A 57671-nucleotide genomic window follows, 5' to 3' on the forward strand; every position below is an offset into this window, starting at 1 on the left:
CGGCCGAATGGCAGAACGTGAAAGGGCAGGCTGGAGACGTCCACCACGCAGTCCTGCAACAAGGGCGGGCTCTGGGTGTTGAACAACAAGTCGCGAAACCCCCGTTCCTTGCTCAGCCCCAACTGTTGCGTGAGGTTGGTCGCCGACTGGCTGGCATCCACCAGCAGCACCAGGCCGCTGCTCATCTTCGCCAGTTGACTGGCCAGCGCCAGCGCGCTGGTGGTGGTGCCTGCGCCGGGGTTGGCGGCGGTCAGGAAAAGGATCCGCAGGTTCTGGTCGAGCACGGTCGATGTCAGATTGGACTCGCTCGGGCTGGCAATGCTGAGGCTTTTAGCCGTTGAGCCGTCCATTTAACTCGCTCCCTGTCCGCTGAAAACTTTTAAAGGGGTTTTCAACAGAATCCTCAAATCAAGCAGCGGGCTCTGCTGGGAGATGTAGGTGAGATCCAACTCAACGCGCTGGTCGAAATCGATATTGCTGCGCCCGGAGATTTGCCACAGGCCGGTCATGCCGGGGTAGATGCTCAGGCGCACAAGGTGTTTGTTCTTGTAGCGGTAGGCATTGAACGAAGTCGGCCTGGGACCTACCAGGCGCATGTCGCCGGTCACCACGTTGAACAGGTTCGGCAGCTCATCGAGACTGGTGCGCCGCAGGAAGCCGCCGATACCGGTGATGCGCGGGTCCTTGTCGATCTTGAAATCGATGGCGTCGGTGCCGTGCTTGTTCAGGTGCCGCAGGGACTCCTTGAGTTCCTCGGCGTTGGTGACCATGGTGCGGAATTTGTACATGCCGAACATGCGGCCGCGGTAACCGGTGCGTTTTTGCACGAACATCACCGGCCCCGGGCTGGTGAGTTTGATGGCCAGCGCCAGCCCCAGCAGCACCGGGGAAATCAGCACCAGGATCAGCAGCGCGCCGAAGCAGGCCAGGACGCGGTTGGTGCGCGACAGGGTCCATGGCCGGCCACCTTCGCGACCGGTTATCCAGCCACAACCCTGCATGTGGATCGCGGCATCCATGCGCATGCGCTGTTCGGGGTCCAGGCGCTTTTCTCTACGCAAATTGCCAAGTGGCACACTTTTTTCGTGTTCAGACATAAATTCTCCGCAGAGTTCAGCCGTGTGCGGTATGGGGGACGCAGTCAGTAGTAAGAGCGGAACCAGGCAACGAAGCGCCTCAGTCCCTCGTCCAGTTCGATACGCGGTTGGAAATCGGTAGCGCGGGCCAGCTCACTGGCATCGGCGCAGGTGTTGAGGACATCGCCGGGTTGCAGGGGCAGCAGTTCGATCCGGACTTTTTGCCCCATGTGTTTTTCCAGCAATGCCAGATAGTCCTTGAGCTCTACCGGGTGCTGGCCGCCGATGTTGAAAATCCGCCAGGGTGCCATGCTCGTGGCCGGGTCTGGCTGTTCGCGGTCCCATTGAGCGTTGGCTTGCGGTGGGCGGTCGATCAGGCGTGTGATGCTCTCGATAATGTCGTCGATGTAGGTGAAGTCCCGCTGGTGCTTGCCGTAGTTGAACAGCTTCAGTGGCCGTTCTTCGGCGATGGCCCGGGCGAACTGGATCGGCGACATGTCAGGCCGTCCCCAGGGGCCGTACACCGTGAAAAAGCGCAGCCCGGTGCAGGGAATACCGAACAGGTGGCTGTAACTGTGGGCCATCAATTCGTTGGACTTCTTGGTCGCGGCGTACAGCGACAGCGGATGATCCACACCATCGTGCACCGAGTACGGTGTGTGCTGGTTGGCGCCATACACCGAACTGGACGAAGCGTAGATCAAGTGTTTGACCGGGTGGTTGCGGCAGCTTTCGAGGATGTTCAGGAACCCGCTCAAGTTGCTGTCCAGGTAGGCCCTGGGATTTTCCAGGGAATAACGCACCCCGGCCTGGGCCGCGAGGTGGATCACGATCTCCGGTTTTTCCCTGGCAAACAGTGCCTCGATGGCCGGTGTATCGGCCAGGTCAACCATTGAGAGCGGGAAAGGGCGTGCCTGCTCCTGCACCCAACGGACGCGATCGTGCTTGAGTTGCGGATCGTAGTAGCTGTTGAAGTTGTCGAGGCCGAACACCTGGTGTCCATCGCGCAACAGTCGCAGCACGCAATGGGCACCAATGAAGCCGGCTGCTCCGGTGACGAGAATCTTCATGGACGGACGGCCTCGGGCGTGATGCGGCGCAAGCCGATGCCACTGTAATGCAGGCCGGCGGCCGCCACCTGTTCCGGGCTGTACAGGTTGCGTCCGTCCACGATCACCCGTTTTCGCAGTTTGCTCGCCAGCCTGTCGAAGTCGACCACGCGAAAGTTCTTCCACTCGGTGCAGATCACCAGGGCATCGGCGTCTTCGAGTGTGTCATCGCGGGTGGCGCACAGATGCAGGTCGTCGCGGTAGCCGTAAATGCGCCGGCATTCGGACATGGCTTCCGGGTCGTAGGCTTGCACGCTCGCACCTTCGGCCCAGAGCGCCTCCATCAGGTTGCGGCTCGGTGCTTCGCGCATGTCATCGGTGTTGGGTTTGAACGCCAGGCCCCACACGGCGATGGACTTGCCGGCCAGTCCACCGGGAAATTGCGCCTTGAGTTTGCTGAACAGGATATGCCGCTGGTGGTCGTTGACGTCGGTCACGCTACGCAGCAACTTCAGGGACATTCCGGCGCGTTCGGCGGTGTGCAGCAGAGCGCGCAGGTCCTTGGGGAAGCAGGAACCGCCGAAGCCGCAACCGGGGTAGATGAAGTGGTAACCGATGCGCGGGTCCGAACCGATGCCTTTGCGCACGGCTTCGATATCTGCTCCCAGTAACTCGGTGAGGTTGGCCAGTTCGTTCATGAAACTGATGCGCGTGGCCAGCATCGCGTTCGCTGCGTACTTGGTCAACTCGGCGCTGCGGTTGTCCATGAACATCAATTTGTCGTGGTTGCGGCAGAACGGCGCGTAGAGCTCGCTCATCTGGCTGCGGGCTTCATCGTCAGCGGTGCCGACGATGATCCGGTCCGGGCGCATGCAATCGGCCAGGGCACTGCCTTCCTTGAGAAACTCCGGGTTGGACACCACCCGTATCTTCAGCGAGCCTTTGCCGCTGCGCTGCAACTCTTCAATGGCAGTGGCACTGACCTGGTCCGCCGTGCCTACCGGCACCGTGGATTTGATGATCAGGGTGCGGTCGGCCTTCATGAAACTGGCAATCTGCCGGGCCACGTTCAGCACATGGCTGAGGTCGGCCGAACCGTCTTCGTCGGCGGGCGTACCAACGGCGATGAAGATCAGCTCGGCGTGCTCTACCGCATCGCTGGCCTGGGTGGTGAAGAGCAGGCGACCGGCCTTGATGTTTTCTTCAAGGGTGCCGCAAAGCCCCGGCTCACTGATCGGTGGCACGGCCTGTTGCAGTTGTCGGATCTTGTTCGGATCGATGTCGACACACAGGACGCGATGTCCGACATCGGCCAATGCAGCTGCTTGTATCAGGCCAACATAGCCCGTACCAAATACGCTCACGTCCATATCAGCGTGCCTCGTAAAACGGTGGAGAGTTGCAAAACAAGACTGTCAAAAGGGGGTATAGACCAGCCTCGGCAAACCGTGTCAGCGAACCGGTATGTTAAAGGGGCAAGACGCCCCCAAATGTGGGGCTATTGCCATCACTATTGGGTTTCACCCCTCCCGATTTTGACTGTTTGGCGAAAATCCCAAGAAAGCAACAGCCTGCCGCAAGCCTTGAAATACAAGGGTTGTAGCTGCTTGGGGGTGTCAGGTTTGAGCCACCGGTTTAATGACGACTGTTCACCGCGTCTGACAGTTCTTACGCACAGATGGCGCAATGCGAATGTTAAAAAATGTCCAACAATCTATTGATCAAGTGCCTGTCGAGTCATAGCAGATTCAATGATGCTGTCTTTGTCAGCCAGCCGCCTGTGAGCGGCTACGGGCGTTCATTCAATGGGCCGCCTAGGGTTCGCACGCGTGTGGTTTTTTATCGACCTTGCCGGGTTCGCCAGGCACCCGGCGCGCACCCCAGCCACCGCAGGCAGGCACGATTGAAGCTTTGCACATCGCTGTAGCCCAGGCGGTCGGAAATCTCCACCAGCTCCAGGTCCGTTCCCTGCAAAAAGTCTTCGGCCCGGTAGCGACGGTATTCGTCGAGCAACTCTGAAAAACTCCAGCCCAACGCCTTCAAGCGTCGGGCGGCGGTGCGCTCGAGCACGTGCTGGGTGGTACAGAATTGCTGCCAGTTGGCTTCGGCGAGGTTGCCGATCAAATGGTCGCAGACTTGCTCCAGCAAGGTCGGTTCGCTGTTGCGTCGGGTCTGCTCCAACAGCTCGATCAGCGTGTGTTCCAGTTCATGATTGCCCGGCGTCAACGGGATGACGAACAGCTGTGGATCGAGGCGGATCGAGTGCTGCGCCTGCCCCCATTGCACCGGTGCGCGAAAGGCTTGTTGATGTTCCTGCGCATTGGTCGTGCAAGCACCGACCAGCCCGACGCCCAGAACCGGATCACGCTCCAGGCCGCTGGCGAGGAATTTGCGCCGCAACATGCTGCACAGGCTGATGAGTATGTAATCGGCGGTTGCCGCGCTGGTTTTCACACTGCCGCAATCGAGCAGGTGCAATTGGACGCTGTCGTCGCCGCGCACGATCCGCGCCTGGAAGTGCCCGTTGAAAAACGGAAAGAAACGCACGAAATACTGGCAGGCGCTGTCCAGTGAGTCGGCCACGTCGAACAGGTACGTCAGGCCATTGGTAGCGGTGGAAACGAAACGCCGGCCAGCCGCCAGGCCGATCAGCGGGTCGCCGGTCTGCTCCAGGGCAAACGCCCAGAAGCGCCGCGACATGAACAGCGGAATGCGCATGAACGGCGTGCGCAACTCGAACAGGCTGCGACGAAACAGGCCTTCGATACTGTCCCGGTCCACGCCACGGGCCAACAACTCTTCGATGGCCGGCAGCAGAGTCGGCGCATAGAACGCATTGGGTATCGATTGATCGCGCAGTGGCTGATCGCTTTTTGTCATGTAGGGCTCACAGCTTGTTCCGCAACACTGGTTAGGCTGCCCGACGTTAAGCGATTTGCCGGAGCAAGACCATGCTTGATTTACGCCAGCTCGATTTGAACCTGTTGCTTGCCTTCGATGCGATTTATCAGCAGCGCAGCGTCACCCGTGCGGCCGAGGTGATGTGCCTGTCGCAACCGGCCATGAGCAATGCGTTGCGTCGCCTGCGCGAGTTGTGCGGCGACCCGCTGTTCATCAAGAGTCGCCTGGGGGTGACGCCGACACTGGTCGCCCATCGTCTGGCCGACTACGTGCGTGCAGCGCTGGAGTCACTGCGCGATGGCTTGCGCATGATTCCCGCCGCGCGGCAGAACAATCCACTGCTGCGAATCAGTTGTCTGGATTGCCTGCAACCGGTGCTGCTCGATGCCTTGCTCGAGTCACCCCACGCCGATTGGCAGGTGCGTTATTTCCAGCCCCGGCGCCGCGACGCCTTGCAGGACCTGGCCAGCGGCAAGCTGGATATCCTGATCGACCTCGACCAACCGCTGGCCGGGCTTGCCGGCCTGCACAAACAGGCATTGCCCGCCGACCATTATGTGTTCGCCTATGGCGCCGCGCTCAAGGAGCCGCCGCGCACCCTGCAGGAGTATCTGGAGCAGCCGCAGATCCAGGTGTCGAGCCGCCGCGACGGGCTCAGCCCGGTGGACTTGCAGCTTGGCTTGAAAGGCCTGCGCCGGAATGTGGCGATGAGCACCCAAAGCACCCTGGCCGCGAAGCTGATCGCCGATCGCCAGCCGTTCGGCATCAGCCTGCCAAGCCGGGTCGCCAACGTGCTGGGCCTGCAACACGTGCCGCTGCCCCTGGACGAACCCGTGGAATTGAAACTGGCGCTGTACATCGAGTCGCGCTATCGCTTCGAGCGCAGCCGCGAGGAGGCGATGCACTGCCTGCTGCGCGCCCTCGGTGAGCCCCGGGCCTTGCAGTCGCTGGCGCGGCGTGCGTGATCTACCCCTGTAGGAGCGAGCTTGCTCGCGATGGAGTGTCATTCACCGCTGTGTCGACTGATACACCATCGCGAGCAAGCTCGCTCCTACAGGGATTTGTGTGTGTTTCAGATGCGCCTAGTTCGACGCCAGCAAACGTTGGTCGACCGTCAGCACAGCATCGACCATCGCCAGCGCGGCCGGTGTCAGGGAATGCCCGGCACGGCTGACGATGCCGTAATGCAATTGCAGGCCGGGATCCTCCTTGGGCACGTCGGTAAACTCCAGCAGCCGGATCAGGCCCTGGTCCACCAGTTCGGCCAAGGCCTCCATGGTGGCTATACCCACCGCATCGGAGCGCATCACCACGCGGCGGATCGCATCGAATTGCGCGCACTCCACGCTCGGGTTGAAGTCCGCCTCGCCCTGCACGTCGGCGAGGATCTTGCGGATCATCGGCGGTATTCGCGTGCCGACCACCGCGTAGTCGAGCAGGGCGCGCAGGGACAGGTTCTGCTGCTGCACCAAGGGATGTCCGACACGGCAAAAGAACCGCCCACGTCGAGGGCGCAACAGCTGAACCTGGTATTGCGGGTCGCCAGTGAAGTACCGCGCGTCGGCCACGAGGAATTCGATCTGCTGTTCGCGAAGCCAGACCGCCAGTTGCTCCCAGTCGCCCTGGTGGAAGCTGATGCGGATCGCCGGGTGAGCCTGGATGAATTCCGCCAGCGCCTCGGGCACCAGCACCTGGGCCGGGTACGGGCCGCAGCCGAAGTGCAACTCGCCACCGGTCAGGCCGTTGTATTGCGTCAGTTCGTTTTGCAGGGCCTGGCTGCCGGCGAGCAGGCGCCGGGCATGTTGCAGTACCAGTTCACCCTGGCCAGTCAGACGGAATTCGCGGCTGCTGCGTTCTACCAGCGCGCAGTCGAGGTCGCGCTCCAGGGTCTGGATGCTGCGACTGAAGGCGGGTTGGCTGAGGTTGATCGCCTCGGCGGCACGGCCGAAGTTGCGGTAATCGGCCAAGGCGACAAGGTGGCGGAGTTGTCGTAGGTCCATCATGCGTCTCCTGCATTTGTCGGATACTTTTAATGCATTGGATCGATACCACAGGGGCTGGCATAAGTACACGCCTGTCTTCTCGCCGTAACCTGCCATGACCAGCCAACCGTTCATTTCCAGCGCCTTCACCCGTACCATTCTCAGCCATGCCCGGCAGTCCGGACTGTGCCAGGACCAACTGCTGCAACGAGCCGGCATCTGCCAGTCGTTGCTCGAAGGGCAGGACCTGCACGTGCCCGCGCACCTGGTCGAACGCCTGTGGAATGAATGCGAACGTGCGGGCGCCGGGGTGTCGTTTGGCTGCGAACTGGTCAATGGCATGGCGACTACCACGTTACGGGGTTTGAACATTCTGCTGGACTCCGCCGCGACCCTTCGCGCGAGCCTGGCGTGTTTCACTGATTTCCTGCCGCGGGTGACCAACTACGTAGTGGCGGAACTGGAGGAGGGTGACGGGCAGGCTCGCTTGCATTTGCGCAGTGTTGACCAGCCGCCGCATTTTTTTGGTCTTGATGCGGCGACCCTGACGTTGGTGCGCAACATCGCCCGACGTTTGGGGCGCGCGCCGGCCGAGGTGTTCGTCGCGGTCCACTTGACGCCGCAACAGGCTGCCGGGCAGTGGTTGCGTAGCATGGGTGTCGAGGTGCTGGAGGGTTCACATCCGTGTCTGAGCCTGCCAGCGGCCAGTCTCGATGAGCCTTTGCTGGGGGCCAATGGGTTTTTGCATCAGAGTATGTTGCGGCACTGGCAGACCGCTGCGGCGCAACACACCCGTAGCGATAGCCTGGAGTTGGCGCGGCACTGGTTGACGGCGGGGGATCAGCCGATTGAGCGGATTGCCGAGCGGTTGGGGTATCGGCAGCCGAGCAATTTCATTCGGGCGTTTCGCAAGCAGTTCGGGATTACGCCTAAGCAGTTTCGCCTTGGTTTGTAGGTTGATGGGGTCTGAGTACATATCCGTTGCTGCGGTAACGGCGGCTTATGGTTTCGCCCTTACGGCGAGTCCCTTTTGTCAAACGACACAAAAGGAACCAAAAAGTCTCGCCCCTTACGTACGGCCCCTCGCTGAGGCTCGGGGTTCCTTCGCTCCGGCATTCATCCGGGGGCATCGCCCTCCGGTTGGCTTCGCTGGCACCTACATGCGATGTGTTCGACTGCGTCGAACGGCGCTGCGCGCCAATCCCCGGATGAACACCTCCACTCAGCCTGCCGAGGGGGCGGGTGGATCAAGATCAAGAGCTGCAGGCGAGCTAACGCTCGGCCTGATGAGTGGTGAGAAGCGAGGGTGTACGCCGCTCTGCCTTTGCTCTTCTGTAGGAGCGAGCCTGCTTGCGAAGGCGGCCTCACAGTCGACCGAAATCTTGCGGATGTACTCAGTACCTGTGGGAGCGAGCTTGCTCGCGAAAAACGTCCAGACACCGCGTTCATTCAGACAACAGGCGTTATCGTTGACGTCCTTCGCGAGCAAGCTCGCTCCCACAGGTGACCGCATCCGCAGAAACGGATATGTACGCCTTCAGAAATTAACCGAAGCCCCCCGCAGATCCCCCCGATGATTATTTTTTGTCGGCCATCGCTTGCGTGTCGGGGCCGATAGTTGGGCACCGTGTCCGGGCTGAGCAAACCTGACCGGAGCCTAATAATGATAAAAAAACGCTCGGCCACAGCCGGAGTCCGCCAACGGCTTCACCGGCTTGGCCACACTCGCCCGCAACCCCTTGCGCTGGCGATTCTTGCCGTACTGACGGGGCCAACCTACGCCACCACATTTGACCTCAACGAAGACTGGAGCCTGTCGACCAAGACCAGCCTGAGCCTGGGCAGCAGCTGGTCGACGCAAAACCCCGACAAAAGCCTGATGACCCGCGCCAACGCCTTGCAGGCCCAGGGTGTAAACGCCAATGGCACCAGCGTCAGCGCCGACGACAACCGGCTGAACTTCAAGAAGGGCGACCCCATTTCGCAACTCTTCAAGGGGCTCACCGATATCAGTCTCGATGGCCAGGGCCAGGGCGCGTTCATTCGCTTCAAGTACTGGTACGACCATGCCTATGAAACCGGCAATGGCCGCTTCAAGGATTTCGACGATTCGGGCTGGGACGACCTGTCAAAATTCAAGGGCTTCGAGGTGCTCGATGCCTACGTCTGGAAAGACTTCCAGGTGGCCGAACATCCGCTGAACGTAAAGGTCGGTAACCAGGTGTTGTCCTGGGGCGAAGCGCTGCTGATCCAGAACGGCATCAACGTGATCAACCCGTTGGACATCTCGGCGTTCAACCGTCCCGGCGTGGAGATCAAGGAAGGCCAGTTGCCGGTGGAGATGGTCTCCTTCAGCTTCGGCCTGACCGACACCACCAACCTCGAAGGTTTCTACCAGTACAACTGGCGCCCCAGCGTTCTCGACGGTTGCGGCACCTTCTTCGCCAGCAGTGATGTGATCCAGCCGGGTTGCGGGCCGCTGTACCTGAGCCAGGTGCAGACCGATCAACAGATGCAGGCCGCTGGTTTGTTCGCCACGTCCCGGGGCAACGAATCGCCGTCCGACAACGGCCAGTTCGGCTTCGCCTTGCGCCAGATGATCCCGGCGCTCAACGATGCGGAAGCGGCGATCTACTACATCAACTATCACTCGCGGTTGCCGTATTTCACCATTAACGCCAGGAACACCTCCGTGCCCGGTACCTTCCCCGGTGGTATCCAGGGGCCGAGTTATGCGGCGGCCTTCCCGGAAAATATTCGCCTGTACGGCATCAGCCTCAACGGCGTCGAGCCTGTCACCGGGATTTCCCTGGCCGGTGAGTTGAGCTACCGGCCGAACATGCCGATCGCGATCAACGCGCCCGACGTCAACGTTGCGGTGATTTCCGGACCGGGGGGCAGTTCCTGGTTGCAGTTGCCGCCCGGCTTCAGCACCACCAATGGCAGCCAGTTCGATGCGTGGGAGCGCAAGGGCGTCTGGCAGTTGACCGGTTCGGCCACCCAGGCCATCGACAACGTGCTGGGCGCCACGCGCCTGAGCCTGTTCGGTGAGGCCGGTGTCGTGCACATCGACGATCTCGGGGACGAGCGCCTGGGCCGTAACGCCGCGTTCGGCCGCAGCGCCCCGCGCAACGGCACGCTGTGCAACACGGTGGCTTCAGGTGTGACCAACCAATACTGCACCGACAAGGGCTTTGCCACCGATTGGTCGTGGGGGTATCGCCTGCGCGCCAGCCTCGAATACAGCGATGTGTTGCCAGGCATCAACCTGATTCCGGCCGTCAACTGGCGGCATGACGTCTCGGGCTATTCCTACGATCCGCAAGGGCCGTTCCAGGAAGGCCAGCAAGCGCTGGGCGTGAGCCTGACCGGCGTCTACATGAACGACTACAGCGTGGAACTGGCCTACAACACGTTCTTCGGTTCCAACGACTACAGCACCCTCGACGACCGCGATTTTGCATCCGTCAGCTTCAAGGCAGACTTCTAAGGAGAACCGTTATGCGTATGCAATTGTGCGTGCTGGCCCTGGCCTGCACCGTCGGACTGGCCCAGGCCAAAGGCACCGATTCGGCGGCACTGGGCAAGACCCTGACCCCCATGGGCTCGGAAATGGCGGCCAATGCCGACGGCAGCATTCCGGCCTGGACCGGTGGCCTGGCGAGCAACGCCGGCACCGTCGACAGCAAGGGCGGCTACAGCGATCCGTATGCCGCCGAGAAGCCGTTGTTCACCGTCACCGCGCAGAACCTGACGCAATACCAGAAATTTCTCAGCCCCGGGCAAATCGCGTTGTTCAAGCGTTTTCCCGACACCTACAAGATGAACATCTACCCGAGCCATCGCAGCGCCAACCTGCCCAAGGAGGTACTGGCGGCCAGTCGTGAGAACGTCGCCAAGACCAGCATGGCCGACGGCGGCAACGGCTTGCACGACTATGCCAGGGGCATTCCGTTTCCGTTGCCCACCGAAGGCCTGGAGGTGATGTGGAACCACATGACCCGTTATCGCGGCGGCAGTTACGAGCGCATCAGCAGCGCCGCGCTGGTGCGTGAAAATGGCGCCACCAGCTACGTGCGCAACCAGTCTTTGATCAACTTTGCCGACACCGTGGGCGGGCTGGAACCGGGCTCGAACATCCTGTTCATGTTCAAGAGCCGGGTGCTGGAACCGGCGCGTCTGTCCGGTGAGGCGGTGCTCGTGCACGAGCCGATTGACCAGGTCGCCGAGCCGCGTTCGGCCTGGCAGTACCTGCCGGGGCAACGTCGCGTGCGCCGTGCGCCGATGATCGCCTACGACAACAGCGCCCGTTACAGCAACGGCCTGATCACCGCCGACAACATCGATGGCTACAACGGCGCGCCGGACCGTTTCGACTGGAAACTGGTGGGCAAGCAAGAGCTGTTCATCCCTTACAACAGCTACAAGATCGGCAGCCGCGACCTCAAGTACGACACTGTGATCAAGCCCAACCACGTCAATCAGGACCTGGCCCGCTACGAGAAGCACCGCGTGTGGGTGGTCGAAGCGACCCTCAAGCCCGGTGCACGGCACATCTACGCCAAACGTCGCTTCTATGTGGACGAAGACAGCTGGCAGATCGCCCAGTCGGACCAGTACGACAGCCGCGGTGAACTGTGGCGCAGCGGTGAACTGCACGCGATCCAGCAGTACGACCACGGCTTCACCTACAACGTGCTGGAAACCTCCTATGACCTGATCTCCGGACGCTACTACGCCGGCGGCCTGGCCAACGAAGAGACCGAGCCGATGCGCGTGGGCTTCGCCGCCAAGACCGACGACTACACCCCGTCGGACCTGCGGCGTTGGGCCAAGTAAACCGGGAGGCACCGTAAATCCCTTGTGGGAGCGAGCTTGCTCGCGATGGCGGCGTGTCAGACGACATCAATGTTGGATGTTCCGGCTTCATCGCGAGCAAGCTCGCTCCCACAGGGATCAGTGTGTGTTGATATTTATCTACCAGGAAATCTGCCATGCGCTACTGGATATCCGCTCTGGCCCTGGGCGCGAGCCTGGGTACTGTTCACGCCGCAACCCTCGACCAACAGCAAGCCAAAGACCTGGCGCAGGAGGCCTACGTGTTCGCCTACGCCACCGTCGAACACGACAAAGTGCTCAGCGCCATCGCCGCGAAACTGCCGTTCAACCGTCTCTACAGCGAACCGCGCCTGCTCGGCCCGCAAGACAACAAAGTGGTGTCGCCCAACAACGACACTTTCTATTCCCGTGCCTTGCTGGACTTGCGCAGCGAACCTGTGGTGCTCGACGTACCGGCCGTGCAAGGTCGCTACTACAGTTTCCAGCTGGTGGACATGCGCACCGACAACCTCGACTACATCGGCACTCGCGCCACGGGTGACAAGGCGGGGCGCTACCTGATTGTCGGGCCGGACTGGAAGGGGCCCGCGCCTTCGGGGTTCAGCGCGGTGATTCGCTCACCGAGCCGGCTGGTCTTCCTGTTGGGACGGACCGAGGTCAAGGGCGAAGCGGATCAGAAAGACGCCGCGCAAGTGCTGAGGGGCTACGCCTTGCAACCGCTGTCCAAAGTCAATGGCAGCGCGCCCCCTGAACCCCTGGCACCGCTGCAACTGCCAGCTTACACGGACACCAGGCACGGGCCGGCGCAGGTGTTGTTCAGCACCTTCAACGCGCTGGCCCCCTTGCATCAATGGACCGCCAGCGAACAAAAGAAACTGGCCCGTTTCGCCGCCATCGGGGTGAAGCCGGGGGCCGGATTCCAGGCCCCGGCGGACTTGAACGAAGCCGTCGCACAGGGTGCCGAAGCCGGTCGCGAACAGGTCCGCGCAGCCTCCAGCCAACTATCGGTGGAACAGCAGGGCTGGTTGCCGTCGCCGCCCAACGTCGGCAAGTTTGGTGACGATGACCTGACCCGTGCCGCAGTCGCCTGGCGCTACATCTACGCCAACGATGCGGTGGAAGCGCTGTACCCGATGGCGTTGCACGATGCAAAGGGGCAGGAACTCAATGGCCAACACGCCTATCGCCTGCATTTTCCCGCCGGGCAATTGCCGCCGGTGAATGCGTTCTGGTCGCTGACCCTGTATGACGGCAAAACCCAGTTGCTGGTGGCCAACCCGATCCAGCGTTACGCCCTGGGCGACCGCAGCCCTGGTCTACAATACGATGCCGACGGCGGCTTGACCCTGATCCTGCAAGCCGATGCGCCCAAGGCTGCGCCGCAGGGCAACTGGCTGCCGACGCCGCAAGGTCCGTTCAACCTGCTGTTGCGCCTGTACCTGCCCAAGGGCGGGGCATTGGACGGGAGTTATCAGTTGCCGACGATTGCGAGGATCGAATCATGAACCTGATTTTCAGTCGCCGCCGGTTGCTGGGCGGCATGGGGGTGTTGGGAGCAAGTCTGATGTTTCCACGCCGGCTGCTGGCCGGTGATTCCGATGACCCTCGGCAGATTGCCAAAGAGGCGTGGATTTACGCGTACCCCATGCTCATGCATTACCAGACCATGGAAAAACAGGCGCTCAACCCGGCCGCGCCGGAGTACGTCGGCGGCTTCAACCGCTTTCGTCATTACAGCGAGTTGTTTACCCCGAACAACCGCGACATCGTCACGCCGAACAACGACACGCCGTACTCCTGGGCGTGGCTTGACCTGCGCAGCGAGCCGCAGGTGTTGAGCGTGCCGGCCGTGCCTGACGACCGCTATTACGTGCTTCAACTGGTCGACCAGTACACCCACAACTTTGCTTATGTCGGCGTGCTCAGCACCGGTCGCGATGCGGGGAATTACCTGATCGCCGGACCCCACTGGCAAGGCCCGACACCGGACGGCGTCAAGGCTGTGCTGCGCAGTGAAACCGAAATCGTCATGGTGCTTGGGAGAACGGGCCTGAAAAACGCCGGGGACCTGCCGGCGGTGCGTGCCTTGCAGCAGCAATACGGTTTGCGTTCGTTGCATGAATACATCGGCAGTGCGCCGCCTGTGGCTGCGCCAGCCATTGACTGGCGCCCCTGGGACAGCAAGACCGGGTTGGGGCTGGAGTTTATCCCGGCGCTGAACCAGATCCTCAGCCTGTGCCCCACGCAACCGTCCGAACAAGCCTTGCGCGCGCGCTTTGCACGGATCGGCATCGTGCCCGCCCAGGGTTTCGACCCGGCGACGTTGCCGCCAGCAACGCGCCAGGCACTGCTCGCCGGGATTGAAGACGCCCAGGCGCAACTGCAAACCGCAGTGAGCCAGGTACGCACCACCCTCGGGCTGTTCGGCACTCGCGAAGCGCTGAACGGCAATTATCTCAACCGCGCTGTCGCGGCGAATGTCGGCATCTACGGCAACAGCGTGGAAGAGGCCTTCTACACCGGCACTCGTCTGGATAATCAGGGGCAACCCTTGCAGGGTGGGCGAAGCTATCGCCTGCGTTTCGCAGCGGGTCAATTGCCGCCGGCCAGCGAGTTCTGGTCGCTGACGCTGTATGACTTGCCGGACCGGCAACTGGTGGCCAACCCGATCAATCGCTACTGCCTGAGCAGCCGGGATCAGTTGCAGGAAGATGCGGATGGTGGGTTGACGTTGATCCTGCAGAACGTCGCTCCGCCGGAGCAGAGCAACTGGTTGCCGACGCCTGCAAGCGGAGCGTTCACCCTGGTCCTGCGCCTGTATGGACCTGGGCAGCAGGTGGTCAATCAACGCTGGCGAATGCCGGTGGTTGAAGTGGTGTCTGCCTGAACCGCATCGCGAGCAAGCTCGCTCCCACAGAGGATCTGTGTCGTTCACAAATGCTGAGAACAACCCGGCCCCCTGTGGGAGCGAGCTTGCTCGCGATGGCGACCTGACAGTCAATCAGGTACTCACAGACGAACGAACCCGGCAAACAGGCCGGCCGGTAGTCCGCCTCGGGCGCTGTTGCGGTGCACGCCCCCTCGTGAGGCCGAGTGGAGGTTCTGCGCAGTGGGCAACCCGGCATGGATGCCGGGTTAGCCGCCCCCGGCCATGGATGGCCGATGGCGGCGGGCCCACGGAGCAGGACCGGAGCGAGGGCATGCCGAGCCTAGGCGAGGCACCGAACGTCAGGGGCAAGAGCCCTTGGTTACTTGGGGCTTTTCCAAGTGACCCGCCGTAAGGGCGGAACCCTAAGTGGCCGTTACCGCAGCAAGGGATATGTACACCCACAAAACAATCATCGCCTGACACAAAGCCATCGCGAGCAAGCTCGCTCCCACAGGGGATCGGGTTGTTCACAGCATTTGTGAATGGCACAGATCCAGTGTGGGAGCGAGCCTGCTCGCGATGAAGGCGACGCGGTTTCCCGCGTCATCCGGTCAAGGCGTGACGATATTGAACTGCGGCGCAAACGTATCGAGGCTGCTCATCAACTCCCCAAGCTTCTTGCCATTGCCTTGCAACTTGATCAGACCTTTCTGGATTGCCGTCGGAATATCCAGTTGCTTGAGGCTGATCTGTTCCAGGGTGGCCTTGCTCATGGTCACGCTGGCATCCGCCTGAGCATTGAGCCCGGCACGGTGGGTCAGCACGCCATTGCGCAGGGTCAGGTTGAAGTCCTTGCTCAGGTCATCGAAGGTCCAGTTCAGGGTCAGGTCATGGCCTACGGCCTTTTCACTGTCCAGGCGCACCGCCAGGAAGTCGAAAAACATCTGCGGACTCATCGCCCGCACCATGTCCACCGATACCGAAGTGCCCGCATGGGGTGGCACGCCGTTGCGCAGTTCCATGGCACCGGTCAGGTACATGTTGCGCCAGGTGGCGTTTTCACTTTGATAGCCCATTTGCTCCAACGCCTGGGCCTGGGCTTTGCGGGCGTCGCCGTTGTCCGGATTGGCGAACAGCACCTGATTGCCCAGTTGCGCGGCCCAGCGGTATTCACCCTTGGCCATCGCCGCCTGCATTTTCTCAAGCACTGCCGCTTCGCCGCCCATGGCCTCGACCGAACGCTTGGCCGTTTCTACCGGTGGCAGCGGATTGAGGTTGGCCGGGTTACCGTCATAGAAACCCATGTAGCGCTGATACACCGCCCGGGTGTTGAAACTCAGTGAGCCGTAGTAGCCACGGGTGTACCACTTCTGGTCGAGGTTGCCGGGCAGTTTCTTGATCGAATCGGCGATTTCCAGCGGCGTCAGGCCCTGGTTCAGCAGGTGCAGGGTGCGGTCATTGAGGAAGGCGTACATGTCGCGCTGGTCGGCGAGGAAGGTGCGGATGCGTTCGCCACCCCAGGTCGGCCAGTTGTGCTGGGCGAACAACACGTCGCTCTTGTCGCCGTAACGCGCCAGGCTGGCGTCGAGGTACTCGGCCCAGGCCTTGGCGTCACGCACTTGCGCGCCGCGAGGGGTAAGGATGTTGTGCATCATTTGCGTGGCGTTTTCCGCCATGCACAAGGCGCGCAATTGCGGCAGGTACAGGTTCATCTCTGCCGGCGCCTCGGTACCCGGGGTCAACTGGAACTCTACCTCGAGACCGGCGATGGTGCGGGTTTGCAGTTCCTTGTCGATCAGGTCGGTGGGCGGGATCAGGGTGACAGTGCCGCCGCTCGGTGTGCTCTTGCCCAGGCCGGCGTCGACCTGGCCTTTTTCGCCACGGGGCAGCAGGCTGCCGAACTGGAACTGTGCGCGGCGGCTCATGGCATTGCCGGCGTAGACGTTCTCGCTCATCACGTGTTCCATGAACCCGACGGGGGCGAACACCTTGACCTTGCCGGCCTTGACGTCGGCTTCGTCGATGACCCCGCGCACGCCACCGAAGTGGTCGACGTGGGTGTGGCTGTAGATCACCGCCACCACCGGTTTGCGCGGACGGTTCTGGTAGTACAGGTCCAGTGCCGCCTTGGCGGTTTCGGCCATGGTCAGCGGGTCGATGATGATCAGCCCGTCGTCGCCTTCGATGATGGTCATGTTGGCCAGGTCGAGGCCTCGCACCTGATACAGCCGTGGGCTGACTTCGAACAATCCGGCATGGGCGCTGAGTTGGGCCAGGCGCCAGAGGCTCGGGTTGACCGACTCCGGGGCCTGGTCTTTGGCGAGGAAGTCATAGGCCTGGATATCCCAGATGACCTTGCCCGAGGCGTCCTTGACCTGGCCCTTGAACGGCGCGATCAGACCCTTGGTGACCGACTCGTAGTCGGTGCGGTCGGTGAAGGGCAGTTGTTGCAGCACGGCGGCGTTACTGGCCGTGGTTTGCGGGCTGGCTGCGACCGGTTCATCGGCGGCGACCACCGATTGCGTCAGGCAGGCAGTGATCAGGCAAGCGAGCAGCCCACGAGGGCTCAAGGTGAAACGAGGCATGGCGTCTCCGTTTTTTATCGTTATGGTTAGACCAGCTTCGAGGGTAGGGCGGGGCTCGGGCGGGGCGATCATCAGCAACGGACAAAAAACATTCAGGGCCGCTATCCTTGAGCCACGCCTATCCAGCAGGTTGACCCATGCTTGAAGTCCATGGTGTTTTCAAAAGCTACGCCACACCGCAGGGGCCGCTGCCGGTGCTGCAAGGCGTCGACCTGACGCTCAGGCCCGGCAGCAGCCTGGCGCTGATGGGCGAGTCGGGCAGTGGCAAAAGCACCTTGCTGCACCTGATCGCCGGGCTGGACAAGGTCGATCGCGGCAGCATCCGCAGTGGTGCACATCGCCTGGAACAGATGAATGAAGGGCAGCTGGCAAACTGGCGCCGTACGGAAATCGGCCTGGTGTTCCAGCAGTTCAACCTGATCGGCAGCCTGCGGGTCGAAGACAACCTGGCGATTCAGGCGCGGCTGGCGGGGCGTCATGACCCACGCTGGCAGGCGCACCTGGTGCGACGCCTGGGCCTGGGCGAGCTGCTGCGGCGCTATCCCGAGCAACTGTCCGGCGGCCAGCAGCAACGGGTCGCGCTGGGCCGGGCGCTGGCGTCGCGTCCGCCATTGTTGCTGGCCGACGAGCCCACCGGCAGCCTCGATGAAACCACCGGTGCCGAGGTGTTGCAGTTGCTGCTGGAATTGCTCGACGACAGCCCCACCAGCCTGTTGATGGTCACCCACAGTCCCGGCGTCGCGGCACGGCTGGCGGAAAAAGCCCTGCTGTGCGGCGGTCGCCTGGCCGCTGCGGGCGAGCGCTGACATGCGCATCTTTGGCGAAACCCTGCGCGCACTGCTCAGCCACTGGCGGCAGCATCCGGTGCAGTTTTTCAGTGTGCTGACCGGGTTGTGGCTGGCCACCAGTCTGTTGACCGGCGTCCAGGCACTCAACAGCCAGGCCCGCGACAGCTATGCCCGCGCCAGTCAGTTGATCGGCGGCGAACCTCAGGCCAGCCTCGGTGCGCCCGGTGGCGGCACGTTCCCCCAGCAATGGTTTATCGATCTGCGGCGCGCGGGGTGGCCGGTGTCACCGGTGCTGCAAGGCCGGGTCACGCTCAAGGGGCACGAAGAGCAGCGCTTGCAGTTGATGGGCATCGAGCCGGTGTCGCTGCCGGCGGGCGCAGCGGTGGCCGGGCAGGCCTTGGCGATTGAACAGGTGGTCGGCTTTTTCAGTCCGCCGGGCAGTACCTGGATATCGTCGCAGACCTTGCAGGCACTGGGTTTGCGCGAGGGTGACCGGCCACTGAACCTGGCGGGCGTGGCCCTGCCGCCGCTGCATGTGCAGGCCGATATGGCGCCCGGCGTGCTGCTGGTGGACATCGGTTTTGCCCAGCAGATTCTGGGGTTGCCGCAGCAACTGTCGCGGCTGCTGTTACCGAAGGATTTCACCGCGCCGTTGCCGGAGCCGTTCAAGGGCCAGTTGCAACTCAAGCGCGCCGGCGAAGAAAACAACCTGAGGCGCCTGACCGAAAGCTTTCACCTGAACCTCGATGCCCTGGGGGTGCTGTCGTTCGTGGTCGGCCTGTTTATCGTGCACGCCGCCATCGGGCTGGCGCTGGAGCAACGGCGAAGCTTGCTCCGAACCCTGCGTGCCTGCGGTGTGAGTGCGCGGATGCTGATGGCCTGTCTTGCCGTCGAATTGGGTGGATTGGCCCTGATCGGTGGTATGGCCGGGGTGGTCAGCGGCTACCTGCTGGCCGGCGTGCTGTTACCCGATGTCGCCGCTAGCCTGCGTGGCTTGTATGGCGCCGAAGTGGCGGGGCAGTTGAGCCTTGGTCTGTCGTGGTGGTTCAGTGGTATCGGCTTGAGTCTGATCGGCGCGTTGCTGGCCGGGGCCAACAGCCTGCTGCGGGCGGCGCGTCTGCCGTTGCTGGCGCTGGCCGATCCGCAGGCCTGGCATCAAGCCCATGCGCGCTGGTTGCGACGCCAGGGTTGGGTGGCGGCCATGGCCGGGATGATCGCGTTGCTGGCGTTGATCTTTGGCGACAGCCTGATCAGTGGCTTCGTGTTGATGGCCGCGCTGTTGATCGGTGCCGCGCTGGCCTTGCCGGTGGTGCTCAGCGCGCTGCTCAGTCTCGTTTCGCAGCGCAGTCGCTCGGTGCTCGGCCAGTGGTTTGTTGCCGATTGCCGCCAGCAACTGCCGGCGTTGAGCCTGGCCTTGATGGCGCTGCTGTTGGCCATGGCGGCGAACATCGGTGCCGGCAGCATGACCGCAGGGTTTCGCCAGACCTTCAGTGACTGGCTCGAGCAACGGCTGACGGCCGAGCTTTACCTCAATCCACAGAACCCGGCCCAGGCTCGGGAGCTGCACAGCTGGCTCAATCAGCAGCCGCAACTGGCGGCCGTGCTGCCCAACTGGCAGGTTTCGATTCAATTGCAGGGCTGGCCGACGGACCTGTCCGGGATCATCGACCATCCGACCTACCGCCAGCACTGGCCACTGCTCGAAGCCTTGGGCGACAACCCTTGGGAGCGACTGGCCAAGGACGATGCGGTGATGCTCAGCGAACAACTGGCCCGGCGCCTGCGAGTGCAACTGGGCGATCACCTGACGCTGCAGACGCCCACCGGCCCGTGGTCGCCACGGATCGTCGGGATCTACGCTGACTACGGCAATCCCAAGGGCCACATTCTGGTGAACATCCGCCACCTGTTGCGCGGTTGGCCGCAACTGACTCCGAACCGCTTCAACCTGCGCATCGAACCGGCGTCGATCCCGGTGTTCGTCACGGCATTGCAGGCGCGATTTGCCCTGGACGACAGCCGCATCGTCGATCAGGAGCGGCTCAAGGGCTGGTCCACGCAAGTCTTCGAGCGCACCTTCGCTGCCACCGCCGCACTCAACAGCCTGACGCTGTGCGTAGCGGGGGTGGCGCTGTTCATCAGCCTGTTGACCCAAAGCCAGAGCCGTCTCGGGCAACTGGCGCCATTGTGGGCGTTGGGCGTGACGCGTCGGCATTTGATGTTGCTCAACCTCGGGCAAACCTGGCTGCTGGCGATATTGACCCTGGTGCTGGCGTTGCCGCTGGGCATCGCCCTGGCGTGGTGCCTGGATGCGGTGATCAACGTGCAGGCCTTTGGCTGGCGACTGCCGTTGCGAGTGTTTCCATTGCAACTGTTGCAATTGATGGGGCTGGCGCTGGTGGCGACGTTACTGGCCTCGGCCTGGCCGTTGTACCGTTTGTACCGCACGCAACCGGCGGACCTGCTGCGGACGTTTGCCCATGAAGATTAAAGTCGGCGTGTTGCTCCTGGCGCTGCTGACAAGCGGTTGCGATCAACCGGCACCGGTGGAAAAAGGCTTTGCCGGGTTGGGCAACCAGGCCGCTGCGTTCACCCCGGTGGTGCCCGGTCGGGTGTTCAGCTTCCCGGCGGATCACGGCCCGCACAACGGCTTTCGCATCGAATGGTGGTATGTCACGGCCAACCTGAAGGACGATCAGGGGCATGAGTTTGGCGCGCAATGGACCTTGTTCCGCAGTGCCTTGAAAGCCACCCCCGAGGTGCTGGGCTGGCAGAATCAGACGATCTGGCTCGGCCACGCGGCGGTGACATCGGCGACGGCGCATCACGCGGCCGAACGTTATGCCCGTGGCGGCGTCGGTCAAGCCGGTGTCAGCGTTGCGCCGTTCAACGCCTGGATCGACGACTGGCAATTGAGTAGCCAGGCGACTGCCGACGACCCGTTGGCCGACCTGCAGCTCAGTGCCAGCGACCGGCGTTTCAGCTACCGGCTGCGGTTGACTTCGACAGGTCCGCTGGTGCTTCAGGGGGACCGGGGCTTCAGCCAGAAATCCGAACAGGGTCAGGCCTCTTATTACTACAGCCAGCCGTTTTTCCAGGCCAGCGGCACCCTGGACATCGACGGCAAGACCTTTCAGGTCAGTGGCCCGGCCTGGCTCGACCGGGAATGGAGCAGCCAGCCCCTGACGAGCAACCAGACCGGTTGGGACTGGCTCGCCCTGCATCTGGACAGCGGCGAGCAGGTGATGCTGTATCGCATGCGGCAAAAGGACGGTGAGCCTTACCTCACCGGCACCTGGATCGACGCCCGGGGCCAGACACAATTGCTGCACGCCCGCGACATCAGCCTCACGCCGCAAGACACCGCCCGGGTTGCCGGGCGTGAGATGCCCATTCGCTGGTCGATCAAAATCCCTGCCAGACACCTCGATATAACCATTGCCGCGCTCAATCCCCAGGCCTGGATGGACTTGCGCATTCCGTACTGGGAAGGCCCGGTGCGCCTCAGTGGCAGCCATGCAGGGCAAGGCTATCTGGAAATGACCGGGTACTAGGCGCTCGTGTCAGGAAAATCACCGCTGCGGCGCGACCACTCGCTGAACAGCGTCTATGCTCACTCGCACACATGGCGTTGAGCACGGTTTCAACGCCGTCTGTTGCCATCTATCACAGGGAATGTTCTGCCTATGAAACGCCACGCACTGAGCAAAGCCATCACCCTCGCAACCTTGCTGTCTGTCGCCAGTTTTGGCGCGGTTGCCGCCGAACTCCCGTTGTCCGAAGTTGTGGTGGTTGACCAGGTCACCACCAAAGTCGTTTCGGTAGATACCGCGAACCATTCCGTGGTCCTTAAAGGCCCGCAGGGTAATGAGTTCCCTGTGCAGTTGACCGACAAGGCGAAAAACCTCGACAACCTCAAGGCGGGCGATACGGTCGACATCAGGGTTACCAGCGCCGTTGCAGCCTTCCTCGACACCGATGTCGACAAAGGCCTGCCCGGCACCGCCGAAGCCACCGGCGAAATGCGCACAGCGCCAGGTAGCCCCAACCCCGGCGGCGAAGCTTACCGTCAGGTGAAAGTGCAGCTGAAAATCACCAGCATTGACCTGAAGAAAAACCAGGTGACCTTCGAAAACCCGGAAGGCAAGTCCAAGACCGTCGACGTCAAACGACCTGAAGTCCAGGCCAAACTCAAAGACTTGAAAGTCGGACAAAGCGTCAACGTGGTTTATACCGACATATTGACGGTGACCAGCAAGCACTAATATTGAGTATTGGTGTTATACGGGCCGATTGTTTTTGTGCAAGTTTTGTATAGAAATAATCAGCTCGTAATGGTCGAACTGGTGAGTTTGAGATGCCGTGTTGCATAGTATTTAAATCGACATCTTGTTAAACATTGTGTCGATAAATTTCATTTTTGCGTACGGACATATTAATCCGCTTCTACTAAAATACGTTCCGTTCGCCCAGTGTCAGGGCTCTTTACCAGTGCATGGATTGCCGAGGCCATTGCACTGGGCGAACACTTTATTTGCTGTATATAACATTTCGGATATAAAAAAACGGGCGACCTGAAGGTCGCCCGTTTTTATTGAGTTGTGACAAATCATTCAGTCATGTTTTTTATTGACTTGAAGCAACATCGGCCAACGCGGCGAAACACTGTTCGATCGAACGCCGCTGGCTCTCGGCGTACAGTTCCAGCTCATCGATCGTCGAACGCCCCAGGGCCTGTTCGAACGCTTGCTGGTTGGCATGGGCGCCGTAACGGGTTTGCGCCGCGTCCCCCAGGTTTGACTGAAAAATCCCCGCCGCGCTGACGGGCAGGAAGTCTTCGTACACCAGGGGTTCTACCCGCAGGTAACCGTCGCTGAGCAGGTCTTCCAGGGGCGCGTTTTTCAGGTCGCCCGCCGCCAGGCCCTTTTCCGTCACGAAGTAGCGGAAGTAAGCCAGGCCCTGTTGGCGCATGCCTTCCCAGGTGTCAGGGAACTCGCTGAAATGCTGCGCCATGAGGGCGTTATAGCGCGCAGCGTTGGCTTCGTTGGGGAAGTCCTTGAGTTCGTCCCGCGCGGCATTGAGCAAACGGTCGTAGAGTGCGCGGCCTTTGGGCGTGAGGGCGGCACCGCGTTGTTCGATCTCGCCGAACCGGGCACTGTGGCTGCCGCGAGCCTCGCTTTGATCGGTGAAGGCAATCGGCTCGTCCAGGGCCTTGAAACTGGTCTGGCGCAGCAGGATCGGGCACTGGCGGCGAGGCGGGCCTTCGATCACCGCTTTGGGGGTGATGCCATGGGCCGGCATCTGCGCCTGGACGATGTCGATGTCCAGGGTCCGTGGTGTCAGGTGGTTGATGTGCGGGCCCTTGAACGCCACCACGTCGGCGATCAGACGATGCTGGGCGCTGAGCTGTTGATACTGTTCGGCGGTGACGGTGGCGCTGTGGTGCCAGCGAAACGTTTCCAGTGCCTGCTCGACGAAGTCCAGGGCTTGCTGCTCGGTCAGGCCACCCCGGGATTCGGCGAGTTCGATGAGCGTGAGGGCCGTGGGGGTGAAGATCGAACGCTGGTCGAGCATCGACTGGGCGAACGCTCGCAGCTCCAGGTCTTCGATCAATTCCAGGCGCAACAGCGACGTGAACACCCGGAACGGGCTGACCTGCAACGACGCTTCATGCACCGCGCGAAACGCCGTGGAATGCACCGGCACACCGGCCGGTGTCAGGTCGTAGTAACCCACCGGTTGCATGCCCATCACCGCGAACAGGCGGGCGAGGGTCGCCAGTTCATCGGTCGTACCGACGCGGATCGCCCCATGACGTTCCAGGTCCAGGCGTTCGATTTCGCCGGTGCTGGTGAGCTGCCGCAGGATTTGCGCATCGTTGTCCAGCACGTGACGGTTAGTCTGTTCCACCAGTTCCATCAACGCGCCGTACAACGGCACTTCCTCGCGGTACATGTCGGACATCGCTTTGGAGAAGCGTTGGCGGATCAGGTCAGGGCTGACGAAGTTCGGGTGGTTCATGAACAGGATTCCTGGCGCGGTGACGTAAAGGATGGACGAAAGATCGCAGCCTTCAGCGACGCCGACAAACGAAGTTTCTGACGAACTTCATTCTGTTAAGGACTGCTAGGGGGCGTTCTCAATTAGTTTCCCTACCGCGCCGGGTCTGCTGTTGTGCAGGGCAAGGCGCGAGAAGCGCAGTTTGGTCATTCCAAATCAGCTTCGAGCAACACAGCCCTGCACAACAGCAGACCCGGCCCTTCGGGTTGTGCCTTAAAGCTGGCCATGCTGCGTTGCAGGCCTTGGAAAGGGAACAACCATTCCCCGCGGCCTACGCCTTGCCTGGCCAGCTTTAAGGCGACAACGCGGTGGGGAAACTAATTGAGAACGCCCCCCCTAATGCAGTCGTTGATCCTGTGGGCTCTCCGAGCGCAGCGATGCCAAAAACTCGCGATACAGGCGCGCCGAACCGTATGGCGCTTCCACCATGGGCATGTGCCCGATGGCATCCCAGATATGCACGCGCAGGTCGGCGATGCCCTTGCTCCAGACCGCCACGCTGCTGACGTCGATCAGCCGGTCCTTGCGCCCCCACAGCAATAACGCCGGGGCGGTGATGTCGGGCAGGTGCGGTTCCATCGGCGGGCTGGCACGGAATTCGCGGAAGATTTCCTCCAGCTCTTCGCGGGACTGTTCATAGCGCTGGGCGACGGCATCGAGCACCAGCTTCGGTACCCAGGGTGGCGAAGCCATGGTCATGGCGTAGAAACGCCGGAATTCTTCGCGCGAGTGAATCAGAAACGGGTTGTGGCCCTTGGCCAAATGCCGCTCAAGGTCACTGGGCTCGGGGGCGGTGACCCCGGCCGGGTCGACCAAGGCCACGGACACAATGCGTTCCGGGTAAGTGGCCGCGAGCCACGCCGCCATGTAGCCGCCCATGGAGTTGCCGATGACATGGACTTTCTCCACCCCGCAAACGTCCAGCAGCTGGATCATGCGTTTGGCCTGCAGCGGGATGTCGTAGCCGCCGCCCGCCTTGAAGCCGGTTTCGCCATGGCCGGCGATGTCCGGGATGATCACCCGATGGCTGCCGACAAAGTGCCGGGCGAAACGCAGCCAGAGGTTTTTGTCGGCGCTGAAGCCATGGAGCATCAGCACACTGCTGGTGGCCTCGTACGGCCCGCCTTGCCAGGTCGAGACGGTCATTTCGGGGATGGGCACGACGATCTTGTGCAGCCGGTACAACTTGGCCTCGGCCGCCATGCTCAAGTCATAGAGCCAGTAGCCGATGGCCGGGTAGGTCAGCCAGCTCCAGGCAACGAACACTGCGAGAACGACGAACAACAAAAGCATCACGCGTCTCCCTTCTATCTGCTCAGGACAAAATGTGATCGGCGGGTTTCAGCGCTCGGGTCAAACGATGAAAGCTGAAGCTGAATCCCGGAAACATGGCAATCACATGACCGCTCTTGCTTTGATACCAACTGTGGCAACCACCGGATTTCCACACGGTGCGTTCCATTTCCCGGTGGATCATTTCAGTGTAGGTACGTTCCGCCTCATGGCGAACTTCGATGCTGCGTAAACCTTGAGTCTTCAAGGTGCGAATGCAATCGAGGATGTAATTCATCTGGGATTCGATGATGAACAGCGCCGAGGTGTGGCCAATCCCGGTGTTCGGTCCGGTGACGATGAACAGGTTGGGAAAGTCGGGCAGGGCGGTGCCGAGGTAGGCTCGTGGGTATTGCGCCCAGACCTCCTTGAGACGGGTGCCTTTTTTGCCCGTTACCGGGTAGGAAATCACCCCGTCGGTGGCATCGTAGCCAGTGGACCAGACGATCAGGTCCAGGTCGATGTGCTGGCCGTCCAGTGTAACGATACCGGTCTCGTCGATGGACGCGATGCCTTGCTCGCGGCTGTGCAGCGTCACGTTGTCGCGCGCCAGTGCCGGGTACAGCGTGCTGGACAGAATCACCCGTTTGCAGCCGATGGTGTAGTCCGGCGTCAGTTGGCGCCGCAGTTCGGCATCCGGCACCTGGCGTTTGAGAAAACGCAGGGCCTGGCGCTGGACCATGTGCACCGCCGGTTTCGAATACTTGAAGGCAATCACCCGGGTTTCGAATTGCCAGTAGATCCCCCAGCGCAGCAGCTTGTAGGCCGGCTTGAACCCCAGCAGCCAGCGCTGGAAACGGCCAAAGCTGCGGTCAGCCCGGGGCAGGACCCAGTGGGGCGTGCGCTGGAATACATGCAAGTGCCCGACGTCCGGGGCGATGGCCGGAATGACCTGGGCCGCACTGGCGCCGCTGCCGACGATAGCCACGCGTTTTTGCCGGTAGTCGTAGTGATGATCCCAGTTGTTGGTGTGAAACGCTTTACCTTGAAAACGCTCCTGTCCGTCGAAGCGCGGAACAACCGGTTGACTCAGTGGCCCGGTCGCGTTGATCAGGAACTGTGCGCAAAACGTGCCTTTGCCGGCGGTGTACACCGTCCAGCGTTTGTGGGTGTCGTCCCATTCGACGCGCTCGACATTGGCGCCCAGTTCCACTTTGTCCCGCAGGCCGAAGTGCTCCACCACGTGGCGGGTGTAACGGTGCAGTTCGGCCTGTTCGGCGAACATTTGCGTCCAGCGATACGGAGCAAAAGACAGGGAGTACAGCGGCGAGGGCACGTCGACTGCCGCGCCGGGGTAGGTGTTCTGGCACCAGGTGCCGCCGAAGAAATCACGCCGCTCCAGCAGGCGAAAATCATCGATGTCGGCCTTGAGCAAATTGATTGCTGCACATTGGCCGCCAAACCCGCTGCCGATGATCAATACTTGAAAGGTCTGCATGGGCCTCCTCTTATGGTCATTGATCAACCCCTTCTTTCATGTATAGCCGTTAATGGGGTGAGGCTTTTGCTTTTATGTGAGCCTGATGTCGCGATTTTCAGCCCGTTAGTCGGTGATGGCTATTTAATGCCACCCTGATAGACTCCAGCGCATAGGCACAGGCTGTAATCGCATTCCGTGGAGTGGCAAAGAGGTCCTATGGCAAAAGCGGGAGGAAAGGGATCTTCATTGGCCAGGAGGCTCTATACATCGCGGATCCTGGGGTTGGCCCTGGGGCTGGTGTGTGTGAGCGCGGCAATGTATCCACTCGATCCTGCACCTTGGGTCTGGGGCTTCATGTGGTTCAATGGCCTGGTCTGGCCGCACCTGGCTTACCAATGGGCGCGCCGGGCCAAGACGCCCTATCATGCCGAACACCGCAATCTGCTGATCGATGCCTTTCTCGGCGGCTTCTGGATTGCCGCGATGCAATTCAATCCACTGCCCAGCGCGACCACCATTTCCATGATGGCCATGAACAACGTGGCCATAGGCGGCTCGCGCTTTCTACTGGCCGGGACAGCCTCGCAAATCCTGGGCGTGGGCGTTGGCATGCTGATTTTCGCCCCGGCGTTCATTCCTGCCACCAGTGCGGTGCAGCTCTATGCCTGTTTGCCGTTGCTGTGCCTGTATCCGCTGGCGCTGGGCTGGATCTGCTTCCGCCAGGCTCATACTCTGGGCTGTCAGAAGCGTGAACTGCTGGCACTGAGCCGCACCGACAGCCTGACAGGCCTGCTGAACCATGGCACCTGGAAGGACCAACTGGAGATCGAGTTCCAGCGTTGCAATAGCCAGCAAAAAGGCGGAGCGATCGCCCTGATCGACATCGACCATTTCAAAGCCATCAACGACACCTACGGCCATGTTGCCGGCGACATCGTCTTGCGTCAGTTGAGCAAAATGCTCAAGCAGAACCTGCGAGCGACCGATGTGGCAGGGCGCTACGGCGGCGACGAGTTCTGCGTGATCCTTCCGGACCTGCCCCTGAACCGCGCCGCTGCCATCATGGATGCCCTGCGCGCTCGCTTCGCCATCTTGGGCTACGAGCAGAACCCGGCGCTGAAAGTCAGCCTGAGCATTGGCCTGGCGTCATTCAACCCGGCCCATGCCGACGCGATGCTTTGGCTCAATGATGCCGATCATGCGTTGTACGAAGCCAAGACCACCGGGCGTAATCGGGTGATCTGCTGCGGTAACGGGAAACCCCATCGCGAACTGCTCGACTCGGTGTGACCCTTCACCGCAAAACCTGTGGGAGCGAGCTCGCTCGCGATGGCGGCGGGTCAGGCGGCAGGGATGTTGGCTTTGACGGCCTCATCGCGAGCAAGCTCGCTCCCACAGTGGATTTCTGTTGAACACAAATCTTGTATTCACCCGGCATCCCAGTGGGAGCGAGCTTGCTCGCGATGGCGGCGGGTCGGTTTAAACCGTCATTCCTTCACGCTCATGAACTCCTCCGCGAAGCGGATGTATTCCTCGGGTTGCGTATAGGTGTGCGTCAGCTCGGTGGCGCTCAGGTCCGACGTCTGGGTGAGGATCTGGCGTTGTTCGCGCAGGCTGTCGTAGGTCGCCTTGATCGCGGCGAAGTACGCGCCATGGCCGTCGATGGTCACGCGCACACCCAGTTCGGCCAGGCGTTTGTCATCGCGCAGCAGCGGGTTGCCATAGGTCACCAGCATCAGCGGCACGCTCAGGTGCTCGGCGATCTGCTCCAGATGGTCGAAGTCTTTGATGCCCACCATGCAGATCCCGTCGGCGCCGGCGCTCTGGTATTGCCGGGTGCGGCTGATGATTTCCTGCACCGGCAGAATCCCGGCATGGGTGCGGGCGATGATTGCCATTTCCGAATCGCAGCGGGCTTCGAGCGCCGCGCGGATCTTGCCGACGCCTTCGGCGACCGTGATCAGGTCGGTGGATTTACGGCCGAACTGCGCGGGCAGCAGGGTGTCTTCGATGGTCAGCGCAGCCACGCCCGCACGTTCGAGTTCGACGATGGTGCGCATGACGTTGAGCGCGTTGCCGTAGCCGTGGTCGGCGTCGGCAATCACCGGCAATTGGGCGACACGGCCGATGCGGGTGGCCTGTTCAGCGAATTCGCTGAGGGTGATCAGGGCAAAGTCAGGGGCGCCAAGCACTTGCAGCGATGCGACCGAGCCCCCGAGGATCCCGACTTCGAAGCCCAGGTCGGCGGCGATGCGGGCCGACATCGGGTCGAAAACCGAGGCCGTGTGGTAGCAGGTGTTGGAGGCGAACAGTTGGCGAAAATTGCGGCGCAAATCTTGATGGGAAAGCCTGGACATATGAGTTCCACCAATGGAATGGAAGGGCTTGAGCAAAAGTGTCAACGCCGAAGGAATAAAAGGCTATCACGCGCGCAAGGGGAGAATGATGACGAATTTGCTGGGTCAGTCCGATTGACATCGCCGCGATGGAACTGATAGATCACGCCGCCACGGCCTGTTGCCGTTGGTCAAGCAGCGGCACGGCGCGCACCGAGTCTCCGGGTTGCAGTTGCAAGCGCTTGGCGGTCAGGCGATCAACCACCAGGCTGTTGCCCACCTGTCGGGCCGGGGCGCAGGTAATGCGACAGTTTTCCCGGCGGCGGTTGTGAATCAGCCAGAGGGGCGCTTTATCGTCCGGCGAGCCGATGGCCAGTGACAGCGGTCGGCTGTCGCGCACGGTGCGGATCCCGGAAACCGGGGCTTCGATGACCGGCCCGCCGTCGAAGATATCGATGTAACCCTGGTGGGCAAAGCCTTCGGCGCTGAGGATTTTCAGGGCCGGCTCGGTATTGGGGTGGGCCTTGCCGATCACCGCCTGGGCCTGTTCGGTGAGCAGGCAGGTGTACAGCGGCTGGCGCGGCATCAGTTCGGCGATGAACGATTTGTTGCCCAGCCCGGACAAGTGATCGGCGTGGCTGAAATCCATCTTGAAAAAGTGCCGGCCGAGGCTGTCCCAGAACGGCGAGCCGCCTCGTTCGTCGGCACTGCCGCGTAATTCGGCGATGAGCCGGTTGCCGAACAGCTGGGTAAACTCGGCCACGAACAACAAACGCCCGAGGGAAAGCAAACGGCCGTTGCTGCCCTGGCGCTGATCGGGGCGCAGGTACAACGAGCAGACTTCCGATTGCCCGGTCAATTCATTGCTCAGGAACAGGGTCTGGATCTGGCGCTGGATACCCAGGTCCGCCGAAGCGCTGACCGTCAGTCCGACCCGGTAGTTGTACCAGGGCTCGCGCAGACCGACGCCCCCCGTCAGGGCGCTGACGCCCACCACTTGCTGCTCGTCATCCTCGAGCACGAACAGGTAATCGGCATCGGCCCGGTCGACCTGTCCGGCGAAGGTGCGTTGAGCCCAGCGAATCCGGTAGGCCAGGCGTTCTTCATCGGCCGGCAGGCTGGTAAGCCCCGGAATGGCCTGCCGCACCAGCGTGAACAAGGCGGGCAGGTCGGTGATCTGGACCGGACGGACAATCATGGGGCGGTTCCTTGTGCGCGGGTGCTCGGGCGTTGAATCTGGCGGGTGTTCACAGGGCCACCAGCCTGACGGGGCTGCCCTCGGTCACCTTCAGCGCCGTGCAGATGGCTGCATCAAGGGTCACGGGTTGTCCGGGGATGTAATCAAGATCGGCGACGATGGCTCGGTAATCCTTCAAGGACTCGTTGCTCACCAGAAAGCTGCCGCGGGTGTCGATCACCGGGCCAGGCTGCGTTATGCCGCACTGGCTGTGGGCGATGGAGCGAATACCCGAGGTGCGCGCATAGAGCGTCGGGCCTCCATCGAACAGATCGATGTAACTGTTGGTTTCGAAGCCTTCCCGTTCGAGGATATCGAAGGCTTCCTGGCCATCGGGGTGGATGCTGCCGATGCAGTCCTGTGCCGCCTGGGGCAGCATGGGCACGTAGATCGGATACTGCGGCATCAGCTCGGCGAGAAAGGTGCGGCTCTGCAGACCGCAAAGCCGTTCGGCCTCGACGTAGGGCAAGTCGAAGAAATGCTTGCCCACGGCGTCCCAAAATGGCGAGTGGCCTTCATCACTGCTGTAGCCGACGATCTCGGTGATCACCGTTTCGGAAAAACGCCGGGCGTGGGCGGCGATGAACAACAGGCGCGCCCGCGACAGCAGTTCGGAATGCGCGCTGCGCACTCGCGCGGCATCGATATGAAAGCCCCGCAGCAAGGTGTGACCACTTAGGTCGTGACACAACGACAAGGCCGGTACACCGTGCTCGATGTTCAGTTCCCGCGAGGCACTGGTGAAGTGCCGGTTGCGCAGGCTGTAGAACGGCTCGTTGTAACCCGCCGTGGCGAGGATTTCCGAGCAGCCGGCCAGGTGCCGTGTCGTCAGGTCTTCGAGTACAAAGAAGTAGTTTTCCGGGCCATGAGCCTGCACGTCCTTTTCGAACGAGGCACAGGAATCGAGGATTTTTCCGCGCAACCGTTCGCTATCGTCGGGCAGGGACGTGACGCCCACGAGGCTTTCACGGGCCAGCCTCTGCAACTGGGGCAGGTCGGCCAACTCGACTGGACGCAAGACCAGCATGGAGACACTCCTGTATCAAACGATTCGGCGGCTTGAGCCGAACCTGACTATCACTGTCGGTTTTTCCACACATTAAATCGGTGGTCATCTGAACGTTGTCAGGCGCCACGCTTTTTCTTATCGGATGTTTCTTGGGATGGACCGCATTAAACGAGGAGCAGGCGGTTCGGTCGGAGGTGGTGCCTGGCCAGGCGCGTTGATCGGGTGTTCGAGTAAAGGCATCCGGGCTCCTGCTGGATGAGTGTGGCACGTGTTTTAACAATCCGTTGAAAGGAGTATTTAATCATCGCGTACTGCCTGTCTAGTGAATTTTCGCGTGGTTTGCTCGTGCCCGAAAAAGGTGCGAAGTGCCTGTACTACGGGGCTACGTCGATGTCGTAAAGTCTTGTAGGCGATTGCCTGCATTGCGGTCAGCCATGACAGAAAATCTGGCAGGAAATGACTGAAGGAATCCGTTTCAAACAGGAAAATTAAACACCACCCGGGCCTGCTTTCTTGCGGCACAATTGCGCGATGGCGGTCACCTGACGCCGTCGTTCCTTTCCATCCCTGGAGTGATTGCTGGTGCAGGCAACCCGTTTAACCCTGATTTGCCACGCTCGAACCGTCGCACAGAAATTGGCGCGTTTTCCTCTGGACGAGCCTCTGGAGATGGATTGGCAAGCGCTCAGGCTTTCCCGTCGCAATCAGTTCAAGGGCGCTCCGCGTCTTGTCTGTGGTCCGGAGTTGCGCACCCGGCAAACCGCTGAACTGTTCGGCAGCGCGCCGCAGATTGTCGACGCCTTGAGGGACTGCGATTTCGGGCGCTGGGGCGGTGAGCGCATCGGTGATCTGCAAAAAACCGAAGCCCAGGCGCTCCAGCATTGGCTGGACGACCCTGCTTCGGCCCCCCACGGTGGTGAGTCGCTGGTGCAACTGGGCGAGCGTGTGGGCGCCTGGCTGACAACCTTGCAATCGACGCCGGAGCACATCGTTGCCGTTACCCATCCCTTTGTCATCCGCGCCGCGCTGACGCAAGTGTTGCAGGGGGGCGCGTCCAACCTGATCGATGTCGAACCCCTGTCGGCCGTCGAGTTGAGGTTCCATGACCGCTGGCGGCTGCGCTTTCCGGGCATCGATCCCGAGGAGCTGTTGTGATGAAAAAACTCCTGGTCATCGGGATCGGTGCCGGCAACCCCGACTACATCACGATGCAGGCCGTGAAGGCGCTGAATCAGATCGATGTTTTTTTTCTCATGGACAAGGGCCAGAGCAAAGACAAACTCATCGATCTGCGCCGCGAAATCTGCGAGCGCTACATCACCGGCCACGACTACCGTTTTGTCGAAGCCCACAGCCCCGAGCGTGAGCGCGGTGAGGTGGACTACAAGACCAGTGTCGACGACTTGAACCTGGCCAAACAACAGACATTCGAACGGCTGATCAATGAAGAACTGTCCGACAGCCAGTGTGGTGGTTTTCTGGTGTGGGGCGACCCTGCGCTGTACGACAGCACCATCCGTATCCTTCAGGCGATCCAGGCCTCGGGTGCCTGTGGGTTCGAGTTCGAGGTGATTCCCGGGATTACCAGCGTCCAGGCATTGGCGGCACAACACAAGGTGCCGCTCAACCAGATTGGCCGCTCCGTTGAAATCACCACCGGCCGACGCCTGGCGGCAGGGCAGGTGAGCGATGCCGACAGCCTGGTGGTGATGCTCGATGCCCAGGATGCTTTCCATCAGGTTGTGGATCAGGACACCGAGATTTACTGGGGGGCCTATCTGGGGACGCCGGATGAAATCCTGATCAGCGGCAAGCTCAAGGATGTCGCGGATGAAATCGAACGGGTGCGCAAGGCGGCGCGGTTGGCCAATGGCTGGATCATGGATACCTATCTGCTGCGAAAACCCTGATCAGTCGGTGACCGGGCTGACGCCTTCGCGAGCAAGCCCGCTCCCACAGTGGATCTTCAGTGTTCACACCATCGGTGTGGGAGCGAGCCTGCTCGCGATTGCGCCTTGAAGGTCAACCGAAGGTAAAGTGTTACCCCCACGCCCAAACCGCTCCCGATACACCGAAGGCGGCACGCCAACCACCGTTCGAAAGGCCACCCGGAAGCTTTCCACCGAGCGATAACCACAGCGTTCGGCAATCTGCTCGGTGTTCTGGTGGCTGCTTTCCAGCAGTTCACGGGCGCGGCCCAGACGTTCGTGCTGCAACCAGGTTTTCGGTGACTGGCCGCTGGCTTCGGTGAAGCGGCGCAGGAAGGTGCGTTCGCTCATGGCGGCTTCGCTGGCCAGGTCGCGCACCTCCAGCGGCTCGTGCAAACGCTCACGTGCCCACTGCATGACGCGGGAAAGATCGTTGCGTGGTGCAGGACTGACCGGCGTCGGAATGAATTGCGCCTGACCACCGCTGCGTTGCGGCGACATGACCAGGCGCCGCGCCACGGAGTTGGCCACCTGGGTGCCGAAATCCCGCGCCACCAGGTGCAGGCAGGCATCGATGCCTGCCGCGCTGCCGGCGGAGGTGATCAATTGGCCGGAATCGACATACAGCACGTCCGGGTCCACGAGGATGCCGGGAAACCGCTCGGCCAGTTCCGAGGTATAGCGCCAGTGCGTGGTCGCACCGTGCCCGTCGAGCAACCCGGTGGCGGCGAGGACGAAAACACCGGAGCAGATCGACAGCAACCGCGCCCCCCGGGCATGGGCCTGGCGCAAAGCAGCGATCAGTTCTGCTGGCACCGTGGCGCTGCGGTCGCGCCAACCGGGAATGATGATGGTGCGGGCATCGGCGAGCAATTCCATGCCGCCATCGGCGAGTACCTGGATGCCGCCCATGGCCCGCATCGGACCTTGATCGACCGCGACGATACGATGCTCGTACCACGGAAAATCGAATTCAGGTCGTGGCAGGCCGAAGATCTCCACGGCAATGCCGAACTCGAACGTGCACAGGCCGTCGTAGGCCAGAATCGCGACCATTCCTGGGGTGGGTTGCATTTGGCGGAAAATTCCCGGTTAGTGTCTTGTACGCCACTGTAGCCGCAAGTGGCTGGCGGATAAAGTCTTTCCACACCCACCATCTCTTTGGAGTACAGCCCATGACCAGCCTGGTTCGCGAAATTCCCGCCGCCCCATCGGCCATCGCCCTGATGCATTTCAGTAACCGTCTGACGTTCGAAACCGATTGTTCCGACGTCTACGGCAGCCAGCAGGCTGGCGAAGTCGATTTCATTCTGGTGGATGTTCGGGGGCCGCTGGCGTTCGAGCGCGGGCATGTACCGGGAGCGATCAACATTCCCGGGCGCTTGCTGAGCGCCGAAGGTTTGGCGGGTTATCCGAAAAAGAGCCTGTTTGTGGTCTATTGCGCCGGGCCTCACTGCAACGGCGCCAACAAGGCGGCGGTGAAACTGGCGGCCTTGGGGTATCCGGTCAAGGAGATGATCGGCGGCGTGACAGGGTGGCTCGATGAAGGGTTTGAGTTGAGTGTCGGGGTGCCGCGGCCGGTGAATGCTGTGATCGGTTGTGAATGCTGATATCCAAACAGCATTGATCATTGTGGCGAGGGGGCTTGCCCCCGTTGGAGTGCGAAGCGCTCCCGACTATTTCAGAGGGTTGCTGCACAACCCGACGGGGCAAGCCCCCTCGCCACAGGTATGTATTTCAGCGAAAGGAAGCGGCCGCCCACCACTCATCCAGTGTCGCCTGCAACCACGCCAGCACATCGGCGTAGGCCGCATCGTCCTGCGGCCCTCGGGGCAACGGCGACTCATCGCCAAAATGCGCATTGAGCAGGGCCACCGACTCGGCGTTCCACTCCGGATGAAACTGCAGACCCAGCCGCGCCGGCCCGGCTCGGTACATCTGCTGCACACAGTGCTCGCTGCTGGCCAACAGCTGCGCGGCAGGCGGCAGGTCGATGGCGTCTTCGTGCCACTCCAGCACCTTCAGCGTTTTCCCATCGATAAAGGTCACGGTGGTCCATCCGGTTTCGGTCCGGTCCATCCGCCGTACATTCCCGCCCAGGCTCAGCGCCAGCAACTGTGCCCCCAGGCATATCGCGAACACGGCCGCGTCCTGATCCAGCGTGCCTCTGAGCCATTGCCGTTCGGCTTCCAGCCAGGCCGGGCCGGCATTGGATTCATAAGGCCCGCCCAACAGGATCACGGGTTCGGCGCTGACGGGCGGCAATTGGCCGAGGTCGGCGCGAAACACCTTCAGCGTCAGCCCTCGGGATTCGGCCCAGATGGCGATGGCGCCCGGACCTTCGGCGCAGTGGTGCTGGATCAGGTTCAACGTGGGCATCACGCTACTTTCGATGGGACGCAAGGGCGCTCAATGTGCCGCAAAACACCGGGCATCGCCAGCCGTCCCATTCTGTCGGATGGAGCCGGAAAACCTGTAGGTTTGCTCTGAAAACGCGGTATGTCTGACAGACTTTGCACCGTCATGGCGCGTTCACCTCGGTGCCTCTCTCCGGGTGCCACTTTTCTATAAATATTTGTCGCCTTGGCGTAATTTACCCTCCTGTAGCCGCTCTAGACTGCCGGCCACTTCGGTTTCCGCTCACGAAGCGATGACCGAACGCTGCCAATCGAAGCTGCCAATAAAAGCCTCCGCACACAGGAGTTATAAATGAAGAAGCTAGTGATGTTCGGTGCCCTGGCACTGTCGATGTTGTCCCTGACCGCCGTGGCCGAAGACGCCAAGCCGATTCGCATCGGTATCGAAGCCGGCTACCCGCCATTCTCGATGAAAACCCCTGACGGCAAACTCACCGGTTTCGACGTGGATATCGGCGATGCGCTGTGCGAGCAGATGAAAGCCAAGTGCACCTGGGTCGAACAAGAGTTCGACGGCCTGATCCCAGCGCTGAAGGTCAAGAAAATCGACGCCATCCTGTCGTCCATGACCATCACTGACGACCGCAAGAAGAACGTCGATTTCACCATCAAGTACTACCACACCCCGGCGCGCTTCGTGATGAAGGAAGGCAGCGACGTCAAGGACCCGCTGACCGAACTCAAGGGCAAGAAAGTCGGTGTGCTGCGCGCCAGTACCCACGACCGCTTCGCCACTGAAGTGCTGCAACCGGCCGGGATTGTCCTGGTGCGCTACGGCTCCCAGCAGGAAGCCAACCTGGACATGGTTTCCGGCCGCATTGATGCGCTGCTGGCCGACTCGGTCAACCTGGACGACGGTTTCCTGAAAACCGACGCCGGTAAAGGTTTTGCCTTCGTCGGTCCTGAGTACAACGATCCGAAATACTTCGGCGGCGGCGCAGGCATTGCCGTGCGCAAGGGCGATAAGGAACTGGCGGACAAATTCAACACCGCCATCACCGAAATCCGCGCCAACGGCAAGTACAAGCAAGTGCAGGACAAGTACTTCAAGTTTGACGTTTACGGCGAGTAAGCGAGCGGGCTGAAAAAATGGCAACCGTCAGACGCGGTTGCCATTTTTTTTGTGCAATTTTTTCAGCGAAGAAGATACCTGTGGGAGCGAGCTTGCTCGCGATAGCGGTGGGTCAGGCAAAATGGCTTCGACTGAATGAACGCCATCGCGAGCAAGCTCGCTCCCACAGGTTTCTCTGTTTTCAGGAGTTTATATGCAACGCATCGACCACAAACTGCCCTGGAGCCACCTGGGCAGCGAGCGCACCCTCAGCGTGTTTCGTTATGGCGCGGGCACGCGCAAGGTGTACATCCAGGCCAGCCTGCACGCCGACGAATTGCCGGGCATGCGCACCGCCTGGGAGTTGAAAAAACGCCTGGCCGAACTTGAACAACAGGGACAATTGAAGGGTGTGATCGAACTGGTGCCGGTGGCCAATCCCATTGGCCTCGACCAGCACTTGCAAGGCAGCCACATGGGGCGTTTCGAGCTGGGCAGCGGCAAGAATTTCAACCGCTCGTTCGTCGAACTCAGTGCGCCGGTGGCCGCGTTGATCGGTGATCGTCTCGGCAGCGATGCCCAGGCCAACATTGCGTTGATTCGCCAGACCATGGGCCAGGTCCTCGACAGCTTGCCGGCAGCGGCATCGCAGCTGGAAGCCATGCACCGCCTGTTGCTGCGCCATGCCTGCGACGCCGACATCACCCTCGACCTGCATTGCGATTTCGATGCGGCGATCCACATCTACGCGTTGCCGCAGCACTGGCCGCAGTGGCAATCCCTGGCGGCGCGTTTGCAGGCCAGCGTGGCGTTGTTGTGTGAAGACTCCGGCGGCAGCTCGTTCGATGAGTCCTGTTCTTCGCCATGGTTGCGCCTGGCCAGGGCGTTCCCGGCGGCAGCGATTCCACCGGCCAACCTGGCGACCACCCTGGAACTGGGCAGCATGGGAGACACCCGAGTCAATCAGGCCCTGGCCAATTGCGAGGCCATTCTCGGGTTCCTCGCCGAGCAGGGATTCATCTCCGGCACCTGGCCGGCGGCACCGGCCGAATGCTGTGAAGGCATGCCATTCGAAGGCACCCAATACCTGTTCGCCCCGCATCACGGCGTGGTCAGCTTCCTGCGCGAGGCTGGGGAGTGGGTGGAGAAGGGCGATGCACTGTTCGAGGTGGTCGACCCGTTGAACGACAAGGTCACCACCGTGCAGGCCGGCACCAGTGGTGTGCTGTTTGCCATCGACCGTGGGCGCTACACCCAGCCAGGCAGCTGGCAGGCGAAGGTCGCCGGGCGTGAGCCGATTCGGGTGGGCAAGTTGATCAACGACTGAGCCAGGTACTTCGCCGTCTGTTCTGGCCTCTTCGCGAGCAAGCCCGCTCCCACAGGGTTTACGCGTTCCCTGTGGGAGCGGGCTTGCTCGCGAAGGCGGCATCGGCCACGCCTGAGATGTTCCTGTCTACTGCACAGTGTTAGGCTCTTGCGCGAATCCTGCATTCAGTGAAGGAAGACCCATGTTGAAGATTCTCGCGCTGCTTACGCTCCTGGTATCCACCGCTGTCCACGCCCAAACTCCGCTGCAAACCGACTTGCCGCTCAAGTATCTGGAGCAGGCCAACGCCGATTCGAACCATCAACCCCTGGTGATTTTCCTCCACGGTTACGGCAGTAACGAGCAGGACCTGTTCGGCATCAAGGATGACTTGCCCGCGTCCTACACCTACCTGTCGGTGCGGGCACCCTTGGTGATGGAGGCGGGGAGCTATCAGTGGTTTCGCAAGAAGGGCGAAGGGGCCTACAACGGCGAGACCGATGATCTGAAGTCCAGCGGCCAGTTGTTGCTGGATTTCGTCGCACAGGCCACGAAGAAATATCACACCGAACCGGAGAAGGTGTTCCTGGTCGGCTTCAGCCAGGGCGCGATCATGACCTACGAAACAGGCCTGCGGCATCCCGAGGCGCTAGGCGGGATCGCTGCGTTGAGCGGACGGATTCTGCCGGTGCTCAAGTCCGAGCTCCAGCCGGATGAAAAACGCCAGTCGCTGGCTATTTTCATCGGGCATGGCGAGCAGGACAAACGCCTTCCCTACAGCGACGGTACTGAAGCCAACAGCCTGCTGCAGAGCGTGTCACTCGAACCCGAGTTCCACGGCTACCCAGGTGTCGGTCACAGCATCAGCGCCGACGAGATACAGGACTTGAGCGCCTGGTTGCAGCGTCTCAACCCCTGACATTCATTTTCCGCTGACGATCTGCTTGACCAGGGTTTCGTGGGCCGCCATGTCGCCGGGGCGGGAAATCACCTGGATTACCGCCATGCGAGTGCCGGATGCGGCCATCAGCGTGGTGGTGAGGGTCATGCCACCGCCTTGCGTGGCAGTGCCGTCGATCTGGCGCAGGCCCAGCCCGGTTTTCTGGGTCAGGGCTTTCTCGCTGAGCTTGTTGTAGTCGGGCAGGGATTTGTGTTGCGCCGCATCGAAATCGGCCACGGTGCCGTCGAGGAACCCGCCGTCGTTGTCCTTGACGCTGATACCGTTGGGTAGAGTGTTTTCAGCGGCGATCACCACGGTCTTGGTGGTTTCATTGCTGTAGAGGGTGCCGCTGGCACCGTCCGGGCTGGCCGGCAGCGGGTTGGCGACGAAACCCTTGGGCAGGTTGAAGGTGAACTTGCTGCCGAGCATGGAGACTTTATGGGCGGGCGCATCGCTGGAAGTGGACTTGGCGGCCTGCGCATTCAAAGCCCCAAGGCCGGTAGCGGCTGCCAGCAGCAGTACAAGGGCTTTTTTACTCAACAATGACATCGGAATCTCCAGGGATGTGCGCGCGGTGGGGCGCGATCATCCCATGGAGGTTGCGATGCATTCCAGCGTGCTCTACCCAGCGGTCACCTTGGCTGAACACCCACCTATGCTCAGGGCCGCTCGATGAGCTGATGCAGCTTAGCGTTTGATGGCTGCTCTTTGAGTGTCAGTCGCCGGGCTGGCTGGCCGCGCCAGCAGGCGTTTGGTCACGCCCAACATGGCCACCGACACCGCGACGCCCAGCACAAAAGCGTTCATTCCCATCGTCGGCAGGGCCAGGGCCAACACCAGGCAGAAGGCGGCGAACGAGTACATGCCGGTGGCAGTGGCGCGCAGCAGCGCGGCGGTAAAGGCCGGGCCACGGGTTTGCTGGGAGAACACCGCCATCACGCTGCCCAATACGGGGAACACTGCCAGCAGGCCGCTCCAGCGGTCACCGACGGTGCTGGCCAGCAGTGTCACCACCAGGGTGAGCAATGCACCGGCCACCATGCGCAACAGGAGCTTGTCGGATTTCGGCACCGGGCCACTGAGCACGGGTTGCACAGTGGGGAACAGGTACGGTGCGGCGAGCAGCGCGGTGGCGGCGGCGCACACCGAAAACACCAGGGAGGCCGGGATCAACGACAGGACAACCGCCACCAGTGCCCAGACCGACAGCGAGATCAACAGCGCCAGCGGCCATCCGGCCCGTTGTGCGACCTGGGCGTAGCTCACGCAAAACGCAATCATCGCGAACATGGCTGACAGCGCGGCGGTGGCCGATTGCGCAGCGAACGACTGGCCTTGTTCGAGGGCGAGGAACAACAGGATCGGCCCGACCACCACCGGCAACCCCGACAACCAACCGGCCACGCTCGGCCCCCAGCGTTTGCCAGCCAGGGAAATCAGCAGCAGGAAGCCTGGGATCACCAGCAGTTTGAGGATCAACACGCGCACGTCTCCGACCTTGTGAGGTGGCAACGGTAACATTGCAGCGGGTAGATTGCTTTATGTGCATGTAAGTTTTGTATACAAAAATAGAGATTTTATCGAGTTCTACGAAAGGCTCTTTTGCGCAAACGTTTTATCAAGGCATCCCACGATGAGGACAGCTCACCTTGAAACGCCAACGTTCACCCCTGCGCCATGGTCTGTGGCTGCTTGTCTTGCTGAGCTGCCAGGCCCTGGCCAATTGGCAGGACTCGCTGCCCGGCGCGCAAATCCTCGGCAGTGGTGAGTTTCGCAAGTACGGCTTCGATGTCTACAGCGCACGGCTCTGGAGTACTTCGCGACCCCTGGCGAACGATCAGCCGTTCGCCCTGGAGCTGATCTACCAGCGCAGCATTTCCCGTGATGACCTGGTGAATGCCAGCGTCAGGGAAATCAAGCGACTCGCCGGCACCTCGGTCAGTGCCGAGCAACTGGCGTCCTGGCACGTGCAGATGCAACAGTCGTTCGTCGACGTACAGGCCGGCACGCGGCTGACCGGTGTCTATCTGCCGGGGCAGGGCGCGCGGTTCTTTCTCGGCCAGCAGCTGTTGCGTGATGTGAAGGACCTGCAATTCGCCAAGGCGTTTTTTGCCATCTGGCTCGATCCGCGTACCGGCAACCCCGAGTTGCGTCAGCAGTTGTTGGGCGTGGCGCCGTAAACTTTACGATGATCCGGGCCTCATCGCGAGCAAGCTCGCTCCCACAGTGTTTGGCGGTGTGGCTCCATTTTGTGAACAGTACAAAAACCTGTGGGAGCGAGCTCGCTCGCGATGAACGATGACGCGGTCCATCTGAAAAAAAGCAGGCAAAAAAGAACCCGGTGCGACTTGCATCGCACCGGGTGTTTTTCCAGGCGGTCACGGATCTTCGTGGGTCCCCGCGCCGTCTGTTGAACGCTGTTGGCTTAAGCCCGTTCGAGCGCCAGTGCCACGCCCTGACCACCACCGATACACAGGGTGGCGAGGCCTTTCTTGGCGTCACGCTTGAGCATTTCATGCAGCAGGGTCACCAGCACGCGGCAACCCGAGGCACCGATCGGGTGACCCAGGGCGATGGCGCCGCCGTTGACGTTGACCTTGTTCAAGTCCCATTCCAGGTCCTTGGCCACGGCCAGCGATTGCGCGGCGAAGGCTTCGTTGGCTTCGATCAGGTCCAACTGGTCGATGGACCAGCCGGCCTTGTCCAGGCAGCGGCGGGTGGCCGACACCGGGCCGATGCCCATGATCGCCGGGTCGACGCCTGCGTTGGCGTAGGCGGCGATTTTTGCAAGGACTGGCAGACCCAGGGCCTTGGCCTTTTCGGCGCTCATCAGGATCACGGCCGCGGCACCGTCGTTCAGCGACGAAGCGTTACCGGCGGTCACCGAACCGTCCTTCTTGAAGGCGGCTTTGAGTTTACCCAGGGATTCGGCGGTGGTGCCGGCCCGAGGTTGTTCGTCGGTGGCGAAGGACAGCGGATCGCCCTTGCGCTGCGGGATCAGGATCGGCGTGATTTCATCGACGAAGCGCCCGGCTTCGATGGCGGCCACGGCTTTCTGCTGCGAGGCGGCGGCGAAGGCGTCCTGCTGCTCGCGGCTCAGGCTGTATTTCTCGGCCAGGTTCTCGGCGGTGATACCCATGTGGTAATCGTTGAACGCATCCCACAGGCCATCGCTGATCATGGTGTCGACGATTTGCGCGTGACCCATGCGCAGGCCGGTGCGGGCACCGGGCATGACGTAGTTGGCCAGGCTCATGTTTTCCTGGCCACCGGTGATGATCACCTCGGCATCGCCGCAGCGAATCGCCTGGGCACCCAGGTGCAGGGCCTTGAGACCGGAGCCGCAGACCTTGTTCAGGGTCATGGCCGGCACGGCGAAGGGCAGGCCGGCCTTGATGGCGGCCTGGCGCGCAGGGTTTTGCCCGGCGCCGGCGGTCAGCACCTGGCCCATGATCACTTCATCGACTTGCGCAGGATCCAGGCCGGTTTGCGCCAGCAATTGGCGGATCACCGCAGCGCCCAGGTCGACGGCGGACACATTGGCCAGCGCCCCCTGGAAACTGCCGATCGCGGTGCGCGTGGCGGCAACAATGACGACTTCTTGCATGGAATGATTCCTCACTGGGCAGCGAACTGCATTTCCGGCACGTGGTCCGGCACGATCAGTTTACCTGCGGTCTTGGCGACGATCTCCTCGACGCTGACGCCCGGCGCACGTTCTTTCAGGATGAACGCGCCGTTTTCGATTTCCAGGTAGGCCAGGTCGGTCAGTACACGCTTGATGCACCCGGCGCCGGTCAGCGGCAGGCTGCATTGGGACAGCAGCTTGGACTCACCGTCCTTGGATGCGTGGGTCATGATGACGATGATGTTGTCTGCGCCGGCGACCAGGTCCATCGCGCCGCCCATGCCCTTGACCAGTTTGCCGGGGATCATCCACGAGGCGATGTTGCCTTGCACGTCCACTTCAAAGGCGCCCAGCACGGTCAGGTCGACATGACCACCGCGGATCATCGCGAAGGACTCGGCCGAGGAAAAGATCGAAGCACCGATACGTGCGGTCACGGTTTGCTTGCCGGCGTTGATCATGTCGGCATCGATGGTGTCTTCAGTAGGAAAAGGACCCATGCCCAGCAAGCCGTTTTCCGACTGCAGCATGACTTCCATGCCTTCGGGGATGTAGTTGGCGACCAGGGTCGGAATGCCGATGCCCAGGTTCACGTAGAAGCCGTCCTGCATTTCGCGGGCGACGCGTTGAGCCATTTGTTCGCGGGAAAGTGCCATTGTTTTTATTCCTTCATTCGGTCCGGGGGCAGGGGATCACTTACGCACGGTGCGCTGTTCGATGCGCTTCTCGAACGTGCCGCAGATGATCCGGTCGACGTAGATGCCAGGGGTGTGGATCTGCGCCGGGTCCAGCTCGCCGGGTTCGACGATTTCTTCGACTTCGACCACGGTGATCTTGCCGGCGGTGGCCGCCAGCGGGTTGAAGTTCTGGGCGGTGTGGCGATAGATCACGTTACCGAAATGGTCGGCTTTCCAGCCTTTGACGATGGCGAAGTCGCCGGTGATGGATTCTTCCATCAGGTACTTGCGACCATGGAATTCGCGGACTTCCTTGCCGTCGGCGACAGGCGTGCCAACGCCGGTGGCGGTGAAGAACGCCGGGATGCCGGCACCGCCTGCGCGCATTTTTTCAGCGAGAGTGCCTTGCGGGGTCAGGGTGACTTCGATTTCGCCCTTGAGCAGTTGCTCTTCGAACAGCTTGTTTTCGCCGACGTAGGACGCGACCACTTTGCTGATCTGGCGGTCGGTCAGCAGTACGCCAAGGCCGAAACCGTCGACGCCGCAGTTGTTGGAAACCACGGTGAGATCGCGGGTGCCCTTGCGCTTGATCTCGTTGATCAGGTTTTCCGGGATCCCGCACAGGCCGAAGCCGCCGGCGATCACGGTCATGCCGTCTTCAAGACCTGCCAGAGCTTCCTCGTAGGAACTCACGCGCTTGTCGAAACCTGCCATATGCACCTCTTTTATTCTTTGTGGGCGGCTGGCTAGCCGAATGGGATGGAGTGTCTCGCTGTCAGATTAATTTGTTAAGTTGTTTTTTAGAGCGGATTGATTGATAAAGCTCAATAATGTGCTGTCCAGTCTCTTGCAGCTTAGAACCTGTAGCTTACAACCGGAGCGTTGCCCCATGACCGTCAAGCAGATCCGCGCCTTTCTGGCCGTGGCCCAGAGCCTGAGCTTTGCCGTGGCCTGCGAGCGCCTGCACCTGTCGCAATCGGCCCTGAGCCTGACCATCAAGGCGCTGGAGGAGGGCCTGGGCGGGCGCTTGTTCACCCGCAACACGCGCAACGTGGCGCTCACCGCCGAAGGCGAATCCCTGGTGCCGCTGGCGCGCCGGTTGATCGCCGACTGGGACAATGCCGAGGATGAACTGCGTCAACGCTTCACCCTGCAGCGCGGTCGCGTGACCCTGGCGGCGATGCCATCGTTCGCCGGCAACCTGCTGCCGCCGATCCTCAAGACCTTCCGCGCCCGTTATCCGAATGTCAACGTCACGGTCAATGACGTGATCAACGAGCAGGTGCTGGAAATGGTCCGTGACCGCCAGGTGGAGCTGGGAGTGGCCTTTGAACCGACCCAGAGTTCGTCGCTGCAATTCACGCCGTTGTACATCGACCGTTTCGTCGCGGTGGTGCCTCTGGATTCGGCACTGGCCGGGCTCGATGACATCGACTGGCAGACCCTGCTCAAGGAGCCGTTCATTACCTTGCAGCGTCCGTCCACTGTGCGAGTAATGCTTGAAGAGCATCTGCAGGCCCGCGGGATGAAGCTGCCGGTGGAGTTTGAAAGCCATCAACTGGCGACGGTCGGGCGCATGGTCGCCAGTGGCCTGGGCGTGAGCGCGGTGCCGGCCTTGTGCGCGGGGCAGATGCGTGAACTGGGGGCGCGTTGCATCACCTTGCGCGACCCGGTGGTGGAGCGGGCGCTGGGGGTGTTGACGTTGCCGGGGGGCGAGCTGTCGGCGGCGGCGCAGGCGATGTTTGATGTGCTGAAAGCGGAAAACCTTGGGCAGCGATTTTCGTGAGTTGTATGGGTGACCTTGTGGGAGCGAGCTTGCTCGCGATGAGGCCAGCACATCCAGACAGTTTATTGGCTGATCCACCGTCATCGCGAGCAAGCTCGCTCCCACAGGGATCGGGTTTCGTCAGTTGCCAAGTAGCTTCGCCAATATTGGTAACAGCTGCTCGCATGACCCCTCGATCTTCAAGTCCAGAATCTCGTCCGCCCGGGTCTTGCCCAGGTTGATCGCAATCAACGGCTTGCCCTGATCCACCACCGCCCGGCACAAGCGAAACGCCGAGTAAGCCATCAGCGACGAGCCGACCACCAACAGCCCGGCAGCCTGTTCGACGGCGGCCATCGCTTTCGCCGCCGTGGCCTGTGCGACGTTCTCGCCAAAAAACACCACATCCGGCTTCATCCGTTCCCCGGCGCAATGCGGGCAGTGCGGGACCTGGAAGCGTGCCTCGAAGGCCGGGTCGAGCAAGGTGTCGCCGTCCGGCGCTTGCACCGCGTCGACGCCGGCCAGGTAGGGGTTCTGTGTTTCCATCAAGTGCTGGATCGAATCGCGCTCGCTGTGCCGGCCGCAATCCAGGCACAACACCCGATGCAGACTGCCGTGGAGTTCGATCACGTCACGGCTGCCGGCCTGGTCGTGCAGGGTGTCGACGTTCTGGGTGATCAGCCCTCTGATCTGCCGCGTGCCTTGCAAGCGCGCCAGGGTGTCGTGGGCTTCGTTCGGCTGCGCCAGACGCACCCTCGGCCAGCCGAGCATCGCCCGCGCCCAGTAGCGTCGCCGGGACTCCGGGGCCGAGAGAAACTCCTGGTACATCATCGGCTGCCGGCCCCGTCGCACGCCCTGGCTGTCGCGATAATCCGGGATGCCCGAAGGCGTGCTGATACCGGCCCCGGTCAGCACGGCAAACGGCTGATCCGCCATGAGCTGATGGAGGCGATCGAGTTGGTCATGGATCAGATTGTCGAACATGCTGTGCAGGCCTGTAGGAGCGAGCTTGCTCGCGATGGTCGTCAACGATAACACTGTAAACCTGACACCCCGCGGCGTGATCGCGTTTATCGCGAGCAAGCTCGCTCCTACAAAAAGCAGACAGTATTTATTTACGCGCCTCCAGGATCAGGTTGAACGGTGTTTCCGTGGCCCGCCGGAAACGGGTGAAACCGGCCTCGCTGAACACCTTGCGCAAACGCGCCTCACCGGCCTGGGCACCGAGGCCGAGGCCGACTTCCTGGGACAGCGAATTGGGCGTGCAGATGAAGGTCGACGCCGCGTAGAACAGGCGTCCGATCGGGTTGACGTTGTCGTCGAGCAAATCGTTGGCGTAGGGCTCGACCAGCAGCACCGTGCCGTCGTCCTTCAACGACTCATAGGCATGCTTGGCCGCGCCCACCGGGTCGCCCATGTCATGCAGGCAATCGAAGTAGCAGATCAGGTCGTAGTCGCTGCCGGGGTAGCTTTTGGCCGTGCCCTGGAAGAACCTGGCCCGACTGGATACGCCCCCTTCTTCGGCCCGTTGGGTGGCAACGGTAACGGACGGCGCGTGGTAGTCGAAACCGACGAAGCGCGAATCCGGAAACGCCTGGGCCATGATCACCGTCGAGGCACCATGGCCGCAGCCGATGTCCGCCACTTTGGCCCCGGCTTCCAGTTTGGCCACCACGCCGTCGAGGGCCGGCAACCATTCGGCGACCAGATGGGCTTTGTAGCCGGGGCGGAAGAAGCGTTCGGTCCCGCTGAACATGCACGGATGGTGATCGCCCCAGGGCAGGGCGCCGTTGCCGCGCATGGCGTTGACCAGTTTGTCCTTGTCATGGAAAAACGACGCGACCACGCCGATCCCGCCCGCCACATAAACCGGTGAGTCTTCTTTTGCCAAAGCCATGGCTTGTTCTTCGGGCAGGCGGAACTGGCCGTCCTGGTGTTCCATGTAGCCTGAGGCGGCGTGAGCACTGAGCCATTCGCGCAGCAGGCGGGTGTTGCAGCCGGTTTTCTCGGCAAGGGTTTCAGGGGTGATGGGCTGACTGTCGGCCATCGCCCGGTACAGGCCGAGTTCTTCGCCGAGGATGACGTTGGCGAGCATCGCCGCGCCGCCCATGTCATTAACCAGTTTGCCCATGAAATCGTTGAGTCTGGCCTCGTCCATCATGTGTGCTCCTTCAGCAGGATCACGGTCCAGAGGCGTTGTCTGGCGAGGGGATCGCCACTGGGCGGTGGTCGTGGGAATGTACAGGGCACCAAGCGGGCCCTGTGTGCAGTAAGTTTAGTTCGGGCCTTGTACCGCGCGGTCTGGCGCGACGAAAGCAACGTTTTTTCTGCCGGTACACGACCCTGTGGGAGCGGGCGTGTATCCCACTGTATCCAGACCCCTTTTCGACACAGTGACCTCTAATTCCGGCCCCAGCCGAACACAGTCCTGATACACCCCTTCGATTAACTCTGTCTCATGGCGGGCACCGGCTCGCGTCCTTGAACATCTTGTGAGATCGACACCATGCAGACCTCCATTCCCCCCGTAGCCAAGGCCAGCGCAGGGCTTGGCCTGCGTCGCGGTTTACTCAAAGACCTCCAGGCCGCACCAGCAGGCGATTTCGACTTTCTGGAAATCGCACCGGAAAACTGGATCGGCATCGGCGGTGCCCACGGCGCGGCATTGCGGGCCCTGGCGGAACGCTATCCATTGTCCTGTCACGGTTTGTCCCTGTCCCTCGGTGGGCCGTCGGCGCTGGACGTCGGTTTTTTGCAGGAAGTCCGGGGTTTTCTCGATCACTACAACGTGCCGCTGTACAGCGAGCATTTGAGCTATTGCAGCGATGACGGTCACCTGTACGACCTGTTGCCGTTGCCTTTTACCGAAGAGGCGGTGCACCACGTCGCCGCGCGTATCCGTCAGGCCCAGGACATTCTCGGGCGACGCCTGGCGGTGGAAAACGTCTCTTACTATGCCGCGCCTCAACAGGACATGGACGAGGTGACCTTCACCAATGCCGTGCTGCGCGAGGCCGATTGCGACCTGTTGCTGGACGTCAACAACGTGTACGTCAATTCGATCAACCACGGCTTCGATCCGCAGGTGTTCCTGGCTGGCATCGATTCGGGGCGGGTGGTGGCGATGCACATTGCCGGGCATTTCGATGAGTCTGACACCTTGAAGATCGACACCCATGGCGCTTCGGTCAAACCGGCGGTGTGGTCGTTGCTGGCCCAGGCTTATGCCCGGTTCGGTGCGCAACCGACCTTGCTGGAGCGGGATTTCAACTTTCCCGTCTTCGCTGAACTGGTGGCGGAATTGCAGACCATTCGCCGCCTGCAACAGGAGGGCGTGAACCGTGGGTAAGTCGAGTCTTTTGCATCAGCAAACCACCATGGGCCTGTACCTGCGCGACCCTGAACGCAACGGCCCCCCCACCGAAATGGACCCGGCGCGGGCCCTGGTTTATCGCGATCTGGTGTTCGCCAACCTGTCTTCACTGCTCAGTGGCACCTTTCCGGTGTTGGTGAAGATTCTGGGTGACGAGCACTGGCGTTCGCTGGTGCGGATCTTTCTACGGGACTACCGCGCCCGCACGCCGAAATTCGGTGAGATCGCCCAGGAGTTTGTCGAGTTTCTCGCGGCCGGGCCTCAGGCGTTGAGTGATGGGCCGTGGCCGCCGTTCATGGTGGAGCTGGCGCATTACGAGTGGGTGGAAATGGCGTTGCAACAGTCTGACGCCGAGCTTCTGGTGGGTGGTGATGCCGCGTTGCTGCTGGATCGGCCCTTGCGGGTGTCGCCGCTGGCCTGGCCGTTGGCGTATGCCTGGCCGGTGCAAAGGGTGGGGCCGGATTACCAGCCTGATGTGGCGCCTGCTCAGCCGACCTTGTTGCTGGTGCGTCGCGCCGAGGACTGGAGTGTGAGGTTTTCTGAATTGAGTCCGTTGGCGTGGCGGTTGTTGCTGCGAATTGGCGAGTTTCCCGAGTTGACCGGGCGTGAGCAGTTGCAAGGACTGGCGATCGAGGCGGGGGCGGTGGGGGCTTCGGAGTTTCTGGAGGGTGGGTTGGTGTTGTTGCGGCAGATGCATGGGGAGGGGGTTGTTGGTGTTGGTTGATATTCTTTGACCTTGGCGGCCTTTGGGCCGACCAGGTTCTTGGTTGATTGAGTACATATCCGTTGCTGCGGTAACGGCGGCTGGCGGTTTCGCCCTTACGGCGAGTCCCTTTTGGCAAACGCCCCAAAAGGAACCAAAAGGTCTCGCCCCTTACGTACGGCCCCTCGCCAAGGCTCGGGGTTCTTTCGCTCCGGCATTCATCCGGGGGCATCGCCCTCCGGTTGGCTTCGCTGGCACCTACATGCGATGTGTTCGACTGCGTCGAACGGCGCTGCGCGCCAATCCCCGGATAAACGCCTCCACTCAGCCTGCCGAGGGGGCGGGTGGATCAAGATCAAAAGCTGCAGGCGAGCTAACGCTCGGCCTGATGAGTGGTGAGAAGCGTCTGTGTACGCCGATCTGTTTTTGCTCTTCTGTGGGAGCGAGCTTGCTCGCGAAGGCGGCCAACCAGCCGACCGAAATCTTGCAGATGTACTCGATACCTGTGGGAGCGAGCTTGCTCGCGATGACGGCCTGACAGCTGACCAATGTCTCAAAGGTGCACCCGATCCCCTGTGGGAGGCTCGCTCCCACAATGAATCGCTTTTCAGGGTTGGCTGCCACTGCCACTCACGCGTGGTTGCTCGTTTGTTGCATTCACCCCCTTGTCCCAAAGAGCAACCAACCCACCGAAAGTCCCGACATAGGCCGTGCCGTCCGGCGCCAGTGTGATCGGCGACCAGTTGTTGTCGAAGGCCTGGCCGACCCCGCTCAGCGCCTTGAATCGGGTCTGGCCGCTGTCGAAATCCAGCGCCATCAGGTACCAGGCGTTCTCGCCGTCGGGCTGCGGCTCGAAGGTGTAGAAGTACAGCAGGCCGTTGCTCACCGAGAGTTTGGGGACCACCGATGGCGAACGTTCCTTCGATTCCCAGATCCGGTCGCAGCCCGACTCATCGGTGCGGATGTCGATGCGGCTGATGCCGCCGTGCACGGCCTGCCAGTCCTTCTGCGCGAAGGCGCTGGTGTAGCCGGCGTTGTTCTCGAGGATGATCGAGCGACCCCAGCCGATGGCCGAGTTGTCGGTGGCCGAGGCGTTGTTGTCGAACACCGGCAGCTTGCAGATCAGGCGATTGCCGGCGTAGTCCTGCTCGCGACGGTAGACCAGCAGGTTGATGCGTCCGTCGCTGTTGTCGGTGATGGTGACGTAGCGCTCGCCGAGCAGGGTCGGGGTGGTACCGCTGCCCTGATTGATCGCGCCGACCTTGCGCGCGGTGCCGCGGTCATAGACTTCGCGCCAGCCTTGCACGGGCTTGCCCTCGGCATCGGCGACGAAGCGGTACATGGCGTGGTCGGACACCAGATAGACACCATCGGCCGCCACCGACATGCCGTTCTGGATTTCTTCGTGGGCCAGTTGAATGCCCTGGACCTTGCCGGTGTCGGGGTTCAGGGTGCCGATGCGGCCGCGCCGGGTGATCCACCAGATCAAGCCCCGGTGATCGGGCATTACCCCGGTGACGGGGTCGCATTCGCCTTTGGGGAACCAGTTGGCAGGCTTCACACAATCGTGGGGGACCTTGTCGCTCAGGTCCCAGTTGTCGACCGCTTCGAACGACCACGCACCGGACTCATCCTGACGATGCACGACGCGCTGGATGTGCTGCTCGGCATCGGCGATGACCACGCGATTCTGTTCGTCGACATAGAAATAGGCGCCGGAGGTGTCGGCCATGATCTTGTCCGGGTCCAGGGTAATCAGCGCGTGGAAAGTCGACGGACGCGGCGGGAGCGGATAGCGGGCCAGCAGCTTGAGGGTGCGTGGTTCGAGCAATTGCAGTTCGAACTGCATCAGGTTGGCGCACAACACCACCAGGCGACCCTGCTGATCGAAGGTATGGATCGGGCACATGCCGCCGGGCTTGCGGCTGCCATCGCGACTGTTCACCTGAACATCCCGGCCCAGCGGACCTGGTCCCGGGTGCGTGTCGGAGCTGTAGCCATCGGAATGCATGTAGCTGCTGCCGTTGCTGGTCATGTAGGGGTTGGCGGGAATCGTACCGTTCAGCGGTTGCGCGACTGCGGCGCTACCGATCAAGGGTGCGGCGCTGCCGTTGCTGGCCAGCGGTTGCGGTTCATAGGGTTCGGAACAGGCACTGAGCAGGCCGAGCAGGGGCAGGGCAAGCAGGAGTGGAGCACGCATCGAAGCCTCGCGATCTTGTTATTGGTGTGTTGCGCAATAAGCAGCAACGAGGCTGCCCGGGCATCGGCTGTTTGGACTAACCTCGGTGAAAGGCCTCGCACCGCTGATCAAAGCGGACATGTATTTTGGCCATTTCGATCTCCTTTTGGCCTGCCTCACGCTATGAACCGGCGACGCCGTCAGCAAGAATCAGACGCGGGTGGCTGAGTCGGCAACCCAAGGTGAAAACCACAACCAGACGCTTCACTTCCTTGCCCTTGGCTGTTTTCAAGGCTGCTGCCGTGTACAGAACATAAAAACCATCGAACTCACGCCACACTTGGGGAAATGATCCATGGACTCAATGAAACGCATACTGGGCGCCACCGTTTGCGGACTGTCGCTGCTGGCCAGCGCGGTGCATGCCGAACAGCGCGAATTGCGGGTGTACAACTGGGCGGACTACATCCTGCCGTCCGTGCCCAAGGATTTCGCCAAGGACACCGGGATCAAGGTGACCTGGGATACCTTCGACACCAACGAGTCCCTGGAAGCCAAGCTGCTGACCGGCAACTCGGGCTACGACCTGGTGGTGCCGTCGAACCAGTTCATCGAAACCCAGATCAAGGCGGGCGTGTTCCAGAAGCTCGACAAGTCCAGGTTGCCGAACTGGTCGCACCAGGACCCTGCATTGCTCAAGCTGCTGGACAAGAACGACCCGGGCAACCAGTACGGCGTGCCCTACATGTATGGCACCGTGTTGATCGGTTTCAACCCGGCCAAGGTCAAGGCGGCGCTGGGCGAGAATGCGCCGGTGGACAGCTGGGACCTGGTGTTCAAGCCCGAGAACATGGAGAAGCTCAAGGCCTGTGGCGTAGCGATGCTCGACTCTCCGTCGGAGATCCTGCCGCTGGCCCTGCATTACCTGGGGCTGGATCCGAACAGCCAGAACCCCGATGACTACGAAAAAGCCAAGGCATTGATGCTCAAGGTTCGCCCCTACGTCACCTACTTCAACTCCGCCAAGTACATGACCGACATCGCCAACGGCGATATCTGCGTGGCCATCGGTTACTCCGGCAGCTTCTATCAATTCGGCAATCGCGCCAAAGAGGCGGGCAACGGCGTGGTCGTCGACTGGCGCCTGCCGAAAGAAGGCGCGCCGATCTGGTTCGACACCTTCGCCATCCCGAAAAGCGCGAAGAACGTCGCCGAGGCCCACGAATTCCTCAACCACCTGCTGGACCCGAAAGTCATCGCGCCAATCAGCGACTTCCTCGGTTACCCGAATGCCAACAAGGACTCGCTGGCGCTGATCAACAAGGACATCACCGGCAACCCGAACCTGACACCGACCAGCGAGGCATTGAAGACGCTGTACGTCGTGCAGCCACTGCCGCAAAAGCTTGAGCGGGTCCGTACCCGGGTCTGGACCAGTATCAAGTCCGATCAGTAACACCGGGATATTTATGTGAAATCCCTGTAGGAGCGAGCCTGCTCGCGATAGCGACCTGACAGTCAATGCAGGTGTCGACTGACCCGGCGCCATCGCGAGCAAGCTCGCTCCACAGATTTTTATGTCGAGCACAGGTTTTGTGTATACCCATGGCCCCTGTGGGAGCGAGCTTGCTCGCGATGGCGGACTGACAGGCAACAGAGGTGTACGGTGTTGGACTCAGCGAAAAAACTCCCCCGGTGTTTCGCCGAACTGCTGGCGGAAGGCAGCGATAAACGCTGACGTCGAATCGTAGCCACAGGCCAACGCGACGTCGGTCACTCGCTCGCCCTGTTCCAGTGGCGTCAGGGCGCCGAGCAGGCGCAAGCGCTGGCGCCAGGCGCGAAAGGTCAGGCCGGTGTCGCGCAGGAACAGGCGACTGAGGGTTTTCTCGGTGACGCCGAATTGGTCGCTCCAGTGGCTGAGCGTGGTCTGTTGCTCCGGGTGTGACTCCAGGCTTTGCGCGATTTGCCGCAATCGGCTGTCCTGGGGCAGCGGCAGCATCAAGTCGATCTGTGGCGCCTCGGCCAACTGATCCAGAATCACCTGGGCCAACCGACCATGCGGACCGCTCTGATCGTATTCCACCGGAACCTGACTGAAGGCGCGGATCAACTCGCGCAACAAATCACTGACCCCCAGTACATGACAGCCCGGCGGTGCCCACGTCGAGACGCTGCAATCGATGTACAGGCTGCGCATTTCCGTGCGCGGCGAACTGAACACCCGGTGCGGCATGCCCGCCGGAATCCACACGGCACGCTCCGGCGGGGCCACGAAACGCCCGACGCCGGTCTGTATTTCGAGCACGCCCGCAATCGCATAGGAAAGCTGCACCCACGGGTGGCTGTGGCGTCGGGTCAGTGCGCGATTGGGCAGCGATTCGGTGCGGCCGTAGAGCGGTCGTGGCAGGCTGGACAGCCCGGGAATACTGCGTCGAACACTCTTGTCATGTCCTTTAGGCGGCATCAGCTGGCTCATCGGCGTTAGTCGGTAATTATCAGGCACGTTAGAGTCACTTTCATGTACTGGCAACCCCCGGATGATCAACCCCATGACTCGCCCCCGTTTGTTACCCGACAACTTCACCTTGACCCTGATCGGCGTAGTGACGCTCGCCAGCCTGCTGCCCGTCAGCGGCCAGGTCGCGCTCGGTTTTGGCTGGCTGACCAACATCGCCATTGCGCTGCTGTTTTTCCTGCATGGCGCCAAGCTGTCCCGCGAGTCGATCATAGCCGGTGCCGGGCACTGGCGCCTGCATTTGCTGGTGTTCAGCCTGACCTTTGTGCTGTTTCCATTGCTCGGTCTGGCGCTCAAGCCGCTGCTGTCACCGTTGATCGGCAATGACCTGTACATGGGCATGCTCTACCTGTGCGCGCTGCCCGCCACGGTGCAATCGGCAATTGCCTTTACTTCGCTGGCGCGGGGCAACATCCCGGCGGCGATTTGCAGCGCGGCGGCGTCCAGCCTGTTCGGGATTTTCCTCACGCCGTTGCTGGTGACCCTGCTGCTGAATGTCCACGGCGAAGGCGCCTCGACCCTCGACGCCATCCTCAAGATCAGCGTGCAGTTGCTGCTGCCGTTCATTGCCGGGCAGATCGCGCGGCGCTGGATCGGCAACTGGGTGGCGCGCAACAAGAGCTGGTTGAAATTCGTCGACCAGGGTTCGATTCTGCTGGTGGTCTACGGCGCGTTCAGCGAAGCGGTGATCGAAGGCATCTGGCAGCAGATTCCGTTGTTGGATCTGCTTGGGCTGGTGCTGGTCTGCTGCATCGTTCTGGCGCTGGTGTTGGTGGCTTCGACCGTACTGGGCAAGGCATTCGGCTTCAACCAGGAGGACCGCATCACCATTCTCTTTTGCGGTTCGAAGAAAAGCCTGGCGACCGGCGTGCCGATGGCGCAGGTGCTGTTTGCCGGTAGCACCATTGGCTTGCTGATCTTGCCGCTGATGTTGTTCCACCAGATTCAACTGATGGTCTGTGCGGTGCTGGCACAGCGTTATGCCAAGCGGCCGGAATCGATTCCCGAACTGATGGCCCAGGTTGATCCCTGATTTGCCAGCCATGGCGGCTCGAGTGAGCCGCCATGGTTTACGGGTCAGCGCTTGTCAGCGACCAATGGCGGGGTACGCGGCGGGATCATGCGTTTGCTTCCGGTCGATTCGAACGCCGACGCCAGGTGCAGCAGCGACGAGTCGTCATAGGCACGCCCGGCAAACGTCAGGCCGACCGGCATGCCGATGTCCGGCATCACGCCCATCGGTACGGTGACCGTCGGCACACCGAGATGACGGATGGCGAGGTTGCCATTGGCGACCCATACGCCGTTGCTCCAGGCGATATCCGCCGATTGCGGATCGACATCGGCATTCGCCGGACCCACATCGGCCACCGTCGGGAACAGCACCGCGTCGAGGTCCAGGCGATCCATCCAGTCTTCCAGATCGATCTTGCGGGTCTTTTCCAGGCCGCGCAGGCCGTCCGGCACCGTGCTGATCTGATCCCACGGCGTGATGCCGCGTTCGGCCATGCGCACGTATTCGTCCATGCCGGCGGCCAGGTCACCCTCGCGATTGGGCAGGGTGCCCGGGTCATGAGGGAAGATCTGCGGGCCGTCGACATCGACGAGGCGATTCAGTTTGGGATCGCCGTTCGCTTGCAGGAAATCATCGAAGGCCCAGGCGGACAGGTCCCACAGTTCATGGTGTAAAAATTCCTTGGAGACGATGCCGCGATTGAACACGGTCGGCGCACCAGGACGATCGCCCTCGCAATTGGAGACCAGCGGGAAGTCGACTTCGAGCACTTCGGCGCCCGCGGCTTCGAGGGCCTTGCGCGCCTGTTCCCAGAGCCCGATCACCGAAGGACGGGTGTTGATGCGTTGGCCAGTCGGGCCACCGATGCCCGGTGCTTCGGAGGTGCCGGCTTCAGGGTCGGCGTTGATGTACATGCGCGGGATGCCGAATTTCTTGCCTTTGAGCGCATCGCTATTCGCGGCCAGCGCGGCATAGGACTCAGGGCGTACCTCAGACGATTTCGGGATCGGTACCCAGGGCTGCAGGCGCCACAGGTCGCCACGGGTGTCCGGGTCATCGGCCACGACCACGTCGAGCACTTCGAGCAGGTCGGCCATGGTCCGGGCAAACGGCACGACCACGTCCATGGTCGGGGTCAACGGCCAGTTGCCGCGCACCGAGATCACGCCGCGCGAAGGGGTGTAGGCACACAAGCCATTGTTCGAGGCCGGTCCACGGCCGCTCGACCAGGTTTCTTCCGCCAGGCCGAAGGCCGAGAAACTGGCCGCGGTCGCCGTGCCGGCACCGTTCGACGAGCCGGAGGCGAAAGGGGCCGTGAGGTAGTCAGCGTTGTACGGGCTCTCGGCGCGGCCGTAGACACCACGCTGCATCCCGCCGTTGGCCATTGGCGGCATGTTGGTCTTGCCCAGGCAGATGGCCCCGGCGGCGCGCAGGCGTTCGATGGTGAACGCATCGCGATAGGCGACCAGGTCCTTGAAGGCCGGGCTGCCGGAAGCGGCGGTGAGGCCCTTGACCAGATAGCTGTCCTTGGCGGTGTAGGGGATCCCGTCCAGAGCTCCCAGCGTCTGGCCCTTGGCGCGACGAGCGTCGGACGCCTGGGCTTCGGCGAGCGCCTCGGGGTTGCGAACCACGACCGCGTTCAGCGCGGTAGGCGTTTCGGGGCCGTCAAAGGCGTCGATCCGCGCAAGATAAGCCTGGACCAGTTCAACCGAGGTGGTCTGGCCGGATTCGAGCGCGGCGCGCAGCTCGGCAATGGAAACTTCGGTAACTTCGATCATGCTGCCACCGCCGCTTGCAGGTGGAGGGTCCCAAACACTTCACTTTTCTCGAAATGGACTTTCATATCGTTATTCTCGTTGCACTGTGTGGCACGACAGGGTCGGGTGTTAAAAATACTGAGCACTATTTAGCATTAAACCGTGATTTTAGGAATCAGTTGTCCAATTTATCTTACAGATGACAGAAAAAAGGTCCTTCATGCAATCTCGGGGGGAAACTGTAGGAGCCGGCTTGCCGGCGATGGACTCAAGTGCGCCGCGTTTATCCATCTCACACGCGTTATCGTTAACGACCATCACTGGCAAGCCAGCTCCTACAAGAGACCGCGTCAAGGTCGAAAATGATCTGAACTCCAAACCAGAGAAAGAACCAGAAAAAAGGCCACCACAACCCGACGTTGTGGTGGCCCGAGGGTGACTCATTATAGTGGCCCGCGCGCGCAGGCCAATGGATCAGTGAGCGCCGGCGGCCTTGTTCAGGTCGCTTTCGGCCCATTCGGTGTAGACGCAGGCATCCGCGGTAGCCCAGCGCACCCGCACCGGGTCACCGGACTTGAGCGGCATGCCGGCGGCGGACAGCGCCTTGACCGTCATCGAGGTGCCGCCAGCGGTGACCACGCTGCACGTCTGGCTTTCACCCAGAAACAGCACTTCCACGACCTTGGCCGAGACTTCGTTCCAGCCGGCAGCCAAGGGTTCGGCAACGGCCTGTTCATTGCTCAGGGCCAGTGCTTTTTCCGGACGCACCATCAGCAACACGTTCTGATCAGTTTGCAGGCCGGCCGTGAGTCGGATCGACAGCGGTTGCCCCTCGAAGGTCGCCACCGCATTACCCTGGGCCTTGAGTTTGAGGAAGTTGGAGTTGCCAAGGAACGAGGCGACAAAAGCATTCGGCGGATTCTGGTACAGGTCA

The 57671-nt window shown here is 61.6% G+C and carries 49 protein-coding genes (2 of these 49 running past the window's edge); 23 read left to right on the top strand and 26 right to left on the bottom strand.

The window, feature by feature from the left end; genetic code table 11:
- The 5 genes from AC1RS8_RS09710 to AC1RS8_RS09730 form a co-directional block, all read right to left on the bottom strand.
- Positions 1-350, bottom strand: the 5' portion of a protein-coding gene (locus AC1RS8_RS09710) for a CpsD/CapB family tyrosine-protein kinase (protein ID WP_090456392.1). It extends 298 nt beyond the left edge of the window; the window shows 350 of its 648 coding nt (coding positions 1-350); its start codon is at positions 348-350; the stop codon falls past the left edge of the window.
- The gene (locus tag AC1RS8_RS09715; protein WP_340313806.1) at positions 351-1097 is read right to left on the bottom strand and encodes a sugar transferase; all 747 of its coding nucleotides are present in this window, start codon (positions 1095-1097) and stop codon (positions 351-353) included. It abuts the gene before it with no gap.
- Between the two features lie 44 nt (positions 1098-1141).
- On the bottom strand, positions 1142-2146 hold the full coding sequence (locus AC1RS8_RS09720; protein ID WP_349736948.1) for an NAD-dependent epimerase: 1005 nt from the start codon (positions 2144-2146) through the stop codon (positions 1142-1144).
- On the bottom strand, positions 2143-3495 hold the full coding sequence (locus tag AC1RS8_RS09725; RefSeq protein ID WP_218496409.1) for a UDP-glucose dehydrogenase family protein: 1353 nt from the start codon (positions 3493-3495) through the stop codon (positions 2143-2145). Before AC1RS8_RS09725 ends, AC1RS8_RS09720 begins: the two co-directional genes overlap by 4 nt.
- 469 nt (positions 3496-3964) lie before the next feature.
- A complete protein-coding gene (locus AC1RS8_RS09730; RefSeq protein WP_218496411.1) occupies positions 3965-5005 on the bottom strand; it encodes an AraC family transcriptional regulator in 1041 nt (346 codons plus the stop codon).
- 71 nt (positions 5006-5076) lie between these two features.
- On the opposite strand from AC1RS8_RS09730, the gene AC1RS8_RS09735 reads away from it, so the two are divergent.
- Complete coding sequence (locus tag AC1RS8_RS09735) at positions 5077-5991, top strand: LysR family transcriptional regulator (protein WP_090456383.1); 915 nt, start codon at positions 5077-5079, stop codon at positions 5989-5991.
- A gap of 117 nt (positions 5992-6108) precedes the next feature.
- Here AC1RS8_RS09735 and AC1RS8_RS09740 read toward each other — a convergent pair whose 3' ends face one another.
- Positions 6109-7026: a LysR family transcriptional regulator gene (locus AC1RS8_RS09740; RefSeq protein WP_218496523.1), complete on the bottom strand. Its 918-nt coding sequence runs from the start codon at positions 7024-7026 to the stop codon at positions 6109-6111.
- Between the two features lie 97 nt (positions 7027-7123).
- Between AC1RS8_RS09740 and AC1RS8_RS09745 the strand changes: the two genes are divergently transcribed.
- The 5 genes from AC1RS8_RS09745 to AC1RS8_RS09765 all read left to right on the top strand — a co-directional run bounded on the left by AC1RS8_RS09745 (position 7124) and on the right by AC1RS8_RS09765 (position 14734).
- Positions 7124-7963, top strand: coding sequence for an AraC family transcriptional regulator (locus AC1RS8_RS09745; protein WP_090456379.1), 840 nt, complete (start codon positions 7124-7126; stop codon positions 7961-7963).
- A 708-nt stretch (positions 7964-8671) separates the two neighbouring features.
- Positions 8672-10498, top strand: coding sequence for a DUF1302 domain-containing protein (locus AC1RS8_RS09750; RefSeq protein WP_489338754.1), 1827 nt, complete (start codon positions 8672-8674; stop codon positions 10496-10498).
- An 11-nt stretch (positions 10499-10509) separates the two neighbouring features.
- Positions 10510-11847 (top strand): DUF1329 domain-containing protein, encoded by a 1338-nt coding sequence (locus AC1RS8_RS09755; protein WP_223504721.1) that lies wholly within the window; start codon positions 10510-10512, stop codon positions 11845-11847.
- Positions 11848-12002: 155 nt separating this feature from the next.
- Positions 12003-13352, top strand: coding sequence for a DUF1254 domain-containing protein (locus AC1RS8_RS09760; protein WP_489338753.1), 1350 nt, complete (start codon positions 12003-12005; stop codon positions 13350-13352).
- Positions 13349-14734, top strand: coding sequence for a DUF1254 domain-containing protein (locus tag AC1RS8_RS09765; protein WP_489338752.1), 1386 nt, complete (start codon positions 13349-13351; stop codon positions 14732-14734). Before AC1RS8_RS09760 ends, AC1RS8_RS09765 begins: the two co-directional genes overlap by 4 nt.
- 593 nt (positions 14735-15327) lie before the next feature.
- Here AC1RS8_RS09765 and AC1RS8_RS09770 read toward each other — a convergent pair.
- Positions 15328-17301 (bottom strand): alkyl/aryl-sulfatase, encoded by a 1974-nt coding sequence (locus AC1RS8_RS09770; protein ID WP_489338751.1) that lies wholly within the window; start codon positions 17299-17301, stop codon positions 15328-15330.
- A 137-nt stretch (positions 17302-17438) separates the two neighbouring features.
- Here AC1RS8_RS09770 and AC1RS8_RS09775 point away from each other — a divergent pair, with 137 nt between their 5' ends.
- The 4 genes from AC1RS8_RS09775 (at position 17439) to AC1RS8_RS09790 (ending at position 22354) form a co-directional block, all read left to right on the top strand.
- Positions 17439-18107, top strand: a complete 669-nt coding sequence (locus AC1RS8_RS09775; protein ID WP_090456368.1) for an ABC transporter ATP-binding protein — start codon at positions 17439-17441, stop codon at positions 18105-18107.
- A 1-nt stretch (position 18108) separates the two neighbouring features.
- A complete protein-coding gene (locus AC1RS8_RS09780; protein ID WP_489338750.1) occupies positions 18109-20580 on the top strand; it encodes an ABC transporter permease in 2472 nt (823 codons plus the stop codon).
- Entirely contained in the window at positions 20570-21643 is a 1074-nt protein-coding gene (locus tag AC1RS8_RS09785; protein WP_489338749.1) for a lipocalin-like domain-containing protein, read from the top strand. Before AC1RS8_RS09780 ends, AC1RS8_RS09785 begins: the two co-directional genes overlap by 11 nt.
- Before the next feature lie 132 nt (positions 21644-21775).
- Positions 21776-22354 (top strand): hypothetical protein, encoded by a 579-nt coding sequence (locus tag AC1RS8_RS09790; RefSeq protein WP_090456364.1) that lies wholly within the window; start codon positions 21776-21778, stop codon positions 22352-22354.
- Between the two features lie 361 nt (positions 22355-22715).
- Here the strand turns inward: AC1RS8_RS09790 and hglS are convergent, their stop codons facing one another.
- From hglS to AC1RS8_RS09805, 3 genes are all read right to left on the bottom strand, one after another.
- The gene (hglS, locus tag AC1RS8_RS09795; protein ID WP_489338748.1) at positions 22716-24110 is read right to left on the bottom strand and encodes a 2-oxoadipate dioxygenase/decarboxylase HglS; all 1395 of its coding nucleotides are present in this window, start codon (positions 24108-24110) and stop codon (positions 22716-22718) included.
- A gap of 375 nt (positions 24111-24485) precedes the next feature.
- Positions 24486-25442, bottom strand: coding sequence for an alpha/beta fold hydrolase (locus AC1RS8_RS09800; protein ID WP_090456361.1), 957 nt, complete (start codon positions 25440-25442; stop codon positions 24486-24488).
- A 22-nt stretch (positions 25443-25464) separates the two neighbouring features.
- On the bottom strand, positions 25465-26919 hold the full coding sequence (locus AC1RS8_RS09805) for a flavin-containing monooxygenase (RefSeq protein WP_154862346.1): 1455 nt from the start codon (positions 26917-26919) through the stop codon (positions 25465-25467).
- 198 nt (positions 26920-27117) lie between these two features.
- Here AC1RS8_RS09805 and AC1RS8_RS09810 point away from each other — a divergent pair, with 198 nt between their 5' ends.
- On the top strand, positions 27118-28191 hold the full coding sequence (locus tag AC1RS8_RS09810) for a diguanylate cyclase (RefSeq protein WP_090456357.1): 1074 nt from the start codon (positions 27118-27120) through the stop codon (positions 28189-28191).
- 197 nt (positions 28192-28388) lie between these two features.
- Here the strand turns inward: AC1RS8_RS09810 and AC1RS8_RS09815 are convergent, their stop codons facing one another.
- The 3 genes from AC1RS8_RS09815 to AC1RS8_RS09825 all read right to left on the bottom strand — a co-directional run bounded on the left by AC1RS8_RS09815 (position 28389) and on the right by AC1RS8_RS09825 (position 31501).
- Positions 28389-29258 carry an isocitrate lyase/PEP mutase family protein gene (locus AC1RS8_RS09815; protein ID WP_046043248.1) on the bottom strand — a complete coding sequence of 290 codons (870 nt, stop codon included), beginning with the start codon at positions 29256-29258 and terminating at the stop codon, positions 28389-28391.
- A 142-nt stretch (positions 29259-29400) separates the two neighbouring features.
- A complete protein-coding gene (astA, locus tag AC1RS8_RS09820; RefSeq protein WP_090456355.1) occupies positions 29401-30435 on the bottom strand; it encodes an arginine N-succinyltransferase in 1035 nt (344 codons plus the stop codon).
- Between the two features lie 49 nt (positions 30436-30484).
- Complete coding sequence (locus AC1RS8_RS09825; RefSeq protein ID WP_489338747.1) at positions 30485-31501, bottom strand: arginine N-succinyltransferase; 1017 nt, start codon at positions 31499-31501, stop codon at positions 30485-30487.
- Positions 31502-32065: 564 nt separating this feature from the next.
- On the opposite strand from AC1RS8_RS09825, the gene AC1RS8_RS09830 reads away from it, so the two are divergent.
- On the top strand, positions 32066-32638 hold the full coding sequence (locus AC1RS8_RS09830) for a histidine phosphatase family protein (RefSeq protein ID WP_489338746.1): 573 nt from the start codon (positions 32066-32068) through the stop codon (positions 32636-32638).
- Positions 32638-33393 carry a precorrin-6A synthase (deacetylating) gene (gene cobF, locus AC1RS8_RS09835; protein WP_489338745.1) on the top strand — a complete coding sequence of 252 codons (756 nt, stop codon included), beginning with the start codon at positions 32638-32640 and terminating at the stop codon, positions 33391-33393. Before AC1RS8_RS09830 ends, cobF begins: the two co-directional genes overlap by 1 nt.
- A gap of 63 nt (positions 33394-33456) precedes the next feature.
- Here the strand turns inward: cobF and ftrA are convergent, their stop codons facing one another.
- Positions 33457-34485, bottom strand: coding sequence for a transcriptional regulator FtrA (gene ftrA / locus AC1RS8_RS09840; RefSeq protein ID WP_489338744.1), 1029 nt, complete (start codon positions 34483-34485; stop codon positions 33457-33459).
- A 101-nt stretch (positions 34486-34586) separates the two neighbouring features.
- Between ftrA and AC1RS8_RS09845 the strand changes: the two genes are divergently transcribed.
- A complete protein-coding gene (locus AC1RS8_RS09845; protein ID WP_489338743.1) occupies positions 34587-35021 on the top strand; it encodes a rhodanese-like domain-containing protein in 435 nt (144 codons plus the stop codon).
- Positions 35022-35148: 127 nt separating this feature from the next.
- On the opposite strand, the gene AC1RS8_RS09850 is transcribed toward AC1RS8_RS09845, so the two are convergent.
- Positions 35149-35790 (bottom strand): type 1 glutamine amidotransferase, encoded by a 642-nt coding sequence (locus AC1RS8_RS09850; RefSeq protein ID WP_489338742.1) that lies wholly within the window; start codon positions 35788-35790, stop codon positions 35149-35151.
- 330 nt (positions 35791-36120) lie between these two features.
- On the opposite strand from AC1RS8_RS09850, the gene AC1RS8_RS09855 reads away from it, so the two are divergent.
- The 3 genes from AC1RS8_RS09855 to AC1RS8_RS09865 all read left to right on the top strand — a co-directional run bounded on the left by AC1RS8_RS09855 (position 36121) and on the right by AC1RS8_RS09865 (position 39104).
- A complete protein-coding gene (locus tag AC1RS8_RS09855; protein ID WP_090456345.1) occupies positions 36121-36900 on the top strand; it encodes an ABC transporter substrate-binding protein in 780 nt (259 codons plus the stop codon).
- 193 nt (positions 36901-37093) lie between these two features.
- On the top strand, positions 37094-38206 hold the full coding sequence (locus AC1RS8_RS09860; RefSeq protein WP_489338741.1) for a succinylglutamate desuccinylase/aspartoacylase family protein: 1113 nt from the start codon (positions 37094-37096) through the stop codon (positions 38204-38206).
- 181 nt (positions 38207-38387) lie between these two features.
- Entirely contained in the window at positions 38388-39104 is a 717-nt protein-coding gene (locus tag AC1RS8_RS09865; protein ID WP_223504861.1) for an alpha/beta hydrolase, read from the top strand.
- A 3-nt stretch (positions 39105-39107) separates the two neighbouring features.
- Here the strand turns inward: AC1RS8_RS09865 and AC1RS8_RS09870 are convergent, their stop codons facing one another.
- Both AC1RS8_RS09870 and AC1RS8_RS09875 read right to left on the bottom strand, forming a co-directional pair.
- A complete protein-coding gene (locus AC1RS8_RS09870; RefSeq protein WP_489338740.1) occupies positions 39108-39674 on the bottom strand; it encodes a hypothetical protein in 567 nt (188 codons plus the stop codon).
- 138 nt (positions 39675-39812) lie between these two features.
- A complete protein-coding gene (locus tag AC1RS8_RS09875; RefSeq protein ID WP_407516642.1) occupies positions 39813-40607 on the bottom strand; it encodes a hypothetical protein in 795 nt (264 codons plus the stop codon).
- A gap of 167 nt (positions 40608-40774) precedes the next feature.
- Here AC1RS8_RS09875 and AC1RS8_RS09880 point away from each other — a divergent pair, with 167 nt between their 5' ends.
- Entirely contained in the window at positions 40775-41305 is a 531-nt protein-coding gene (locus tag AC1RS8_RS09880) for a chalcone isomerase family protein (RefSeq protein ID WP_489338739.1), read from the top strand.
- A gap of 245 nt (positions 41306-41550) precedes the next feature.
- On the opposite strand, the gene AC1RS8_RS09885 is transcribed toward AC1RS8_RS09880, so the two are convergent.
- The 3 genes from AC1RS8_RS09885 to AC1RS8_RS09895 are packed head-to-tail and all read right to left on the bottom strand — an operon-like array spanning position 41551 to position 44144.
- A complete protein-coding gene (locus AC1RS8_RS09885; RefSeq protein WP_489338738.1) occupies positions 41551-42732 on the bottom strand; it encodes an acetyl-CoA C-acetyltransferase in 1182 nt (393 codons plus the stop codon).
- Between the two features lie 11 nt (positions 42733-42743).
- Complete coding sequence (locus AC1RS8_RS09890; RefSeq protein WP_008021761.1) at positions 42744-43409, bottom strand: CoA transferase subunit B; 666 nt, start codon at positions 43407-43409, stop codon at positions 42744-42746.
- A gap of 36 nt (positions 43410-43445) precedes the next feature.
- Positions 43446-44144 carry a CoA transferase subunit A gene (locus tag AC1RS8_RS09895; protein ID WP_034150336.1) on the bottom strand — a complete coding sequence of 233 codons (699 nt, stop codon included), beginning with the start codon at positions 44142-44144 and terminating at the stop codon, positions 43446-43448.
- A 175-nt stretch (positions 44145-44319) separates the two neighbouring features.
- Here AC1RS8_RS09895 and AC1RS8_RS09900 point away from each other — a divergent pair, with 175 nt between their 5' ends.
- Positions 44320-45216: a LysR family transcriptional regulator gene (locus AC1RS8_RS09900; RefSeq protein ID WP_489338737.1), complete on the top strand. Its 897-nt coding sequence runs from the start codon at positions 44320-44322 to the stop codon at positions 45214-45216.
- Between the two features lie 120 nt (positions 45217-45336).
- On the opposite strand, the gene AC1RS8_RS09905 is transcribed toward AC1RS8_RS09900, so the two are convergent.
- Positions 45337-46179 (bottom strand): NAD-dependent protein deacetylase, encoded by an 843-nt coding sequence (locus AC1RS8_RS09905; RefSeq protein WP_489338736.1) that lies wholly within the window; start codon positions 46177-46179, stop codon positions 45337-45339.
- A 127-nt stretch (positions 46180-46306) separates the two neighbouring features.
- Entirely contained in the window at positions 46307-47353 is a 1047-nt protein-coding gene (locus AC1RS8_RS09910) for a class I SAM-dependent methyltransferase (protein ID WP_154862055.1), read from the bottom strand.
- Positions 47354-47701: 348 nt separating this feature from the next.
- Here AC1RS8_RS09910 and AC1RS8_RS09915 point away from each other — a divergent pair, with 348 nt between their 5' ends.
- Positions 47702-48544, top strand: a complete 843-nt coding sequence (locus AC1RS8_RS09915) for an HvfB family MNIO-type RiPP peptide maturase (RefSeq protein ID WP_407516557.1) — start codon at positions 47702-47704, stop codon at positions 48542-48544.
- Entirely contained in the window at positions 48537-49292 is a 756-nt protein-coding gene (locus AC1RS8_RS09920; protein WP_218496451.1) for an HvfC family RiPP maturation protein, read from the top strand. The genes AC1RS8_RS09915 and AC1RS8_RS09920 overlap by 8 nt, the downstream gene beginning before the upstream one ends.
- Before the next feature lie 586 nt (positions 49293-49878).
- Here the strand turns inward: AC1RS8_RS09920 and AC1RS8_RS09925 are convergent.
- Complete coding sequence (locus tag AC1RS8_RS09925) at positions 49879-51471, bottom strand: hypothetical protein (protein WP_489338735.1); 1593 nt, start codon at positions 51469-51471, stop codon at positions 49879-49881.
- 334 nt (positions 51472-51805) lie between these two features.
- Here AC1RS8_RS09925 and AC1RS8_RS09930 point away from each other — a divergent pair, with 334 nt between their 5' ends.
- Positions 51806-52906, top strand: coding sequence for a polyamine ABC transporter substrate-binding protein (locus AC1RS8_RS09930; protein WP_150814357.1), 1101 nt, complete (start codon positions 51806-51808; stop codon positions 52904-52906).
- Between the two features lie 219 nt (positions 52907-53125).
- Here the strand turns inward: AC1RS8_RS09930 and AC1RS8_RS09935 are convergent, their stop codons facing one another.
- Positions 53126-53914, bottom strand: a complete 789-nt coding sequence (locus tag AC1RS8_RS09935) for an AraC family transcriptional regulator (protein ID WP_150814358.1) — start codon at positions 53912-53914, stop codon at positions 53126-53128.
- An 85-nt stretch (positions 53915-53999) separates the two neighbouring features.
- Between AC1RS8_RS09935 and AC1RS8_RS09940 the strand changes: the two genes are divergently transcribed.
- On the top strand, positions 54000-54998 hold the full coding sequence (locus AC1RS8_RS09940; protein ID WP_218496456.1) for a bile acid:sodium symporter family protein: 999 nt from the start codon (positions 54000-54002) through the stop codon (positions 54996-54998).
- Positions 54999-55042: 44 nt separating this feature from the next.
- Here the strand turns inward: AC1RS8_RS09940 and AC1RS8_RS09945 are convergent, their stop codons facing one another.
- A complete protein-coding gene (locus AC1RS8_RS09945) occupies positions 55043-56758 on the bottom strand; it encodes an amidase (protein ID WP_493162529.1) in 1716 nt (571 codons plus the stop codon).
- 453 nt (positions 56759-57211) lie between these two features.
- Positions 57212-57671, bottom strand: the final stretch of a protein-coding gene (locus AC1RS8_RS09950) for an ABC transporter ATP-binding protein (protein WP_218496458.1). It continues 695 nt past the right edge of the window; only the last 460 of its 1155 coding nucleotides appear in the window; its start codon lies off the right edge, out of view; it ends in the stop codon at positions 57212-57214.

Source organism: Pseudomonas sp. GW821-FHT12A04 (assembly GCF_058807755.1).

Excerpts from the sequence above, each read along its gene's own strand:
- AC1RS8_RS09715 (WP_340313806.1), bottom strand. The coding sequence starts at position 1,097 with ATGTCTGAACACGAAAAAAGTGTGCCACTTGGCAATTTGCGTAGAGAA.
- AC1RS8_RS09720 (WP_349736948.1), bottom strand. The coding sequence starts at position 2,146 with ATGAAGATTCTCGTCACCGGAGCAGCCGGCTTCATTGGTGCCCATTGC.
- AC1RS8_RS09725 (WP_218496409.1), bottom strand. The coding sequence starts at position 3,495 with ATGGACGTGAGCGTATTTGGTACGGGCTATGTTGGCCTGATACAAGCA.
- AC1RS8_RS09730 (WP_218496411.1), bottom strand. The coding sequence starts at position 5,005 with ATGACAAAAAGCGATCAGCCACTGCGCGATCAATCGATACCCAATGCG.
- AC1RS8_RS09735 (WP_090456383.1), top strand. The coding sequence starts at position 5,077 with ATGCTTGATTTACGCCAGCTCGATTTGAACCTGTTGCTTGCCTTCGAT.
- AC1RS8_RS09740 (WP_218496523.1), bottom strand. The coding sequence starts at position 7,026 with ATGGACCTACGACAACTCCGCCACCTTGTCGCCTTGGCCGATTACCGC.
- AC1RS8_RS09745 (WP_090456379.1), top strand. The coding sequence starts at position 7,124 with ATGACCAGCCAACCGTTCATTTCCAGCGCCTTCACCCGTACCATTCTC.
- AC1RS8_RS09750 (WP_489338754.1), top strand. The coding sequence starts at position 8,672 with ATGATAAAAAAACGCTCGGCCACAGCCGGAGTCCGCCAACGGCTTCAC.
- AC1RS8_RS09755 (WP_223504721.1), top strand. The coding sequence starts at position 10,510 with ATGCGTATGCAATTGTGCGTGCTGGCCCTGGCCTGCACCGTCGGACTG.
- AC1RS8_RS09760 (WP_489338753.1), top strand. The coding sequence starts at position 12,003 with ATGCGCTACTGGATATCCGCTCTGGCCCTGGGCGCGAGCCTGGGTACT.
- AC1RS8_RS09765 (WP_489338752.1), top strand. The coding sequence starts at position 13,349 with ATGAACCTGATTTTCAGTCGCCGCCGGTTGCTGGGCGGCATGGGGGTG.
- AC1RS8_RS09770 (WP_489338751.1), bottom strand. The coding sequence starts at position 17,301 with ATGCCTCGTTTCACCTTGAGCCCTCGTGGGCTGCTCGCTTGCCTGATC.
- AC1RS8_RS09775 (WP_090456368.1), top strand. The coding sequence starts at position 17,439 with ATGCTTGAAGTCCATGGTGTTTTCAAAAGCTACGCCACACCGCAGGGG.
- AC1RS8_RS09780 (WP_489338750.1), top strand. The coding sequence starts at position 18,109 with ATGCGCATCTTTGGCGAAACCCTGCGCGCACTGCTCAGCCACTGGCGG.
- AC1RS8_RS09785 (WP_489338749.1), top strand. The coding sequence starts at position 20,570 with ATGAAGATTAAAGTCGGCGTGTTGCTCCTGGCGCTGCTGACAAGCGGT.
- AC1RS8_RS09790 (WP_090456364.1), top strand. The coding sequence starts at position 21,776 with ATGAAACGCCACGCACTGAGCAAAGCCATCACCCTCGCAACCTTGCTG.
- hglS (WP_489338748.1), bottom strand. The coding sequence starts at position 24,110 with ATGAACCACCCGAACTTCGTCAGCCCTGACCTGATCCGCCAACGCTTC.
- AC1RS8_RS09800 (WP_090456361.1), bottom strand. The coding sequence starts at position 25,442 with ATGCTTTTGTTGTTCGTCGTTCTCGCAGTGTTCGTTGCCTGGAGCTGG.
- AC1RS8_RS09805 (WP_154862346.1), bottom strand. The coding sequence starts at position 26,919 with ATGCAGACCTTTCAAGTATTGATCATCGGCAGCGGGTTTGGCGGCCAA.
- AC1RS8_RS09810 (WP_090456357.1), top strand. The coding sequence starts at position 27,118 with ATGGCAAAAGCGGGAGGAAAGGGATCTTCATTGGCCAGGAGGCTCTAT.
- AC1RS8_RS09815 (WP_046043248.1), bottom strand. The coding sequence starts at position 29,258 with ATGTCCAGGCTTTCCCATCAAGATTTGCGCCGCAATTTTCGCCAACTG.
- astA (WP_090456355.1), bottom strand. The coding sequence starts at position 30,435 with ATGATTGTCCGTCCGGTCCAGATCACCGACCTGCCCGCCTTGTTCACG.
- AC1RS8_RS09825 (WP_489338747.1), bottom strand. The coding sequence starts at position 31,501 with ATGCTGGTCTTGCGTCCAGTCGAGTTGGCCGACCTGCCCCAGTTGCAG.
- cobF (WP_489338745.1), top strand. The coding sequence starts at position 32,638 with ATGAAAAAACTCCTGGTCATCGGGATCGGTGCCGGCAACCCCGACTAC.
- ftrA (WP_489338744.1), bottom strand. The coding sequence starts at position 34,485 with ATGCAACCCACCCCAGGAATGGTCGCGATTCTGGCCTACGACGGCCTG.
- AC1RS8_RS09845 (WP_489338743.1), top strand. The coding sequence starts at position 34,587 with ATGACCAGCCTGGTTCGCGAAATTCCCGCCGCCCCATCGGCCATCGCC.
- AC1RS8_RS09850 (WP_489338742.1), bottom strand. The coding sequence starts at position 35,790 with ATGCCCACGTTGAACCTGATCCAGCACCACTGCGCCGAAGGTCCGGGC.
- AC1RS8_RS09855 (WP_090456345.1), top strand. The coding sequence starts at position 36,121 with ATGAAGAAGCTAGTGATGTTCGGTGCCCTGGCACTGTCGATGTTGTCC.
- AC1RS8_RS09860 (WP_489338741.1), top strand. The coding sequence starts at position 37,094 with ATGCAACGCATCGACCACAAACTGCCCTGGAGCCACCTGGGCAGCGAG.
- AC1RS8_RS09865 (WP_223504861.1), top strand. The coding sequence starts at position 38,388 with ATGTTGAAGATTCTCGCGCTGCTTACGCTCCTGGTATCCACCGCTGTC.
- AC1RS8_RS09870 (WP_489338740.1), bottom strand. The coding sequence starts at position 39,674 with ATGTCATTGTTGAGTAAAAAAGCCCTTGTACTGCTGCTGGCAGCCGCT.
- AC1RS8_RS09885 (WP_489338738.1), bottom strand. The coding sequence starts at position 42,732 with ATGCAAGAAGTCGTCATTGTTGCCGCCACGCGCACCGCGATCGGCAGT.
- AC1RS8_RS09890 (WP_008021761.1), bottom strand. The coding sequence starts at position 43,409 with ATGGCACTTTCCCGCGAACAAATGGCTCAACGCGTCGCCCGCGAAATG.
- AC1RS8_RS09895 (WP_034150336.1), bottom strand. The coding sequence starts at position 44,144 with ATGGCAGGTTTCGACAAGCGCGTGAGTTCCTACGAGGAAGCTCTGGCA.
- AC1RS8_RS09900 (WP_489338737.1), top strand. The coding sequence starts at position 44,320 with ATGACCGTCAAGCAGATCCGCGCCTTTCTGGCCGTGGCCCAGAGCCTG.
- AC1RS8_RS09905 (WP_489338736.1), bottom strand. The coding sequence starts at position 46,179 with ATGTTCGACAATCTGATCCATGACCAACTCGATCGCCTCCATCAGCTC.
- AC1RS8_RS09910 (WP_154862055.1), bottom strand. The coding sequence starts at position 47,353 with ATGGACGAGGCCAGACTCAACGATTTCATGGGCAAACTGGTTAATGAC.
- AC1RS8_RS09915 (WP_407516557.1), top strand. The coding sequence starts at position 47,702 with ATGCAGACCTCCATTCCCCCCGTAGCCAAGGCCAGCGCAGGGCTTGGC.
- AC1RS8_RS09925 (WP_489338735.1), bottom strand. The coding sequence starts at position 51,471 with ATGCGTGCTCCACTCCTGCTTGCCCTGCCCCTGCTCGGCCTGCTCAGT.
- AC1RS8_RS09930 (WP_150814357.1), top strand. The coding sequence starts at position 51,806 with ATGGACTCAATGAAACGCATACTGGGCGCCACCGTTTGCGGACTGTCG.
- AC1RS8_RS09935 (WP_150814358.1), bottom strand. The coding sequence starts at position 53,914 with ATGCCGCCTAAAGGACATGACAAGAGTGTTCGACGCAGTATTCCCGGG.
- AC1RS8_RS09940 (WP_218496456.1), top strand. The coding sequence starts at position 54,000 with ATGACTCGCCCCCGTTTGTTACCCGACAACTTCACCTTGACCCTGATC.
- AC1RS8_RS09945 (WP_493162529.1), bottom strand. The coding sequence starts at position 56,758 with ATGATCGAAGTTACCGAAGTTTCCATTGCCGAGCTGCGCGCCGCGCTC.